This window comes from Dactylosporangium darangshiense (genome assembly GCF_039537565.1).
Taxonomy (GTDB): domain Bacteria; phylum Actinomycetota; class Actinomycetes; order Mycobacteriales; family Micromonosporaceae; genus Dactylosporangium; species Dactylosporangium darangshiense.
The window spans coordinates 1-55946 of record NZ_BAABAT010000046.1 but is presented as its reverse complement, the minus strand read 5'-3'; the positions used below and the strand labels follow the sequence as shown (position 1 = coordinate 55946).

Annotated in this window: 58 protein-coding genes and 6 pseudogenes; 43 read left to right on the top strand and 21 right to left on the bottom strand. The window is 69.7% G+C overall.

Annotated elements, in window-relative coordinates; all coding sequences use genetic code 11:
• The first annotated feature begins 180 nt into the window (after positions 1–180).
• The 4 genes from ABD901_RS47145 to ABD901_RS47130 all read left to right on the top strand — a co-directional run bounded on the left by ABD901_RS47145 (position 181) and on the right by ABD901_RS47130 (position 4121).
• Entirely contained in the window at positions 181–594 is a 414-nt protein-coding gene (locus ABD901_RS47145) for a hypothetical protein (protein WP_345138461.1), read from the top strand.
• Between the two features lie 183 nt (positions 595–777).
• Positions 778–1287 carry an excalibur calcium-binding domain-containing protein gene (locus ABD901_RS47140; RefSeq protein WP_345138460.1) on the top strand — a complete coding sequence of 170 codons (510 nt, stop codon included), beginning with the start codon at positions 778–780 and terminating at the stop codon, positions 1285–1287.
• A gap of 615 nt (positions 1288–1902) precedes the next feature.
• The gene (locus tag ABD901_RS47135) at positions 1903–3003 is read left to right on the top strand and encodes a M48 family metallopeptidase (RefSeq protein ID WP_345138457.1); all 1101 of its coding nucleotides are present in this window, start codon (positions 1903–1905) and stop codon (positions 3001–3003) included.
• Positions 3004–3548: 545 nt separating this feature from the next.
• Positions 3549–4121: a hypothetical protein gene (locus tag ABD901_RS47130; protein ID WP_345138455.1), complete on the top strand. Its 573-nt coding sequence runs from the start codon at positions 3549–3551 to the stop codon at positions 4119–4121.
• A 408-nt stretch (positions 4122–4529) separates the two neighbouring features.
• Here the strand turns inward: ABD901_RS47130 and ABD901_RS47125 are convergent, their stop codons facing one another.
• Entirely contained in the window at positions 4530–4853 is a 324-nt protein-coding gene (locus ABD901_RS47125) for an STAS domain-containing protein (protein WP_345138453.1), read from the bottom strand.
• Positions 4854–5727: 874 nt separating this feature from the next.
• Here ABD901_RS47125 and ABD901_RS47120 point away from each other — a divergent pair.
• From ABD901_RS47120 to ABD901_RS47110, 3 genes and pseudogenes are all read left to right on the top strand, one after another.
• Positions 5728–6960 (top strand): GAF domain-containing sensor histidine kinase, encoded by a 1233-nt coding sequence (locus tag ABD901_RS47120; protein ID WP_345138451.1) that lies wholly within the window; start codon positions 5728–5730, stop codon positions 6958–6960.
• Between the two features lie 108 nt (positions 6961–7068).
• Positions 7069–7233, top strand: a pseudogene (locus ABD901_RS47115) (hypothetical protein); the annotation flags it as partial.
• 12 nt (positions 7234–7245) lie between these two features.
• Positions 7246–8010: pseudogene (locus tag ABD901_RS47110) on the top strand (IS630 family transposase); the annotation flags it as partial.
• 186 nt (positions 8011–8196) lie between these two features.
• On the opposite strand, the pseudogene ABD901_RS47105 reads toward ABD901_RS47110, so the two are convergent.
• The 4 genes and pseudogenes from ABD901_RS47105 to ABD901_RS47090 form a co-directional block, all read right to left on the bottom strand.
• A pseudogene (locus ABD901_RS47105) lies at positions 8197–8881 on the bottom strand (IS6 family transposase); the annotation flags it as partial.
• Between the two features lie 96 nt (positions 8882–8977).
• Complete coding sequence (locus ABD901_RS47100; RefSeq protein ID WP_345138448.1) at positions 8978–10195, bottom strand: YVTN family beta-propeller repeat protein; 1218 nt, start codon at positions 10193–10195, stop codon at positions 8978–8980.
• Positions 10192–10938 (bottom strand): polysaccharide deacetylase family protein, encoded by a 747-nt coding sequence (locus ABD901_RS47095; RefSeq protein ID WP_345138445.1) that lies wholly within the window; start codon positions 10936–10938, stop codon positions 10192–10194. Before ABD901_RS47095 ends, ABD901_RS47100 begins: the two co-directional genes overlap by 4 nt.
• A gap of 455 nt (positions 10939–11393) precedes the next feature.
• Positions 11394–12266, bottom strand: coding sequence for a LysR family transcriptional regulator (locus tag ABD901_RS47090; RefSeq protein ID WP_345138443.1), 873 nt, complete (start codon positions 12264–12266; stop codon positions 11394–11396).
• A 131-nt stretch (positions 12267–12397) separates the two neighbouring features.
• On the opposite strand from ABD901_RS47090, the gene ABD901_RS47085 reads away from it, so the two are divergent.
• Positions 12398–13255, top strand: coding sequence for an aldo/keto reductase (locus ABD901_RS47085; RefSeq protein ID WP_345138441.1), 858 nt, complete (start codon positions 12398–12400; stop codon positions 13253–13255).
• 18 nt (positions 13256–13273) lie between these two features.
• Positions 13274–14206 carry an aldo/keto reductase gene (locus tag ABD901_RS47080; protein ID WP_345138439.1) on the top strand — a complete coding sequence of 311 codons (933 nt, stop codon included), beginning with the start codon at positions 13274–13276 and terminating at the stop codon, positions 14204–14206.
• A gap of 148 nt (positions 14207–14354) precedes the next feature.
• Here the strand turns inward: ABD901_RS47080 and ABD901_RS47075 are convergent.
• Positions 14355–14868: pseudogene (locus ABD901_RS47075) on the bottom strand (IS6 family transposase); the annotation flags it as partial.
• Between the two features lie 137 nt (positions 14869–15005).
• On the opposite strand from ABD901_RS47075, the gene ABD901_RS47070 reads away from it, so the two are divergent.
• From ABD901_RS47070 to ABD901_RS47055, 5 genes and pseudogenes are all read left to right on the top strand, one after another.
• A complete protein-coding gene (locus tag ABD901_RS47070) occupies positions 15006–15665 on the top strand; it encodes a hypothetical protein (RefSeq protein ID WP_345138436.1) in 660 nt (219 codons plus the stop codon).
• A 62-nt stretch (positions 15666–15727) separates the two neighbouring features.
• Positions 15728–15820, top strand: a pseudogene (locus ABD901_RS59290) (IS982 family transposase); the annotation flags it as partial.
• Between the two features lie 141 nt (positions 15821–15961).
• The gene (locus ABD901_RS47065) at positions 15962–16303 is read left to right on the top strand and encodes an ArsR/SmtB family transcription factor (RefSeq protein WP_345138434.1); all 342 of its coding nucleotides are present in this window, start codon (positions 15962–15964) and stop codon (positions 16301–16303) included.
• A 33-nt stretch (positions 16304–16336) separates the two neighbouring features.
• Positions 16337–16735 (top strand): VOC family protein, encoded by a 399-nt coding sequence (locus ABD901_RS47060; RefSeq protein WP_345138431.1) that lies wholly within the window; start codon positions 16337–16339, stop codon positions 16733–16735.
• An 82-nt stretch (positions 16736–16817) separates the two neighbouring features.
• Positions 16818–16979 (top strand): hypothetical protein, encoded by a 162-nt coding sequence (locus ABD901_RS47055; RefSeq protein WP_345138429.1) that lies wholly within the window; start codon positions 16818–16820, stop codon positions 16977–16979.
• A gap of 216 nt (positions 16980–17195) precedes the next feature.
• Here the strand turns inward: ABD901_RS47055 and ABD901_RS47050 are convergent, their stop codons facing one another.
• From ABD901_RS47050 to ABD901_RS47035, 4 genes are read right to left on the bottom strand one after another with little or no spacing between them, the layout of a single operon-like run.
• Positions 17196–17666 carry a hypothetical protein gene (locus ABD901_RS47050; protein WP_345138426.1) on the bottom strand — a complete coding sequence of 157 codons (471 nt, stop codon included), beginning with the start codon at positions 17664–17666 and terminating at the stop codon, positions 17196–17198.
• A gap of 6 nt (positions 17667–17672) precedes the next feature.
• Positions 17673–18563 (bottom strand): ABC transporter permease, encoded by an 891-nt coding sequence (locus tag ABD901_RS47045; protein ID WP_345138424.1) that lies wholly within the window; start codon positions 18561–18563, stop codon positions 17673–17675.
• A complete protein-coding gene (locus ABD901_RS47040) occupies positions 18560–19534 on the bottom strand; it encodes an ABC transporter ATP-binding protein (RefSeq protein WP_345138422.1) in 975 nt (324 codons plus the stop codon). Before ABD901_RS47040 ends, ABD901_RS47045 begins: the two co-directional genes overlap by 4 nt.
• Positions 19535–19591: 57 nt before the next feature.
• A complete protein-coding gene (locus ABD901_RS47035; RefSeq protein ID WP_345138420.1) occupies positions 19592–20182 on the bottom strand; it encodes a DedA family protein in 591 nt (196 codons plus the stop codon).
• Between the two features lie 93 nt (positions 20183–20275).
• Here ABD901_RS47035 and ABD901_RS47030 point away from each other — a divergent pair, with 93 nt between their 5' ends.
• Positions 20276–20953: a response regulator transcription factor gene (locus tag ABD901_RS47030; RefSeq protein ID WP_345138418.1), complete on the top strand. Its 678-nt coding sequence runs from the start codon at positions 20276–20278 to the stop codon at positions 20951–20953.
• Between the two features lie 10 nt (positions 20954–20963).
• A complete protein-coding gene (locus ABD901_RS47025) occupies positions 20964–22433 on the top strand; it encodes a sensor histidine kinase (protein WP_345138415.1) in 1470 nt (489 codons plus the stop codon).
• On the opposite strand, the gene ABD901_RS47020 is transcribed toward ABD901_RS47025, so the two are convergent.
• Positions 22420–22629: a hypothetical protein gene (locus ABD901_RS47020; protein ID WP_345138412.1), complete on the bottom strand. Its 210-nt coding sequence runs from the start codon at positions 22627–22629 to the stop codon at positions 22420–22422. The two genes, ABD901_RS47025 and ABD901_RS47020, sit on opposite strands and share 14 nt — an antisense overlap.
• A gap of 931 nt (positions 22630–23560) precedes the next feature.
• Between ABD901_RS47020 and ABD901_RS47015 the strand changes: the two genes are divergently transcribed.
• Positions 23561–24925 (top strand): glycoside hydrolase family protein, encoded by a 1365-nt coding sequence (locus tag ABD901_RS47015; protein WP_345138410.1) that lies wholly within the window; start codon positions 23561–23563, stop codon positions 24923–24925.
• 904 nt (positions 24926–25829) lie between these two features.
• Complete coding sequence (locus ABD901_RS47010; RefSeq protein ID WP_345138408.1) at positions 25830–26558, top strand: DDE-type integrase/transposase/recombinase; 729 nt, start codon at positions 25830–25832, stop codon at positions 26556–26558.
• A 68-nt stretch (positions 26559–26626) separates the two neighbouring features.
• Here the strand turns inward: ABD901_RS47010 and ABD901_RS47005 are convergent, their stop codons facing one another.
• Positions 26627–27862 carry an ATP-grasp domain-containing protein gene (locus tag ABD901_RS47005; protein WP_345138406.1) on the bottom strand — a complete coding sequence of 412 codons (1236 nt, stop codon included), beginning with the start codon at positions 27860–27862 and terminating at the stop codon, positions 26627–26629.
• 662 nt (positions 27863–28524) lie between these two features.
• Here ABD901_RS47005 and ABD901_RS47000 point away from each other — a divergent pair.
• The 3 genes from ABD901_RS47000 (at position 28525) to ABD901_RS46990 (ending at position 30421) form a co-directional block, all read left to right on the top strand.
• Entirely contained in the window at positions 28525–28974 is a 450-nt protein-coding gene (locus tag ABD901_RS47000; RefSeq protein WP_345138404.1) for an MMPL family transporter, read from the top strand.
• Entirely contained in the window at positions 28919–29929 is a 1011-nt protein-coding gene (locus ABD901_RS46995; RefSeq protein WP_345138401.1) for an MMPL family transporter, read from the top strand. The genes ABD901_RS47000 and ABD901_RS46995 overlap by 56 nt, the downstream gene beginning before the upstream one ends.
• Before the next feature lie 138 nt (positions 29930–30067).
• The gene (locus ABD901_RS46990) at positions 30068–30421 is read left to right on the top strand and encodes an aminotransferase class V-fold PLP-dependent enzyme (protein WP_345138398.1); all 354 of its coding nucleotides are present in this window, start codon (positions 30068–30070) and stop codon (positions 30419–30421) included.
• A gap of 113 nt (positions 30422–30534) precedes the next feature.
• On the opposite strand, the gene ABD901_RS46985 is transcribed toward ABD901_RS46990, so the two are convergent.
• Positions 30535–31224: a response regulator gene (locus tag ABD901_RS46985; RefSeq protein ID WP_345138396.1), complete on the bottom strand. Its 690-nt coding sequence runs from the start codon at positions 31222–31224 to the stop codon at positions 30535–30537.
• 96 nt (positions 31225–31320) lie between these two features.
• On the bottom strand, positions 31321–32439 hold the full coding sequence (locus ABD901_RS46980) for a sensor histidine kinase (protein WP_345138393.1): 1119 nt from the start codon (positions 32437–32439) through the stop codon (positions 31321–31323).
• A gap of 371 nt (positions 32440–32810) precedes the next feature.
• On the opposite strand from ABD901_RS46980, the gene ABD901_RS46975 reads away from it, so the two are divergent.
• The 9 genes from ABD901_RS46975 (at position 32811) to ABD901_RS46935 (ending at position 41540) form a co-directional block, all read left to right on the top strand.
• Entirely contained in the window at positions 32811–33239 is a 429-nt protein-coding gene (locus tag ABD901_RS46975; RefSeq protein ID WP_345138391.1) for a DUF6220 domain-containing protein, read from the top strand.
• Positions 33236–35275: a multicopper oxidase family protein gene (locus ABD901_RS46970; RefSeq protein ID WP_345138389.1), complete on the top strand. Its 2040-nt coding sequence runs from the start codon at positions 33236–33238 to the stop codon at positions 35273–35275. The genes ABD901_RS46975 and ABD901_RS46970 overlap by 4 nt, the downstream gene beginning before the upstream one ends.
• Positions 35276–35487: 212 nt before the next feature.
• Positions 35488–37659: an MMPL family transporter gene (locus tag ABD901_RS46965; protein WP_345138388.1), complete on the top strand. Its 2172-nt coding sequence runs from the start codon at positions 35488–35490 to the stop codon at positions 37657–37659.
• Positions 37660–38011: 352 nt separating this feature from the next.
• Positions 38012–38176 (top strand): hypothetical protein, encoded by a 165-nt coding sequence (locus ABD901_RS46960; protein ID WP_345138386.1) that lies wholly within the window; start codon positions 38012–38014, stop codon positions 38174–38176.
• 163 nt (positions 38177–38339) lie between these two features.
• Positions 38340–38576: a hypothetical protein gene (locus tag ABD901_RS46955; protein ID WP_345138383.1), complete on the top strand. Its 237-nt coding sequence runs from the start codon at positions 38340–38342 to the stop codon at positions 38574–38576.
• Between the two features lie 69 nt (positions 38577–38645).
• A complete protein-coding gene (locus tag ABD901_RS46950) occupies positions 38646–39398 on the top strand; it encodes a metalloregulator ArsR/SmtB family transcription factor (protein ID WP_345138380.1) in 753 nt (250 codons plus the stop codon).
• Positions 39395–39790, top strand: coding sequence for a VOC family protein (locus ABD901_RS46945; protein WP_345138377.1), 396 nt, complete (start codon positions 39395–39397; stop codon positions 39788–39790). Before ABD901_RS46950 ends, ABD901_RS46945 begins: the two co-directional genes overlap by 4 nt.
• Positions 39787–41019, top strand: a complete 1233-nt coding sequence (chrA, locus tag ABD901_RS46940) for a chromate efflux transporter (RefSeq protein WP_345138375.1) — start codon at positions 39787–39789, stop codon at positions 41017–41019. The genes ABD901_RS46945 and chrA overlap by 4 nt, the downstream gene beginning before the upstream one ends.
• Complete coding sequence (locus ABD901_RS46935) at positions 41019–41540, top strand: VOC family protein (protein WP_345138372.1); 522 nt, start codon at positions 41019–41021, stop codon at positions 41538–41540. Before chrA ends, ABD901_RS46935 begins: the two co-directional genes overlap by 1 nt.
• Positions 41541–41579: 39 nt before the next feature.
• On the opposite strand, the pseudogene ABD901_RS46930 reads toward ABD901_RS46935, so the two are convergent.
• From ABD901_RS46930 to ABD901_RS46915, 4 genes and pseudogenes are all read right to left on the bottom strand, one after another.
• Positions 41580–41855, bottom strand: a pseudogene (locus ABD901_RS46930) (reverse transcriptase N-terminal domain-containing protein); the annotation flags it as partial.
• Positions 41856–42441: 586 nt separating this feature from the next.
• Positions 42442–43455 carry an IS630 family transposase gene (locus ABD901_RS46925; RefSeq protein WP_345138370.1) on the bottom strand — a complete coding sequence of 338 codons (1014 nt, stop codon included), beginning with the start codon at positions 43453–43455 and terminating at the stop codon, positions 42442–42444.
• Positions 43456–43836: 381 nt separating this feature from the next.
• On the bottom strand, positions 43837–44133 hold the full coding sequence (locus tag ABD901_RS46920) for a hypothetical protein (RefSeq protein ID WP_345138368.1): 297 nt from the start codon (positions 44131–44133) through the stop codon (positions 43837–43839).
• A 63-nt stretch (positions 44134–44196) separates the two neighbouring features.
• Positions 44197–44643, bottom strand: a complete 447-nt coding sequence (locus tag ABD901_RS46915) for an Hsp20/alpha crystallin family protein (RefSeq protein ID WP_345138366.1) — start codon at positions 44641–44643, stop codon at positions 44197–44199.
• A gap of 117 nt (positions 44644–44760) precedes the next feature.
• Here ABD901_RS46915 and ABD901_RS46910 point away from each other — a divergent pair, with 117 nt between their 5' ends.
• The 6 genes from ABD901_RS46910 (at position 44761) to ABD901_RS46885 (ending at position 50319) form a co-directional block, all read left to right on the top strand.
• Positions 44761–45423 (top strand): hypothetical protein, encoded by a 663-nt coding sequence (locus tag ABD901_RS46910; protein WP_345138364.1) that lies wholly within the window; start codon positions 44761–44763, stop codon positions 45421–45423.
• A gap of 184 nt (positions 45424–45607) precedes the next feature.
• Positions 45608–46333, top strand: a complete 726-nt coding sequence (locus tag ABD901_RS46905) for a transposase family protein (RefSeq protein WP_345138362.1) — start codon at positions 45608–45610, stop codon at positions 46331–46333.
• 636 nt (positions 46334–46969) lie between these two features.
• Entirely contained in the window at positions 46970–47692 is a 723-nt protein-coding gene (locus ABD901_RS46900) for an ABC transporter ATP-binding protein (protein WP_345138360.1), read from the top strand.
• Between the two features lie 14 nt (positions 47693–47706).
• Positions 47707–48468 (top strand): hypothetical protein, encoded by a 762-nt coding sequence (locus ABD901_RS46895; protein WP_345138358.1) that lies wholly within the window; start codon positions 47707–47709, stop codon positions 48466–48468.
• On the top strand, positions 48461–49693 hold the full coding sequence (locus ABD901_RS46890) for a sensor histidine kinase (RefSeq protein ID WP_345138356.1): 1233 nt from the start codon (positions 48461–48463) through the stop codon (positions 49691–49693). Before ABD901_RS46895 ends, ABD901_RS46890 begins: the two co-directional genes overlap by 8 nt.
• Positions 49690–50319: a response regulator transcription factor gene (locus ABD901_RS46885; RefSeq protein WP_345138353.1), complete on the top strand. Its 630-nt coding sequence runs from the start codon at positions 49690–49692 to the stop codon at positions 50317–50319. The genes ABD901_RS46890 and ABD901_RS46885 overlap by 4 nt, the downstream gene beginning before the upstream one ends.
• A 191-nt stretch (positions 50320–50510) precedes the next feature.
• On the opposite strand, the gene ABD901_RS46880 is transcribed toward ABD901_RS46885, so the two are convergent.
• Positions 50511–50690 (bottom strand): integrase, encoded by a 180-nt coding sequence (locus tag ABD901_RS46880; RefSeq protein ID WP_345138350.1) that lies wholly within the window; start codon positions 50688–50690, stop codon positions 50511–50513.
• A 28-nt stretch (positions 50691–50718) separates the two neighbouring features.
• Here ABD901_RS46880 and ABD901_RS46875 point away from each other — a divergent pair, with 28 nt between their 5' ends.
• The 3 genes from ABD901_RS46875 (at position 50719) to trxA (ending at position 52036) form a co-directional block, all read left to right on the top strand.
• Positions 50719–51147: an aldo/keto reductase gene (locus ABD901_RS46875; protein WP_345138348.1), complete on the top strand. Its 429-nt coding sequence runs from the start codon at positions 50719–50721 to the stop codon at positions 51145–51147.
• Positions 51078–51425 carry an aldo/keto reductase gene (locus ABD901_RS46870; RefSeq protein WP_345138345.1) on the top strand — a complete coding sequence of 116 codons (348 nt, stop codon included), beginning with the start codon at positions 51078–51080 and terminating at the stop codon, positions 51423–51425. The genes ABD901_RS46875 and ABD901_RS46870 overlap by 70 nt, the downstream gene beginning before the upstream one ends.
• Positions 51426–51700: 275 nt before the next feature.
• A complete protein-coding gene (trxA, locus tag ABD901_RS46865) occupies positions 51701–52036 on the top strand; it encodes a thioredoxin (protein ID WP_345138546.1) in 336 nt (111 codons plus the stop codon).
• A gap of 243 nt (positions 52037–52279) precedes the next feature.
• Here the strand turns inward: trxA and ABD901_RS46860 are convergent, their stop codons facing one another.
• The gene (locus tag ABD901_RS46860; RefSeq protein ID WP_345138342.1) at positions 52280–52600 is read right to left on the bottom strand and encodes an STAS domain-containing protein; all 321 of its coding nucleotides are present in this window, start codon (positions 52598–52600) and stop codon (positions 52280–52282) included.
• An 802-nt stretch (positions 52601–53402) separates the two neighbouring features.
• Between ABD901_RS46860 and ABD901_RS46855 the strand changes: the two genes are divergently transcribed.
• The 3 genes from ABD901_RS46855 to ABD901_RS46845 all read left to right on the top strand — a co-directional run bounded on the left by ABD901_RS46855 (position 53403) and on the right by ABD901_RS46845 (position 55238).
• Positions 53403–53705 (top strand): helix-turn-helix domain-containing protein, encoded by a 303-nt coding sequence (locus ABD901_RS46855; protein ID WP_345138339.1) that lies wholly within the window; start codon positions 53403–53405, stop codon positions 53703–53705.
• Between the two features lie 379 nt (positions 53706–54084).
• Positions 54085–54510: a redoxin domain-containing protein gene (locus ABD901_RS46850; RefSeq protein WP_345138338.1), complete on the top strand. Its 426-nt coding sequence runs from the start codon at positions 54085–54087 to the stop codon at positions 54508–54510.
• Positions 54511–54677: 167 nt separating this feature from the next.
• The gene (locus tag ABD901_RS46845; protein WP_345138334.1) at positions 54678–55238 is read left to right on the top strand and encodes a DsbA family protein; all 561 of its coding nucleotides are present in this window, start codon (positions 54678–54680) and stop codon (positions 55236–55238) included.
• Positions 55239–55520: 282 nt separating this feature from the next.
• Here ABD901_RS46845 and ABD901_RS46840 read toward each other — a convergent pair whose 3' ends face one another.
• Positions 55521–55763, bottom strand: a complete 243-nt coding sequence (locus ABD901_RS46840; protein ID WP_425556820.1) for a DDE-type integrase/transposase/recombinase — start codon at positions 55761–55763, stop codon at positions 55521–55523.
• Here ABD901_RS46840 and ABD901_RS46835 point away from each other — a divergent pair.
• The coding region (locus ABD901_RS46835) for a hypothetical protein (protein WP_345138332.1) at positions 55704–55946 on the top strand (243 nt) is incomplete at its 3' end. The two genes, ABD901_RS46840 and ABD901_RS46835, sit on opposite strands and share 60 nt — an antisense overlap.

Below are 55946 nucleotides of genomic sequence, written 5' to 3'. Positions count from 1 at the left end.
GTGAGGAGGAGGTTGTTACGGCGTTCCGGGCCGTGTACGCCAACGCCGCTACGCGGCACCTTTCCATCGCCTACCTGTGGCCTACCGGAACGGTCCGGTGGTTGGTGGTCCTGCGGGTGGCCGTGTGCGTCGGGCGCCGCGCTCACCGTCGCCATGGCCCAGGCCGGACCGGGCCGCGACGTGCTGCCCCTGGCCGAGGTTCCGACCAGGCGGCGCCCTGAGCACCCCGGCCGAACCGTGAAGCCGGCAGGTACCGGCAGGCGGCGTCGGCCGCGGTGTCCCGTCACCACCGAACAACGCGACACCGCCGGCCCGCCGCAGCCTACTGCCAGAATCTCAATCGGTGCGGCGGGCAGCGGCACCTCGGCTGCCTCGGCGACGCATGCCCGTGCGGCCGTCCTGCAGCAGTTCCAGGCCACGCTGGCCGAGGAAGCCACCGCCGGGCGAGTCGACGCGGCACTGGCCCAGCACCTGCGCGACCTGGCCCGCCAGGCACAGGACTGTCTCACCTTCGCCAACCCGAACAAGGCCTGTGGACCGCTCAACAACCTCGCCGAGAAGATCACCGCAAGCAGCGTGCGGTCCGAGACGTAGCAGTGACCACGCCGGTAGCCAGCGAATCTGAACGAGTTCCCGGCGGATCGTCGGCGCACCGTTGCCGCATCCGCGAGGATGGGCCTGTCTGCGTCTGTCAATGCTCGTGTGCCCTGGCCAACACCGTCATCGACCTCCACCGCCGCCGGCCGGGCCAGCATCAGAGCTGCAGGGAGCACCATCGTGGATGACTTGACCCCGACCCAGGAAAACCCCGCCCAGGAGATTGTGGCGAAGCCTGCATCGGAGCTGCGGCGGCCGAGCGGGCTGCTCTTGGCGGCCATCGCTCTTACGGCCGTGCTCTGTTCCGGCGGCCTCGGTACTGTGATCTTCGGGTCGGCGCGGCCGACGCTGTCCCACGGCGGCGCCGCGGTGCCCGCCATCGCGCCGCCACCGTCGTCGGCCAGCACTGGTACCTGGCCTGGCCAACCTGATCCGGCCGTCCCCGGTGCCACGAATTCCGCAAGCACTGCAGCTGGACCGGGCACACCCGACGCGTCAGAGCCGGCCAGTACCCCGACCACCGCCACAGCTCCGACGTCGCCATCACTGCCGGCGGTCTACTACCGGAACTGCGGCGAAGCCCGAGCCGCCGGTGCCGCACCGATCGTCCTGGGCGAACCCGGCTACCGCAGCGAACTCGACACCAACCACGACGGGGTCGCCTGCGACAAGCACGACAAGAGCAGGTAACCCCGCGCTGTGCAGCACCGCCAGCCCATGCGCCGGCACCGGATACGCGTCAGCGTCCGCGACCACCTCACGTTGCGCAGTGCCGAGACCGATCAGCGGGGACGCATCTGGCCATCCTTCGGCAACAACCCTGGCCGCCCGCGGGGCAGTAATCGCCCGCCTATTGGGGGAAGCATCTACGGCCGCGGACGAACGCCGATTGGCTTTGTCGGCGAGTATCGGGCCCGTTTGTTCGTGAGGTCGGGTCCCACCAGGCGAGGGGCCGGATCGTGTACTCGTCAGCTCGGGACCCACCTCGATGCCGGCGAGGTCCGGTAGGCAAGAGCCAACTGTTTGCCGTCACCCGCGAGGTCTGCCTGCGCCCAGACGCCGACCGGATCGCCGTTGCGTCCTCGGGTACGGCGATGAACCTCGCAACTAACCCGAGGACGAGCGCAGGACTGCGGCGATCGCGTGGGCCGTGCGGGCGCCCTCGCCGTCCTCGTCGCCGTCGATCCAGGTGTCGTACCAGTCGTTGCCGGGACGCAGCATAAGCTCCAGGCCGGCCAGCGCCTGAGCCCTCGATTGGATAGGCCCGCATCGAACTGCGGCACGGTACAGGGCACACTGACTGGTGTGAGGCGCATTCTGGCGTACGCCGTGGCCGCGATCGTGCATGTGCTGTCCATCGGATGCCTGGCGCTCGGCGCATGGCTGTGCACACGAGACTTCCCTGCTGTCTGGCTGCTGCCCGGCGTCGTGTTGCTCGCGCTCGGCGGGTTGACGATGCCGCGTCCGCCGGCCATGCCGAAGCATGCTGTGCGGCTCTCCCGCGTCGAGGCGCCCGAACTGTACGCCGTCGTTGAGCGGGTCTGCGCCGGGCTCGGTGTACGCCGGCCGCGGGTCGTGGCCGCCGACGATCGTTTCGACGCCGCCAGCGGCGTTGCCGGGTTGCTGCGTCGGCGGTACCTCGTTGTCGGCGCACCGCTCTGGGCGTCCCTCGACGCGCGAGGGCGCGTGGCGCTGCTCGCGCTGGAGCTGGGCCGCTTTGCCCCGGGCGACCCGAGCCGCTCGCCCGTAACCGGGTGGGTGGATCACAGTCTCGCCGAGCTGGAGAGCCTCCTGGAGCCGCAGCGCGACAAGTCGCTGCGCGCGTTGCAGGACCCGGCGGTCCTCGCCGCGATGTCCACTCGGGTCGGCGGCCCGGTTGGTGGGGACCAGTCGCTGGTCTGGATCGTCGAGCTGCTGCTGTTTCCGGTCACGTGGGTGCTGCGCGGCGCGCTGGCGCTGCTGCGCCGCGCCTATCTCGCGCTGCTGCGCCCGGACGCGATCCGGGCCGTACACGCCGCCGACGCCACTGCGGCGCGGGTCGCTGGCTCGGCGGCGGTTGCCGAGGTACTCCTCACCCGGTGGCTGACGCCGTCGATCGTCACCGTGCTTCGCCGCGACGCCAGGGCCGGCGACCACGCGGGCGCGGCCGCCTGGGCGCAGCGCCGGGCGCCGGTGCTGCCGCTCGTGGCGGCCTGGCCGGCGCTCGCCGCCGAGATCCGCGCCGCCCACCCCGTGGCGCCGGCCGGCGGCGACGGTGGCGCGGGCGAGTACCCGCCCTCGCTCGGCCAGCGGGTGGCGGCGTTGCCCCCGGAGGAGCCGGGCGAGCTCGACCTGGACTCGTCTGGCACTGACGCCGAGCTGGAGCCGGTCTACCGCCGGATGGTTGGCGACCTTAGGGCCGGCTGAGCGGGGTGACCACGCGCAGTGCCCGGGCTACGGTGTCGGCCATCGATGGACGCTTTGAGACGTGGACCGCTGACGAGCAACTCGCAGGGTAATTCTGACCTTCGCAAGATCCGTGCCCCGGCACCGAATGCGGGTCAACGTCCGCGGCCAGGTCACGTTCCACCCTGCCGACGCGTACAGCCGCAGCGCCCAACCGTCGAGAACGCACCATCGCCCTCACGCGGCGTTGCGTGACCGGCTCGGTGGACCCGTGTAGCGGGCTGTTGTTGGAAAAGCCCGTCGGCGCGGCCCTAGCGATCGACGGCTACTGAGCCCTCTGCAAAACCGGACCGGGACGGAGCGGGGCGTTGACACAAAGCCCGGAAGCATCGATGCGGTGTGACGGTACGAGACGTTCAAACGCTCCTTGTCTTCGTGAACCGACACAAACCTGGGGAGGATGGACGTTGAGTAGCGTCTCCAACACTCGACCGGAACGCGGTGTCCCGCCGCGAGTCGAAGGCGACCGGCGTATGTCGGCGCCCGGAAATCAGTAGGTGCCAACCATGCGCCACATCCGAACCCTGATCGTCGCGATCGTCGTCGCGCCACTGGCTTGGGTCCTGCTGGCCGTCGGACTGGATCGGTCCGCCAGAGCGTTTCCCGGCGCCGGTCACAGCAGCGCCCTGCACGCTGGCGATTTCGTGACGCCAGTGCTACTGCTGGCCGTGGCCGGGCTACTGCTGGGCGTCCTCGGCACGCTCCGGTTGTCCCCGCTGGGAGCGGTGGTGATCGGCGTCGTGTACACATTGAGCTACACGATGTTGCTCATCGCGCCGTCGCAGACGGCGAAACTGTTCGCCCACGATTTTTGGGTAGCGGACCGGCACGTCGACCTAGCGGTGCCGCTACGAACCGGTACGGCGATGGTGCTGGGTGTGCTGCTGCTGGTCGGTGCGTTCAGCGTGCAGCGCTGGCGGCGCTGGCCGCGCCCCGAAGCCGCGGCGGCCGAGACCACGACGGATTCGGACCGGCCGCTGGGCACCGACTGGCTCGGCCTGACCCCTGCGAACGGGGACACCGAACCCGAGCAGACCGTCCGGTACCCCACCTCGGCGAGCGCCCCGAGCCGCTGGTAACACTCAAGGAAGGCTGACATGGCCGGGGACCGCCGTCCGAACCCGGCGGTCCCCGGCCATGTCACCGCAACGCTCGTCCCCACGCCGATCCGGATCAGACCTCGGTCGATCCGGTCGCCGGCCGGTGAGGTGCGGGCGCCTCCACCACGCCGGTGGTTGACGGCGGGGATGCGGTCGCGCAGGTCGAGCTTGGCCATCGGGTGGCTGATGTGGGCCTCGGCTGTATGTTCGCCGACCAGGGTCATTGCGGGACCGGACCAATCCAGGTGCTGGGGCAGATAGACACTCGGGCGAGCATCGTGAGCAGCTGAGCCGGCCGCCTCTGCCCCGAGCGCTGCGGCTCGCGGCACCGGCGACAACGAGCCCGGCGCCAAGTTCCCAATCGGAGATGTCTCGAAGCGGCCTGGCCTACTCCGGTGGCAGGCCGAGGGAGTCGCGCACTCCTGCGGTGCGCAGAGTCCGCCGCAGCACGTCGGACAGGTTCTCCAGCACGAGCCGGGAGCCGGCCCGTTCGGCCTGTTTGCGTGCGGCGACCAGCGCGCCCACCCCGCTGGAGTCGATGAAGGTCACCAGCTGCAGGTTGAGGTACAGGGTGCCGGGCGGCGGCTGCAGGGCCCGCTCGACACATACCAAGAACCGGTCGGTCGCGGCGAAGTCGAGGTCGCCGCGGGCGACGATGACCGTGCTGCCCCCGATGCGGCCGTGCATATGCAGGGTTAGTTCCACCGCCATCGCGCTACAGCACGCCCGCGTCGCGGGTCACGTCGTGACCGCCGGCAACAGTGGCGCACTCAGTGGAGCCGTGGGCGTGATAGCCGCCAGTGTTGTGGTCGTAGCACTCGAGATCGGAGTCGGCCGAGGCTAAAGGTGTGCTGCTCCTGCGCGGAGAAGTCGATGCCGCAGGCGCCCGGTCGGAGGTGCGACATGCGGGAACGGTGAGTGACATCGGGTCCTTACGTGGGAGGGGATCGGCCGGGTGGGGTTGCCCGGCTTGTGCGATCGGTGTGCGTTGTCGCAAAGAGGAGCGATGCTGGACTAATCCCTGTTACAGCGCCTATCGGCAGAACCGCATACCCGGGTACGAATGCGGCCCCTTTCCCTGACGATCACGGGTGCAACCGGCGCGACCAGGTGACGAGCCTTATCTGCGCCGGCGGTGTGCCGCGGACGGTGACGGGACTGCGCAGGCCGCTCCAGGAGATCGCGTGCGCTGCGGTCGCGGTGGCGGGCAGCGTACCGGGGGCGGTGACGGCCGGGTGGGGCCGCGGCAGGTGCCGCTGCTACGCCAGGCCGCTGCGGCGGCTGGGCTTGGTGCGGTGGAGGTGATGCCGGCGCCGGTGGCGGTGGGCCGGCATCTCTTGGCGGGTGGGCTGCGCCTCGAATCGGCGGCGTGGTCCTGATTGAGGAGGTTGCGCGGTGACCGGTGCTGCGTCGGACCGGGCAGGATTTGAGGTCCTCGCGAGGGTGGATGAGGCGACGGTCACGGCCGACATGCCCGCCGTCGAGCGAGTGGCCATGGGCTCGTGCGGGAGGTGGCGCGTCGGGCCTTGCTGGGGCGCAGGCGGATGTGTACCGATATGTACGGAAAAGAGCTAGTCTCATGTGTGTGAGCACACCGAGGCGGCGGGCCGGCGGCTCGCGACGAGACGATTCGACTGCGGGCGAACGGACCGCGGTCACGAACGCTGAACCACGCGAGGAGCAGCACCGGATCGCCGAAGAGCAGGCCGCGCTGCGGCGCGTGGCGACGCTCGTCGCTCGTGGGGTGGGGCCGGATCTCATGTTCGCCGCGGTGGCCGAGGAGGTTGGTGCGCTCTTCCACGCCGACGTCACGATGATCAAGAGGTTCGAGCCGGATGACCAGGCGACCTTGATGGGAGGCCACGGGCTTAGGCGCCTCGAACCGGGAACGCGCAGCGAGCTGCACCACGATCCCTTCCTCACGTCGGTTCGGCAGACCGGCCGCACTGCCCGCCTCGACGTGGACGACTCGACGTCGGCGAACGTGCCCGAGAAAGTCCGGGTGGAGGCAATCCGCAGCGTGGTCGACGCTCCGATCGTGGTCGAGGGCCATCTCTGGGGCGCGATCTGCGTCGCGTCGCGGCACGAACGGTTCCCCCCGGACACCGAGCAACGGCTGGTCGACTTCAGCGAGCTCGTGGCGACGGCGATCGCGAACGCCGAGGCGCAGACCAAACTGGCGCAGTCGCGCGCGAGCATCGTCGCCGCCACCGACAACACGCGCCGGCGCATCGAGCGTGACCTCCACGACGGGGCTCAGCAACGACTCGTCTCACTGGCGCTGCAGCTGCGCGCGGCACAGACGGCGGTGCCGCCCGAGCTTGGCGAGCTCGCAGCCGAGCTGGACCGCGTCACCGCCGGGCTGACCGGTGCGCTGGACGAGCTGCGCGAGATCGCGCGCGGCATCCACCCTCCGACGCTGGCCGGGGGCGATCTCGGCTCGGCCATGCGCACGCTGGCCCGCCGCTCGCCAGTCCCCGTCGACCTCGAGGTGCGCACGGAAGGGCGGCTGCCAGAGGGGGTCGAGGTCAGTGCCTACTACGTCGTCGCCGAGGCGCTGACCAACGCCACCAAGCATGCACACGCCTCCGCCGCCACGGTCGCCGTCGACACCGTCGACGACGTCCTGCGCATCTCGGTTCGCGACGACGGCGTCGGCGGCGCCGACTTCACCCGCGGCACCGGTCTCGTCGGCCTCAAAGACCGCGTGGAGGCGCTCGGCGGCCGGATGTCCCTCGACAGCCCCAGCGGTGCGGGGACCACCCTGCGAGCAGAGATCCCGCTCACCGGCGCCGGCTTGTCCCGCCAGCTGATCTGAAGCCGCGCGTCAAAGGCGGCATGAGCGAGAGTGACGAGCGCGTTACCCTCGCCGGCATGACGCGGTACCTGGTCGTGCCGGTCGGGGGTCCCTTTCCCCGACCACTGGTCGCGTAGTTGGGTCAGGGACTATCCGGAGTTCCAATGGGCGCCTGAGCCGCCAGGTCCGCCCTACGTCGCGGCCGAACGGGTCGCCGCGCTGCACTTTTCGATCAGCGCAGATGACGAGCTAGTGATCCTCGTCGCGCACAGTGCAGGATGCATGACCGTCGCCGTCTGGGCCGGACAGCCCGGCCGGCCGCCGTCAATCCGCCTGGACCAGATCGAACAGGTCGTGGTCACCACCCTGGAGCAGACACCCCGGTGACGCCACCCACTGGTCGCGCAAGTCAATGGCCGAGCGGTCCGGGCTGTCGAAGTCCACGGTCGGGCGGATCTGGCGGGACTTCGGCCTCAAACCGCATCGGGCGGACACGTTCAAGCTGTCGACCGACCCGCAGTTCATCGAGAAGGTCGTCGACGTCGTCGGCCTGTACCACAATCCGCCCGAACGGGCCGTGGTGCTGTGTGTGGACGAAAAGTCCCAGATTCAGGCCCTGGAGCGGTCCCAGCCCGTGCTGCCGATGATGCCGGGCATGCCCGAGCGGCGTACCCACGACCACGCCGCAACGGCGTCACCAGTCTGTTCGCCGCGTTCAACGTCGCCGACGGCACCGTGATCGGCCAGCTGCACCGCCAGCACCGCGCCACCGAGTTCAAGAAGTTCCTGGTCACGATCGACAAGACGGTGCCGGCCGAGCTGGACGTGCACCTGATCTGCGACAACCACGGCACCCACAACACCCCAGACATCCGCGCCTGGCTGGCCCGCCATCCCCGCTTCCACATGCACTTCACCCCAACCGGCTCATCCTGGATCAACCAGGTCGAACGCTGGTTCGGCTACCTCAGCGAGCAGAAGATCCGCCGCGGCGTCCACAAGAGCGTTCAGGCCCTGGAGGCCGACATCCGGGCGTGGATCACCGACTGGAACAGCAATCCACGCCCATTCATCGACCCTGCTGGCTTTCTCGCAATGGTCTGATTCCGGGCTGGGTTGTGGTGGTGGCGCGGTAGGTGGGTGTGATCGCATGTGGGTATGTCGATGGAGCCATTGCCGTGGCCGGAGACTCCGGCGTTGACGGTGCAGGTCGCGCGCGCGTCGTTCCCGAGGGGGAATGTGGCGATGCGGATCCGGGACGCGCTGGGTGAGTTCGGCGAACGCAGTAGCGACCCGCATTGCCGGCGGGGCGTCGACGGCGAGTTCGTAGTGCCCGCGCCGCAGGTTCTGCATGAAGGCGTGCCCTGCGATGATCACCTGCGCTGTCTTGTCGGTCCCCAGCCCGCGCATTGGTCTCAACCGGTTTGAGCTGGCCATGATCTGCCTCGATCGGATTGTTGACGTACCGCTCGACGTGGTGCCACGCGGACGGGATCAGCTCGTCGAGGACGGCAGGGTAGATCGCGGCGGCGTCGGTGACCACCTCGCTGGGCTTGACCTTCAGTGTGGACAGCGCCCGGCGGAAGAACCTCCGAGCGGCGTCGGCATCGAGGCGGGCAGAGACGAGCACGTCGATGACCTGTCCGTACTGGTCGACCGCCCGGTACACGTACCGCCAGACTCCGTTGACTTTGACGTAGGTCTCGTCGACGTGCCACCTGTCACCTGGTGCATGGCGGGCGAATCGGGCGGCATCGGCCAGCAGCGGGGTGAACCGCTGCACCCACCGGTAGACGGTCACGTGGTCGACCTCGACAACACGCTCGACCAGCAACTCCTCCACGTCGCGGTACGAGAGACCGTAGCGCAGATACCACCGGACCGCGACGACGATCACCTCGGCCGGGAACCGGAACCCGGCGAACGCCGACCTCGGCGGCATCATCGGGCGCTGGTGGGTAGCGGCCTTCATCACTCAAGCCTGCGTCGATCTTGTCCACGGTCAACGCAACAGCGCCGATGTGTTCGAGACCGTGCGCTACCGCAGGATGCCGGTGTGGCCGAGTGAGTAGCGGCCAGGCTGCGGCCATACACACAGGCCGTGCGGCTGCGTGCCGACCTTGATCCGGGCCAGGAGGTGGCCGTCGGTGGTCGACAGCGCGTACACCTCGCTGTTGTAGCGGCCCGACAGCCACAGCACCGTGCCGTCGGCCGAGACGCCGCCCATGTCGGGGCTGCCACCGCCCGGGATCTGCCACTTTGCCACGAGCTGGCCGGTGGCGAACTCCAGCAGCGACACCGAGCCCTCGCCGCGGTTGGCGATGTAGAGGTACTTCGAGTCGCGGCTGATGTACAGGCCGTGCGCGCCGGCGCCGGTCGGCAGGAACGTGCGCACCTTGAACTGATCGCCGTCGAGCACCCACACGCCCGAGGTGTGCATGTCGGCGACGTACCAGGTGCCGCCGTCCGGGGCGATCTTGACGTCCTGCGGCATCGGGTGGTCGCCGGGCAGGTGGATCTGGCCGATGACCTGCTGCTTCTCGACGTCGACCTTGATCAGGTCGCCGGAGAACTCGCAGGTGGCGATGAAGTACCGGCCGTCGGGCGAGAAGTCGGCGTGGTTCACACCGGAGCAGCCGACGGTGAGCGAGTTGACGATCGCCATCGTGTGCGGGTCGCGGAAGACGATCTTGTGGCGAGCCTCGGACATTACCATGGCGTAGCGGCCGTCGGGGGTGAAGTAGAGGTTGTACGGGTCGTCGACCGCGATCGGCTTGCCGAACGCGCCCGTGGCCGGGTCGATCGGTGTGAGCGAGTTGCCGGTGTTGTCGTTCACCCACAGGGTGCGCAGGTCCCACGATGGCACGACGTGCTGCGGGCCGCCGCCGACGCGCACGGTCTGGATGACCTTGTACGTCGATGGGTCGATCACGGTGACGGTGTCGCTGCCGAGGTTCGGCACGTACACGCGCGAGGGGTCGTTCTTCACCACCGCGGCAAAGGCGTTGGGCCGGTCTGCCGCGTAGATGTCGTGCGGGTCGAGCAGCTGCGGCATCCCGGGCAGGCCGGAGCCGGGGCGGGTGCTCGCCTGGCCGGACACCGCGGGTGAGCCGCCCATGCCTGGCATGTCCGACATGTTGGCGGGCGCGTTGTCGTCACCGGGGCCGGCGGGATGCGTGCCGCCGGCCGTGCCGCTCGAACAGCCGGCCAGCAGCAGCACCCCCGCGAGCAGCGCGCCGAGCAGCCGGGCGGTCACGCCAGCAGCTCCGAGGCGGTGACCGGGCGCAGGCCCCGGTCGCGCAGGCCGGCAAGGAGCTTCGGCATTGCGGCGACGGTGCCGGCGTGGCCGAAGTGGAGGCTGATGATCGAGCCGTTTCGGACGCCCTGCAGCGTAGTGCGTACGATCGCGTCGGCCCCAGGGTCGGAGTAGTCCAGCGAGTCGACGTCGTAGGACAGGCACGTCGGGTAGCCGGCCCGGGCCGCCTGGGCCTGGATCCGCGCGGTGCTGTGCTGGGTTTGCGACGGGCGGAACCAGCGGCCGATCGAGCCACCGACGGCGCGCAGGGCGGTCCCACAGCCGTCGATCTCGGCGAATGCCTGCGCCTCGGACATGGTCTTGATGTCGGCGTGATGCAGGGTGTGGTTGCCCAGCTCGTGACCGTCGTCGAGGACCCGCTTGGCCAGTTCCGGCTGCTGCTGCAGCCAGATGCCGACGGCCAAGACGGTGACCTTCGTGTGCGCGGCGGCGAGCGCGTCGAGCAGGCCGCCGACGACGCCGGGCTCGCCCTGGCCGTGGAAGGTGAGCGCGACGGCGGGAACGTCGCGCGGGCCGTTGGCCACCTCCGCGGGCAGTGCTCGAGACGCCACGCTGGGCGACGGAGTCGGGGAAGCGGCCGGCGCCGCGGGCGGCGACGGCGTGGCCTCGGCCTTGGGAGCCGGGGTGTCACAGCCGCCGAGAGCCGCCGCGCCTGCGGCCAGGAGGAGAGTCCGACGGTACATGGCGGCAGCCTTTCCAGCGGTACCTGAGGGAATCCTGAAGAGCGCCACCAGCACCACGGCGGCCTGCGAGGTTCCAAAGCCTGTGTCACTGTGGTTGACGTAGGCAGATGCAGCGCTCGGACCATGCCGTCGGGCAGCATCAGGATGCGGCTCAGACCGATGCGTGGGCTACGAACGGACAACCCAGCACAGGTCATCATCGCCGGACATGCCTTCATGCAGAACCTTCGACACGGCCACCACGAACTCGCCGTAGACGCCCCGCCCGCTCTGCGGGTCGCCGCTGCGTCACCGAACTCGCCCGGGCGATCTGACCGCGGACCCCGACACGGGTTCAACGCGTCCGCCGATCCCACAACGCAACTGTGCCTGACTTGCCCTCCGCGACGATCGGCGCGGGAGTGTCCGCCATCGCGCAATCGCCGAGCCGACGTCCTCTGCCTGGGTTCAGGCGTTCAAGCGGGTGAGGCGTCAGTGACGAGTTCCAACAGGTGGGCGGATGGTCCCCCGATCCGGTCCCACGACGGGGAGACGACCGAGACCTTCCAGGTGGGGCCGATGTCGTCTGGTAGTGCGATTGTCCGCAGCTGCGCGGCCTGTGGTTTCGAGGCGACGTGTCTCGGGACGATGGCGATCCCTAGTCCGCGAGTGACGAGGTCGAGCAGCGTGTGCACGTCGTTGACAGTGCAGCGGATCCGGCGATGGATGCCGTGCGCCGAGAGCAGGTCGTCGTTGAGTGCCCGTACGCCCCAGGTCGGTGCGAAGTCGATGAAGTCCTGGCCTTCCATCTCGCTCCAGGGGACTTGCGACCGCGCGGCGATGGGATGGTCATTGGGCGCCAGCAGGACGAGTGACTCCTGGCCCAGTGTGCGGTGCGGAAGGGAGCCGAGGCGGCGTGCGCCGGCGACGAACGCGACGTCGACGTCCCCGGACCTCACCATGGAGATGAGCTCCTGGGAGCCGGTCTGCGTGAACCGCGTCTCGACGCGCGGATGGCGGCGGTGGAATCGTTCGAGCAGTGCGACCACGTCGACAAAGCCGAGACACTGCTCGGCGCCGATGCTCAGAGAGCCCGTGACCTCGCGACTGGCCTTCACGACGGCGTCCCGTGCTCCCGCTGCGTGCGCGAGCATGTCGCGGGCGTAGGGCAGTAGGGCGACGCCGGCTGCCGTGAGTTCGACCCGACGCGTCGTGCGGTCGAACAGCGCTGTGCCGAACTCCTCCTCGAGGCTGCGGATCGCTGAGGACAGGCCCGACTGCGAGATGCCAGCGACCGCCGCGGCGCGCGTGAAATGACGTTCCTCCGCGACCGCGAGGAGGTACTCCATTTGACGAAGGTCCATTTATGTCCTCTGGCTCTGGATCTGAGAGATTGCAGCTGTTGGACTTCTAGATTAGCGCCTTCATAGAGTTGGGCGCGCCACGCCGTCGCGGCGTGCGCATCCCTGGAGGAAGACCCATGCAGCAGCGCACCATCGGCGGCCGGAACGTCTCGGCGATCGGTCTCGGCGGCATGCCGATGTCCATCGAAGGGCGTCCGGACGAGGCGCGGTCGATCGCCACGATCCATGCCGCGCTCGACGCCGGCGTCACCCTGATCGACACCGCGGACGCGTATCACCGCGACGCGAACGAGGTGGGCCACAACGAGGAGCTCATCGCCCGCGCGCTGCGGTCGTACGGCGCCGGCGCCGCGGACGTCCTCGTCGCCACCAAGGGGGGCCATCTGCGCCCAGGCGACGGCGCATGGACCCGCAACGGCGACCCCGAATACCTCAAGCGTGCGGCCAAGGAGTCCGCGCGTCGGCTCGGCGTCGACGCGATCGGCCTCTACCAGTTCCACCGCCCGGACCCGTCGGTGCCCTATGCGGAGTCCGTCGGGGCGATCCGCGACCTGTTGGATGAGGGCGTCATCCTGATGGCGGGCATCTCGAACGCGGACGTCGCCCAGATCAACGAGGCCCGCGAGGTGCTCGACGGCCGGCTGGTGTCGGTGCAGAACCAGTTCTCGCCCGCGTTCCGCTCCAGTCAGGGCGAGCTCGAGCACTGCGCCGAGCTCGGCATCGCGTTCCTGCCCTGGAGCCCGCTCGGCGGCATCGCGAACGCGAAGGACCTGGCCGGGCGCCACGGAACCTTCGAGGAGGTCGCCGCCGAGGTCGGCGCCAGCGTCTACCAGGTCACGCTGGCCTGGGAGCTCGCGCTCGCCCCCGTCGTGATCCCGATCCCCGGCGCCTCGCGCCCCGAGAGCATCCGCGACTCCGCGGGTGCACCCGACCTCGTGCTCACGGCCGCGCAGGTCGCGCGCCTGTCCGCCTGACCCCGCCACGGAGAGACCATGAAGACCTTCACCCTGCCCGGCACCGATCTGGTGGTGCCCAACATCGTCCTCGGCCTGATGCGCATCCAGGACAAGTCCGACGAGGATGTGCGCACGCTCGTGAACACCGCCCGCAACGCGGGCATCACGTTCCTCGACCACGCCGACGTCTACGGAACGGGGATGCACGGCTGCGAGCGCCGGTTCGCCGAGGCGCTGCGGCTCACGTCGTCCGAGCGCGAGCAGTTCGTCATCCAGTCGAAGGCCGGCATCGTCAAGGATGGCCCCTACTTCGACTTCTCGTACGAGCACATCGTCGAGTCCGTGAACGGATCGCTCGCGGCGCTGGGCACCGACTACCTCGACATCCTGCTGCTGCACCGTCCCGACGCGCTCGTCGAGCCTGAGGAGGTAGCGCGGGCGTTCGACGAGCTGTCGGCCGCCGGCAAGGTCCGCGCCTTCGGCGTCTCGAACCAGACGCCCCGTCAGCTCGACCTGCTGCGCCGGTACGTCACCCAGCCGATCGTTGCGAACCAGCTGCAGCTGTCGATCACGCACGCGCCGATGATCGCCCAGGGGGTCGCAGCCAACATGCAGGGTCTGGACCAGTCGATCGTGCGGGACGACGGGATCCTCGACTACTGCCGGCTGCACGACATCACAATCCAGGCCTGGTCGCCGTTCCAGGCCGGGTTCTTCGACGGCCCCTTCCTGGGTTCGGCCCGCTACCCGGAGCTGAACGCCGTGATCGACCGCCTCTCCGAGAAGTACGGCGTGCCAGGCGAGGCCATCGCCGTCGCCTGGATTACCCGACACCCCGCACGGATGCAGGTCGTCCTCGGCACGACCACGCCCGAGCGCGTCGTCGCGGCGGCGCAGGGGTCGGACCTCCCAATCACCCGCGCCGAGTGGTACGAGCTGTTCCGCGCAGCCGGCTACACCGTGCCGTGACCTGCTACAGAGACTGAATCGTCAAGTTTCGATCAAGGCTGGCACGGCGCGTTGACGTGACCGTGGTCGATGGGTGGCGCATCTGGTCCGGGCGGGCGGTGCTGTTGCGTTCGTCGATTGAAGGCAGGTTGAGCCAGGTGCGCCGAGCTCAGATTGCGGTGGCGAGCTCGCGGAACGCCGCGGCGGTGCGCAGTGCGGGTGGGGCGTCGAGTCCGAGTTCGTAGTGGGCGCGGCGAAGGCTCTGCATGGAGGCGGGTCCGGCGATGGTCGTCCGTGCGGTCCGGTCGGTGCGCAGGCCGCGCATCGGTCTGAGCCGGTGCTTGAGCTGGCTCTGATCTGCCTCGATCGGGTTGTTGGCAGAGCGTTCAACGTGGTGCCACGCCGCGGGACCAGCGCATCGAGCACAGCTGGGTAGACAGGTGCGGCATCGTTGACGACCTCGCCCGGGGTCACCTTCAACGTCGCCAACGCGCGGCGGAAGAACCGGCGAGCGGCGACAGCATCGCGGCGGGCTGAGACCAGCACGTCGATGACCTGGCCGTACTGGTCGACAGCGGGGTAGACGTACCGCCAGCCACCACCGACCTTGACGTAGCTCTCGTCGACGAACCACCGGTCACCGGGCGAGTGCCGGCAGACCGGGCCACATCGGCCAGCAGCGGCCGACCAGCGAACGCAACAGAGCCCACCATGACACTACCTGCGGGCGGTTGCTCGGTCAGCCGAGGCGATCGCCCGAACCCGCTGACGGAGATGCCTCGGCGTAGCCCCCGACGCTTCGGCGGCGGATGATGCGCCCATGAGCGAATTGTCGACGGTCGTTGACGGGCGTGCGGCGTCCTTGCGGTTGGCCGCTGTTGGCGCACTTGGGTTCACCGTCCTATATCTGCTGCACCGGATCGGTCAGGGTCTGGGACCGGACGACGCGGCGCCGGCGACGGTGGCCGCCTATCAGGCGTCGCATCGTGGGGTGCTGCTGGCCAGTGAGGTGGCGTTGGCGTTGGCGCTGCTGGTGTTCGTCGCGGTGCCGGCTGGGCTGGTCCCGCTGGTGTGGAAGGCCGGCCAGGAGGGCCTGGCCGTCGCGATCGGTGTGACCTCGACGGTGTTCGTCGCGATGGGTTTCGTCTCGAGCGCGTCCGAGACCGCATTGGCCAACGTCGGTGACGAGCGGGCGGCCGTGCTCGCCCTGAATCAGTTGCAGGGGCGGGTGCCGGTGGTTTTCGCGTTCACCGCGTTGGCCGCCTGCATCGGGTGGGCGATCCTTCGTACCGGGCTGGCCTGGCGCTGGTTGGGCATCGTCAGCCTGGTCGCCGCCGCGGTGTTCCTGCTCGGGTCGATCTTCAGTGTGCTCGGCCCGACCCCGGAAGGCCGGTCGTCCATCTATGGCATCGGTCTGTCGATCCTGTGGACGCTGTTGCTCGGGATCGGTCTGTTGCGGACCAGCCGGGCGAAGGCCTAGACGAGCAAGTCCTAACTGGCCCTGAGTCCGTGGGTACGGCGAAGGATGTCGATCATCCGTTTGTGACGACAGACATCAACACCCTTCTGACCGCACTCGACGTGAAGATCGACGACTGGCTTGGGGACCGCGGCGGACCGGGCGGCCCCCGAACCGCGGACGCACAGAGCCGACGTCCCACCAGGCCGGCAGACGATTAGTCGGCTTGCTAACTATTAGCTGTCATGCTAAGAATTCTTGTGACCACGAGGCACCCCGAACCACCAACGTCGCCTTCGCTTGAGGACGTGGACCGTGTGTTCCTGGCGCTGGCGCATGAGGCGCGACGCCAGGTGCTGCTCCTGCTCGCCCAGCGCGGCGACGAGCTGCCGTCCGGCTACCTCGCCGCACGCTTCCAGCACAGCTGGCCGACAACGAGCCGCCACCTCAAGGTGCTCGAAGAGGCTGGTCTCGTCGACGTGCGCCGGCAGGGCCGCAGCAGCAACTACCGGCTCAACCGGGCGCGCCTCGAGCAAGTGGTCGGCGGCTGGATGGGGCACCTCGAACCGGTCGATCCTGAACAGCGCTGGAGTTCGTCGGGCCCGAAGTCGACGGCGGCGCTGGCCGAACGGACGCCACCGGGCTCGTGCGAAATGTAGCCGTGCAACTGACAGCCAATGACGGGAATGAAGATGAGCGCGACAACCCCGAAGATCTTCCGTATCACCGTTGAGGTCGCGAACCTCGAAGAGGCCACGAAGTTCTATGCCGAGCTGCTCGGCGTACCCGGGCGGCGGCACCCCGGCGCTCGCCACTATTTCGACTGCGGCGGCGTCATCCTCGCGGTACTCGACGTTACGGAGGGCGGCATGAAACCCGCCCCGGGCGGGAAGTCGATCTACTTCGCCGTTGACGACATCGACGGCTTGCACGCTCGCGCCGCGGCGCTGGAGGCGCTGGCACCGTTCCAGGTGCACGGGCAGCCGGCGAGCGAAGTGATCGAGCGGCCCTGGGGAGAGCGGTCGTTCTACGTCACCGATCCGTGGGGCAACGAGCTGTGTTTCGTCAAGGACGGCACGCTGTACACGTAGGCCCGGTTACGCGTCGGCGGTTCCGAGGCCACGCTGCCTACGCCACCGGCGGCGACGTCAACAACGCCCGGACAGGTCCTTCATGAACGTTGATACCCCGTACCCCGTTGGCTACCTGCCGACCCCGGTGACCGGCTCGCTCGCGGTGGGCGACGCCCGGCCGTTCGCGTTCCGTGTGCTCGGCCCGGACGGCAACCCGGCCACCGAAGACACGACCAGCCATGACAAAGGACCTGCACCCTGATCGTGGTACGCCATGACCTGTCGGGCTATCAGCACCTGCACCTGACGCTGCGGGCCGACGGCCCGGGGTCGGTGCCGCTGGCGGTGGACGCACCGGGGCAGTAGCGGGTCTTCGTCGACTTCAAGCCGGCGCCCCGCGAGGAGGGTCATGTGGTCGGCCTCCAGCCGGAAGGGTCGCGGACCGCACGGTCGCGGATTGTGGGGGTCCCGCGGACGGTCAGCTGTCGGAGTCGAAGGCCCCGTCGAACTCGAAGACCGGGTTGGTCACGTCGTTGCCGTTGGTGTCGGCGATGGTGGCCAGGCCGACGAGCTTGGAGGGGCCGCCGGCGACGTAGGTGGCGTCGGCGTGGGCCTGGACCTCGAACTTGCCCTCTTGGCGCTGGCCGTGGTCGTCGGTGAAGGTGATCATGCAGATCCAGTCGGGTCCGGGGCCGACGTCGGGGACCTTGGGGCCGCCGCGGTCGCACATGGCGCTCGCGCCGATCGACGCGACGGTCACGCCGGACTCGCCGAGGATGGCGGCACGCTGGACGTAGAGGTTCGCGAACGTCGGAGCGATCGCGCGTTCGAGGCGCGGCTTGGTGATGTCCGCGCCGCCGCGGCCGGCGGTGGCGGCGAACACGGCGGCGACGGCCAGGACCGCGGCGGCCGGGGCGACGACGCGGGTGCGGATGTGCGTGCGGGTCATGGGGGTTCAGCCTCCGGTGATGTCGCGGCGGCGCAGCGACAGGTAGCCGATGACGAGACACACGGCGGTCCAGATCGCCGCGACCGCGGCGGCCTGCGCGATCGGGCCGGTGAAGCGGTGCTCGGTGAACAGGCCGTGCCAGGCCTCGAAGCCGGTGGTCAGCAGCAGCCGCCGGGCGAGGTCGAGGCCGCCCAGCGTGGACAACAACTGCATGGCGAAGCCGAATACGACCGGGGTGGCGACGCCGACAGTGGGGTTGCGCGACAGCACGGACAGCAGCAGGGCGAGGGCGGTGAAGCCGAGCAGTGGCGGGATCGCGGTCGCCCACGCGGTGGCGACCAGCGGCAGCGCCGTGCCGGCGGGGATGAGCTGCCCGGACAGGCCCGGCAGCGGCTGGGTGCCGACGATGAGCAGGCTCCCGGCGATCGTGCTCGCCGCGAGCACGACCAGCACGACGAGGTTGAAGGCGACAGCGGTGAGGGTCTTGGCGGCGAAGACCTGGCCGCGGCTCATCGACCGGGTCAGGATGGTCTTCCAGGTGCCGTGCCCGTCCTCGTTGGCGAAGATGTCCCCGGCGACCAGGGCGGCCAGCAGGGGGAACAGCCACTGGTGGGCGAAGGCGAGGATGAGCAGGGCGTCGGCGAAGCCGCTGGCGTGGATGTACCGGCCGTAGATGGTGTCCGACGGCGGCTGCTGCCCCGCGAACACCGCCACCACGACCGGCGGGGCGAGCAGGCAGCCCAGCAGCAGGTAGCGGGCGCGGGCCTGGGCGGCGAGCTTGGCGATCTCCCAGCGCAGCACGGTGGCGGTGCCGGGCCGCCGGGTACCGGTGCGCGGCCTGCGGCCGATGGTGGTGGTCGGGCCGGCGGTCAGGTCGCCGGTGGTGGCGCGGGTCATCGGCGGGCTCCGGTCGTGGCGGCGGGTTCGAGGTCGGCGGTCGGCGCGTCCGGGGCGGACTCGGTGAGCATGAAGAACAGCGCCTCGAGCGGGGTCTCGGACAGGGCCAGGCCGCGCAGCCCGATCCCCGCGGTGACGAGGGCGGCGATGAGCGCGTCGACCTGGGCCTGGCTGCCGCGTACCGCGAGGCCGCCGTCCGCGGCGCCGGTGACGTCCAGCCCCATCCGGTGGGCCACGGCCGTGCTGCGCTCGTCGTCGGTGGTCGCCAGCCGGTGGGCCTGGGCGGGGGCCTGTTCGCGCAGGGTGGCGATGGAGCCGTGGTACACCACCTGCCCGGTGCGCATGATGGTGACGTCGTCACAGATCTGCTCAACCTCGGCCATGTCATGGCTGGACAGCAGCACCGTCAGGCCGCTGCCGGCGAGGCGCTTGACCAGCGCGCGCATGTCGCGGATGCCGGCGGGGTCCAGGCCGTTGGCCGGCTCGTCGAGGACGAGCAGCCGCGGGGCGCGCAGCAGCGCGGCGGCCACGCCGAGGCGCTGGCGCATGCCGAAGGAGTAGCCGCGGACCTTGTCGCGGTCCCGGCCGAGCAGGTCGACCGCGTCGAGGACGTCGTCGACCCGCGCGGCGGCGCCCGGCCCGTCGAGGCCGTCAAGCCCGGCGAGAAGCTGCAGGTTGCGCCGCCCGGACAGGCCCGGGTAGAACTTCGGGCTCTCGATGAACCCGGCCACCCCGTCCAGGGCGCGCACGCCGTCGCGGGGCCAGGAGCGGCCGAACAGCTCCAGGGTGCCGCCATCCGGGCGGATCAGCCCGAACAGCATCCGCAGCAGGGTGGTCTTCCCGGCGCCGTTGGGGCCCAGCACGCCGTAGACCTCGCCCTGGGCGACCTGCAGGCTGATGTGGTCGACCGCGGTCAGCGGGCCGAAGGTCTTGGTGAGGTCGACGGCGTTGACCGCCAGCACATCGCTCATGCCCGGGCACGCTAGCCAGCGCACATGAAACGCACATGAAGCCGTGACTCGGCCGGGCTACCGGCGGCGCCGGGCGTGGTGCAGCAGCAGCCAGACCGCGCCGGCGAGGACCGCGCCGGCCACGGCGTACCACTGGTAGCGACCCAGCGTCGCCTCGATCGCCGGGATATGGTCGCCGACCAGGTACCCGCCGGAGGTCCACGCCCCGACCCACAGCGCCGCGCCGAGCGCGTTGAACACCAGAAACCGCCGCCACGGCATGCCGGTGGCGCCGGCCACGACCCCGTTGAGCTGGCGCAACCCTTCGACGAACCGGGCCGCGGACACCACGATCGGGCCTCGGCGGAGCATGAACCGCTCCATCCGCTCGAGCCGGTCCTCGGTCAGGCGCACGTACCGCCCGAAGCGCAGCACGAACCGCCGCCCGCCGGAGCGGCCGATCCAGTAGCCGATGCTGTCGCCGACAACCGCCGCGACGGCCGCGACCGCGGCGACCACGAAGACGTTGAGCCGGCCATGCCCGGCCAGGCCGGCGGCGAGGATGATCGCGGTCTCGCCCGGCGCGGGCACCCCGAACCCCTCCACGAGCACCAGGGCGGCCAGGCCCAGGTAGCCGAAGTGCCCGACCAGGCCGGTGAACCCACCCACGCCACTCGCCTCCTCACCCTCCCCACGACGACGGTAGCCCGCGGAAGATGAAAGGCGGATGAACGCCGCCGCGGCCGTGGTGGACTTACCGGCGTGCGCATACTGGTGGTCGAGGACGAGCGACGGCTGGCCCGGCTACTCGCCCGCGGGCTGGAGGAGGCCGGCCACGACACCGACGTGCGGTTCACCGGCCCGGACGGGCTGCTCGCCGCCGCCACCGGCCGATACGACGCGGTCGTGCTCGACGTGATGCTACCCGGCCTGGACGGCATCGCGGTCTGTCAGCGGCTGCGCAGCGCCGGCCACCGAGTGCCTGTGATCATGCTCACCGCCCGCGGCGAGGTCCCCGACCGGGTCGGCGGGCTGGACGCCGGCGCCGACGACTACCTGAACAAACCATTCTCCTTCGACGAGCTCCTCGCCCGGCTGCGCGCCTTGCACCGGCGCACCGCCGGCGCCACGGCCTCGATCCTGCGGACCGGCGACCTGACCCTGGACCCGGCCCGCCGCAGGGTCGCCCGCGGCGACACCGAGGTCGACCTGTCCGCACGCGAGTTCGACATCCTCGCCCTGCTCATGGCCCGCGCCGGGCAATGCGTCACCCGCTATCAGATCCTGGACGAGGTCTGGGACGGCGAAACCGACCTGCGCTCCAACGTCATCGACGTGTACATCGCCACCCTGCGCGCCAAGGTCGACAAGCCGTTCGGCCGGCACGCGATCGAGACGCTGCGCGGCGTCGGGTACCGGCTGCGCCCCGACGGCGGCTGACGTGGCCCCGATGCGCACGCTGCGGTCCCTGCGCTGGCGGCGGCTGCCGCTACGGGTGCGGCTCATCGCCGGCTTCGCCGCCGCGATGCTCGTCGTGCTCACGGGCGCCGGGGCGTTCGTCTACCTGCGGGTGCAGTACGCCCTCGACCGGCGCCTCGACGCCGACCTCACCGCCCAGTCCACGGCGGTCACCACCGCCCTGCACGACGGCACCCTCGGGCCGCGCAACCCGGCCGTCGTCTCCGGCGGCCTGTACCAGATCCTCGACCCCACCGGTGCGGTGCTCAACGCCAGCCCCGGCCTCACCGCCCGGCCGCTGCTCACCCCGACGGAGGTCGCCGCCGCACGGCGCGGGCCGGTCCGGACCGACCGTGGCACGCTGCTGCCGATCAGCGTCGAACCGCTGCGCGTCCTGGCCACCCCGCTCGACCCGAACGAACCCGGGGCCGTGGGCCGGCCGGCGATCGTGGTCGTCGCCGTCCGCCGCGACCAGCGCGACGAGGCCCTGCGCGAGCTCGTCGCCCAGCTCGCCCTGGCCAACCTCGCCGCCCTCGCCGTCGCCTCCCTCGTCGGCTACCGCCTCGCCCGCGCCGCCCTCGACCCGGTCGAGCGCTACCGCGGCCAGGCCGCCCGCATCGCGGCCGGCGCCAACGGCGTCCGTCTCGACGTCCCCACCGGCGACGACGAACTGACCCGGCTCGGCCGCACCCTCAACGACATGCTCGCCGCCCTGGACACCTCGCTGGAGCGGGAACGGCGCTTCGTCAGCGACGCCAGCCATGAGCTGCGCACCCCGCTGACGCTGCTGGCCGCGGAGCTGGAGCTCGCGTTGCGACGGCCCCGCCCCGCCGCGGAACTCGAGGAGGCGCTGCGCGCCGCCGCCACGGACACCGCCAGGCTCATCGCGCTCGCCGACACCCTGCTGGCCGTCGGCGTTCAGGCCGCGCCCGGCCCGGCCACGCCCGCGGTGGACCTGGCCGTCGCGCTCCCGCCGATCGTGCAGCGGTACCGCAATGCCGCCGACCTCACCGACACCGCGCTGCGCACCGACCTCGAACCTGCACCGCCGGTCCGCATCGACCCGGCCCGCCTCGAACGCATCGTCACCAACCTGCTCGACAATGCCGTGCGGCACGGCGCGGCGCCGATCACCGTCGCCACCGGCACCACCGGCGGGTACGCCCGGCTCACCGTCCACGACGCCGGCCCCGGCATGCCGGCCCAGTTCCTGCCGCACGCCGCGGAACGATTCGCCCGTGCCGACACCGCCCGTACCACCCCGGGCACCGGCCTCGGCCTGTCGCTGGTCGACGCCATCGTCGCCGCACACGACGGGCATCTGTGGTGGTGCTCCGGCGCCGCACACCACCACCCGCAGCCCGCTCCGTTGCCGTGCACCCATCCCGGCACCGGCACTACAGTCACCGTCCTGCTCCCAGCAGCGCCGGAATCGACCAGCTCGGCGGCTATCGGCGGATGACCGTGCGCGCGCCCGCCACGACGGCGTCGCCGACCTCGGCGGCGCCCATCGTCTGCGCGAGCCGCTCCAGCGGCGCGGTCGCCGCCAGGTGCGCGAACTCCAGCGGCGTCACCAACCCGGAGCCCGCACCGACCGCGACGGCCGCGACTACGAGCACGAGCACCATCACCCCGGAGCCGCCGGCCTCGCCGGTCACGGCGGCGGCTCGCCGCTACTCATGCGGAGCCAGCCGGATCAGCCGGTACCTTGCCGGGGTTCCGGAGCTGGAGAACCGCTCCCGTCTGCTTCGTGCAGCGGCCGGCCACACACCGAGACGCTGCTTTGGAAGCCGATCGGGTGCAGGTGTCGGCTGACATCAAGCTAGTCGATCTCGCTGAAGACGCTGGTCGACTGGGCGCCGACACCGCAATCTATGGTCCGAGTGGCCCGGCACGGACCTCGCCAAGATTTCTCCAAAGGTCCTGTAGACGTTCCGAGCCGTCCGTTCGACGTATGAGTTGAAGCCGCCGAGCGATCAGGTGAAGAGATGGGACATGACGCTCGTTCGGTTGCTAGTGCCGCGTCAGGCCACGTTCGCCCTGTCGACGATGCCGTTCAGGGCGGCGAAGAGGTGCCGTACCCGATGCGGGCGGGGTACGTGGCCGACCGTCTCGGCCGCGACCGAGGTCGACCCGGCCCGGCTGCGGCCGGAACTCAGGATGATTCGCTCAGATCCCGAGTGACCGAAGGCGCGACGCCGCCGCGCCGGGCGCCTGCGCGAGGCACGCGCGTCGGGTTCGGCCATAGATAATTCGTATTAGCACCTTGACCACGCCGCAGTGTGCCCGCCACCATTCGTAACACGCCGGTAATGTACAGGGGCGGGAGGGACAGATGGTGTACGGCTACGACCGGCTGGCTCAGCACGGCTCTCGCTCCGTCGGCTTCAGCCGGAATGTCCACCGACACACGCGAGCGTCCGCGAGGGGCTCGTCCAATGTGGAACTTCCAGGTCCACCGCCGCATCGTTGATCGCTCTCCATCTTTCATCGCCCCGACGGCCAGTCGTGCCTGTCGTACGACCGCCGCCAGCGTCGCCGATGCGACCACCGCGCGACCTCGACCGCTGTCCCCAGGGAGAAAATTCTGTGACATCTCAGCGCCTCGCCCGCCGCACCGCCTACGCCGCGGCTACAGGACTCGTCACCGCCGCCCTCGCCGCGACGCCGGCCGCGACCGCGTCGTCGGCAGCCGCAGGTCCGTTCAGCTTTCCGACCTTCAGCTATGTCGGCACGGCGTTCGACAAGAGTCAGCTGAAGTACAACCCGACGAACGAGTTCATCTTTCCCAGCATCATCCGCGCGGCTGACTACTTCACCAATCCGCTCGGCGCCTACTACATGTATTACGCGCCGCACGAGCGGCCGGGTGGTATCTCCCTCGCCTATGCCGATTCCATCAACGGCCCCTGGACCGAGTACCCGATCAACCCGCTGATCTCCAACACCTGGCTGCCGAACTACAACACGGTCAGCCACATCTCCTCACCGCACGCCATCTGGGTTGAAGGCGAGCAGAAGCTGTTCCTCTACTTCCACGGCGAGAACTCGATCACCCGGTACGCCACGTCCAGCGACGGCATCCATTTCGAGTACGGTGGCACGGCGGTCCGGCAGGACGCGAGCACCGGCGGCGAGACCTCGTACGCCCGCGTCTTCGAGCAGTCGGTCCCGCGGCTCGGCAGCCGGTACCTGATGCTGTTCATGGACAATCCGACCGCCGCACCTCCCGGCCCGACCGGTCCGGTCTCGCGGCGCATCCGCTGGGCCGTCTCCCCCGACGCCCGGAACTGGACGATCCAGCCGCAGCCGATCGTCGTCCCGCAGGGCGACGAAGGCCCGAACGCTTCCGGCCCGTTCTACCTGCGCTGGCAGGGCCGCAATCTGGTCATCTTCCACGCTGCCGACGGGAACATGCACGCGGTGGACGTCGGCGACAACTTCGACCAGGAGATCCACCTCGGCGTCGTGCACGACTCGATGGCGACCGCGCCGGATCTGGGCCGCTCCGCGGCACCCACCTTCTACTTCGACGGCACCACGGTCCACATGTACTACGAGGCCGGTGGGCGGCTCACCGCCACCATCGGGCACGCGGTGGCCACGCTGGGTGAACCGCTGCCCGAGCGGCAATTGGACTGCACCGTCGACCAGCCGCGGCTGTGGCCACCGAACCACCGCATGGTCGATGTCAACGTGCGCGTCGACCTGCCGGACGGCGTCCTCGGGCCGCACGCGTTCCAGCTCGTCGATGTCGCGGGTGGGGACGCGGCGGACGTCACGGGATTCGTCCCGGGACAACCGTCGCTGACCGGAGAGCTGCGTGCCGAACGCGCCGGCAACGGCTTCGACCGGGTCTACACGCTGACGTATCGCGGCCACGACGAGATCGGCCGCCCGACGGGCTGCACCGTCACGGTCACCGTCCCGCACGACCAGGGGCAGGACCAGTAAGCACCGGTCGGCGAGCTTCGCCGCGTTCTCGAGGCGGGTGAAGGAGGCAGATCGTGTCCTTCCTCACCCGCCTTCATAGTTCGCATCAGCGTCCTGACGGCGCCCGAGCGGCGCACGCGGACTCATCGACCACGAACCGGTCCGCGACGAGCGTCCACACCCCACGGCCGCTCACCGAGGGAAGTGACGCACGCTGACCCGTCACGCCCGGCCCGTTCTCCTGCCGTCGCCGCCCACGACGGAGGGAACGCTATGTCCCGTAGCCTGAAGGCCTCTTCTCCCGACGCACGCTGCTGCACGGCGCGGCCGCCGCCGGTGTCGCGACCGCGACTCCTGATGGATCCCAGCCAGAGTGCTGGTGGGAGCCAATATGCGTAGCAGCCCCGATCTTGACGGGGTTCGCCTTTCGGTTCTCGTGTACCCGGTGGTCGCTGCGGCATGATGGTTCGTCGTGCTGCTGTGACTGGCCTACCTAGGCTTGACCAACGTGTTCGCGGTGCTGCGCCTGCTGCCCACGAATAACCGGGACAGGGACATCGAGGTCCTCGTGCTGCGGCATCAGATCATGGTGTTGCAGCGCCAGTTGGGCAACGGGAAAGTAAGGTTCGACAACGGCGACCGGGCACCCCGAGACTCGGTTGGGCGAGCACCCACCCAAGCATTCGGTTCAGGACAAAGGCCCTGAATCCCGGATAACTCCAGGTCAGTGCCCAGGACTTGAACCTACAACCCGCAGATTAAGAGCCCTGCCGGCGGTGCTTGTCTGTCCCACGCCGTCCTTTTTGGGCGATTTGGCGCCCTGTCATGCTGGGCCCGTGACCCCCAAAATCCCGGAGTGCCTTGCTCCGTGACGGGGTGTCCCCGTGGCGGCTGAGCACCCGTCGAGCGCCCATGTGCGGCGTCGGTGCTCCCGTCACGCGGTGACCGGCTGGGTGGCCTCCGGGGTCGTCGTCGGTTCCGCGGGAGACGGCGGGCAGGGCGTGGCCGCGACCGGGACGTCGAGTGGCCGGGGCGGCTCGACATCGCAGGCGGGCCCCGTGCCCGACGAGCCGCCGGACCCGCGCCCCGGCGGCCCGCGACGAGCGCCAGCAGTGCGAGGGCGGCGAGGAGGCGCATAGCTGAAGATCGTGAGCGGGGCGGGGGCCATCGCTGCCCGAACGCGTCGCGGCCGCGAGATGTTCACCTGACGAATATCAGATCTCGGACACCCTGTTCGAGGTGCTCGAGACACAGGGCGTCCTGCAGAGCCCTGAGCTGCAGGTCACCCTGGTGCCACCGGGCTCGACAGTCCTCATCGATCCTGCCACCCGCGTCCCCCCGAGGGCGGGCAGTCGCGTTCGGACCGCAGCCCGACGCCGCGCAGGTGTACCCGGCCGTGCTCGACGAGCTGATCCCATCGGCGTGGCATCACGTCGAACGCTACGCAAACAACCCAGTCGAGGCTGATCACAGCCAACTCAAGCGCCGGCTCAGACCGATGCGTGGACTGCGCACCGACCGGACCGCCCAGACCATCATCGCCGGACACGCCTTCATGCAGAACGTTCGCCACGGCCACTACGAACTTGGACTCGGCGCTCCACACGGGCTGCGGATCGCTACGGCGTTCACCGAACTCGCGGCCACCATCTGAAGCGGGCCCTGGGCTCAACTGCGCCTTCCGAACGATTACGCAACGGCACCTTCCGCCTCCCCGGGAATTCACGCGTCCCGCTTCACGGTGATCCGGACCGCCTCGGTCAGTTCCCGGGCCAGGCGCTCGGCCTTCTCCGGGTCGGCGGCGCCGACGACGATCAGGCCGACCCGGTCGCTGGACTTGGTCAGCACCGGCACCTCGTCGCCCGGCCGCAGGCTCAGCTCGGCGTGGATCACCGCTGGGTGCGCCCCCACCTCGTCCCAGCCCTCGATCGCGAACACCCGGCCGGGCGGCGGGGTCAGGTAGCGAACGGCCGCGCTCCGGGTCGCCGCCAGCGAGCGCGGCGTCGGCGAACGGCCGAGCAGGTCGTCGAAGATCAGGCCGAACAGCTCCAGGCCTGGGATCGCGTACTCGATCAAGGCGTGGATCCAGTCGCCGCCGATCCGCCCGTGCACCTCGCCGAGCACTACGCCTGCCGGGGTGAGCCACAGCTCCACGTGGAAGGCACCGGTGCGCAGCCCGATGGTGGTCAAGGCGGCGCCGACCTGCCGCTCGATTTCCCGCTGGTCGGCCTCGGGCAGCGGGGCGGGCAGCACGTGACCGACTTCGACAAAGTACGGCAGCGGGGTCTTCTCCTTGGCGGTGATGGCCAGCACGACCGGCTCGCCCGCCAGCAAGATTCCTTCAACGCTGTACTCGGGGCCCTCGACGAACTGCTCGACCAGGAAGGGCCCGGCGTCGGGCAGCAGGCACACGGCCGCCGGAAGGTCGGCGGCCGCGCGGACGAGGCTTACCCCGACGCTGCCCATGGCGTCTCGCGGTTTGACGATCCACGGGCCGGCGTTCGTCTTGAGGAACGTCAGCGCGTCGGACGCGCTCGCGCACAGCCGCACGGCGGGCTGGGCGAACCCGGCTTTGGCCAGGGCGGCCCGGCAGTAGTCCTTGGTGCGCGCGGTCTCGACGGACTCCGGCTGATTCCCGCGTACTCCCAGGGCCCGCGCGGTCAGCGCGGTCTCCACTTGTGCCACTTCGTGCAGGCCGAAGACGGCGTCGATCCGGTCGCCCTCGGCCACCCGGCGTACGGCCCAGTCCGCGGTTTCCCCGGTGCGGGACAGGTCGGCCTCGAAGGCGGCGTCCGCCAGCTCGAGGACCGATGGTGTCGCCGCCAGCACGGCGGGCCGGTTGGTGACGTACGTGCGCAGGCCGCGCGCCCGGGCCTGAGTCAGTGCGCGGACCGCCAGGTCCACGTTGGCCGGCAGCGGCCGGGCGCCACCCACGAACAGTAGGGTCTCGTCACTCATCGCTGCTCTCCCCCGACGTGTACTTCGCCATTCTTAGATGAGCTTCATCACAAATGCAGTGGCCATAGATCCCGGTGTTCGACCGCGAATCAGAGAACCAAGTAGCCGGGAAAACGTGGTACTGGCCACCTCGATCACCGCAGTCACCCAGTTCTCCGGCAAGGCATCTCTTGACACCCTGCCCGATCTGCCGGTCATGCGCGTCGGCCGTGGGGTGTGCCCCTAGCTACCGCACATTGCGCACCGGGCTACTGCCAGCGGATGACGGTACGCCTGCGGGGTGAGCCACGATCGCGACAGCCAGCCGACGCGCGTCGCGCGCACCCGCCGGCATGATCGGCGGGACGAGCGCAGAACGACGAAAGGAGCGTGGACACCGACCCGCTCCATCGGTCGGCGCAGTGCTCAAGCGTGTGGCCTCACCGACCTTCATCGCGGCGATGCCGGAACAAGCCGCCTAGTCGGCGGTTTCGCCCATCTGCGCAACGCACTGTCGGACCGGCGTCTGCGCTGATGCGTGTACTGGCCCGGAATGCACTCCGATGACATGCCCGTGGAGAAGGTGATGACGACCGAGACTGCACGTACGGGACGGGGCTCTGGCGCGACTAGCCCGCTGCTATCGGCGCCGCCGCCTGGTCCTGCTGACCTGGATCGTCGGCGTGATCGCTGTGGCGCTGGTGGGCTTCGGCTACGCCGCCGCCCCCGACAACGACTTCTCCGGCGGAAACTCTGATTCCGCCAAGGCGCAGGCGCTGATCGAGAAGCATTTCCCCGAGCGGCAGGGGGACACGCTGACTCTCGCGATCAAAGCAGATAAGGGAATCGACGACCCCGCAGTCCGGCGGAAGATCGAGAAGGTCATCGCCGATCTGGACGCCTCACCCATTACTGGACCGATAACCTCGCCGTACCAGGACAGCAACCTGGTGGCCAAGGATCGCCACATCGCCCGTACCACCATCCCGCTGACCGAAGAGGATGCGAAGAAGACCGAGGTCAAGTCCCTGGTGGACGTTGTCAAGCAGGCCTCCGGAGACGGCGTGTCGTTGGGGCTTGGCGGGAACCCAGGCAGAGAAGGCCGAGACACCCGCGCAGGGGCCGGGCGATAGCGTGGGCGTCCTCGCGGCAGCGGTGATCTTGTTCATCGCCTTCGGGTCGCTGGTGGCGATGGGCCTGCCTATCGTGACCGCCCTGATGGCGATCCTCGGCGGCCTTGCCCTGACCAACCTGTCGGGGTATCTCGTTCCCGCGCCGGATTTCACCGTGGTCTTCGCCGCACTGATCGGGCTCGGTGTCGGCATCGACTACGCACTGTTCATCGTGACCCGCTACAAGGACAACCTCCAGAACAGCGACGATCCCGAGAGCGCCACCGTCAACGCCATCACCACCGCGGGTCACGCGGTGCTGTTCGCCGGCACGACCGTGGTGATCGCAATGCTGGGCCTGGTCACCGTGGGACAGAGGCTGATGACCGGGGTCGCCGTCGGCGCGTCGGCGACCGTGCTGGTGACCATGATCGCCGCGGTGACCCTGCTACCGGCGTTCCTGGGCTTTATCGGCCACGGGATCAACTCGCTGCGGCTGCCTCGCCGCACGTCCCGTTGGCGAGCCTCTACTGGTGGCCCGGCCCCAACGCGCCGTGCCGCCGCCGAGCGCTGGGCCTGCACAGTACAGCGCAGGCCATTGGTCACTGTGGTACTGGCCTGCGCGGTTCTGCTGGTGCTGGCCGCCCCCACGCTGTCCATGCGCCTCAGCCCTGCCCGACGCCGCGTGCAGCCCCACGACAGGAGCAGCTGCAACTCGTACACGATCCTCTCCGAGGGTTTTGGCCCTGGCTACGGCGCTCCCCTGATCTTCGCCACTAAGGCTGGCTCCAAGGATGCGCTGGGCGCCGTCGTCGAAGCGGTCAGCGCGACCGAGGGCATCGCCTTCGTCACGACACCCCAGGTCGGCAAGGACGGGCCGCCACCAACGCCGTGGGTGCACGTCTATTCGTGGACGTCACCCAATCCCGAGGCGTACTGCACCTGGACTTGGCCGTTGTACGCCCGGACTACCTGAGGGTGCACGGCTACAAGTGGCTGCTGTGCCCGCGTGAAGCCGCCTGGCTTGTCACCCCACACCACGACGAACTGCACCCGCTGATGCCGAGTTGGAAAATCCACTTGAGACGGCGGCTACTTCGGCGGCGGGCTGAGGTTGGCCGCAGGCACGGCCCGCTGTGACACCTCACCGGCCTGGCTGTCGTGGATCGGCGCCCGCGCCGCCATCGAGCTCATGGCGCAGCTTCCGGCGGCAGCTGTCGAACGGCACTGCCTCACCCTGGCCGAGACCTTCCGAGAAGGGGCCCGATCCGCTGGTGCTGGACCTGCCGGTGTCGGCCGGCCCAGCCACATCGTGGCCGTCCAAGCACCAGACCCGGAGGCGGTACGGGACCGCCTACGGGCGGGACGCGTGCACGCGCAGGTGCTCGGTGACCGCCTGCGAGTCGGCTTCCACTACTTCAACAACGACGACGATGTGACGGCCGTTCTACGCGCGCTGGCGATCTAACCTGCGCCATTGCTTCAGACGATCCCGGTCGCGATGTGTTTCCCGCGGACCCCAACACCGGTTCCTCACATCGTGGAGGCCTTTGGACCGGGATCGGATCGGCACATCGGTGGTTATGGACGCGGTGGCGCTGGGCCAGGAGGGTCGACCAGGCGGTGCCGGTATGCCAGCGCGACCAGTTGTGCGCGGTCGCGGGCGCCGAGTTTGGCCATGGCGTGGCTGATGTGGGTTTTCGCGGTGGCCTGGCTGATGGACAGGGCCTCGGCGATTTCCTCGTTGCTCATCCCATGTGCGGCCAGCCCGGCGACCTCCCGCTCCCGTTCGGTCAGCTGGGCCAGGGCTTTGGCGTTGACCTGGCGGTTGGGGGAGCGGTCGACGAGCCGGGCAACCAGCCGGCGGGTCAGACCGGGCGACAGCAGCGCTTCGCCGCCTGCCACGACTCGGATGCCGTGCAGCAGTTGGGCGGGATCCGTGTTCTTGATCAGGAATCCGCTGGCGCCGGCGTCCAGTGCTTCGATGACGTATTCGTCGTGGTCGAACGTGCTGAGGATCAGCACGTGGACATGTGCAAGGTCGGGGGCCCCGGCGATGCGGCGGGTGGCGTCCAGCCCGTCGACATTCGGCATGCGGATGTCCATGAGGACGACGTCGGGTTGGGTTTGTCGTGCCAGGTCTACAGCTGTCGCGCCGTCGGCGGCCTCACCGACCACGATCATCCCCGGCTCGTTGTCGATGAGGACCCGGAACCCGGCGCGGACCAGCGACTCGTCGTCGGCGATGAGGACCCGCAGCGGCTCGGTCACGCCTCACCGCCGGACGGTGCCGGTGGTTGCCGGTCCCTGACAATCCCCGTCGGGCGGCCGCCAGGGCGGCAAGTCATCAGCGAGTGCACGTGGTCATCATGACTCGTCCCGGGTGGGTAACGCGCACCGCACCCGGAAGCCTCCCTGGGGGTGCGGGCCGGCGCTGAACTGTCCGGACAGGGCCAGGGCCCGCTCTCGCATGCCGCTGATGCCGTGTCCGTTGCGACCGTTGGTGGTGGTATCGCCAGGGCTGGCGGCACGCCCATCGTCACGGACCTGGATCACCACCTGCGAGGGTTCGTAGTGCAGGTCGAGCTGGACGGTGCTGGCGCGTCCGTGGCGTAGCACGTTGGTCAGCGCTTCCTGGATGATCCGATAGGCGGCAAGATCAATTGCTGCGGGCAGTGACCGGGCACTGCCGTGGACATTGAGCTTGGGCTCAACCCCCGCCACCCGAACCGGGTCGAGCAGGGCGTCGAGCTGGTCGAGGCCGCCTCGTGGGGTTCGGGGTTCGTCTGGCTCGTTGTCGGAGCGTAGGACTCCCAGCATGGTTTTGACGTCGGTCAGTCCCTGGTCGCTGATGCGTTTGATCGTGGTCAGCGCTTCAGCCGCTTGCGCGGGTCGGGTGGCCAGCAGGTGCATGCCGACCCCGGCCTGCACGCTGATGCTGGCCATGGTGTGGCCGAGAATGTCGTGGAGCTCGCGGGCGATGCGCAACCGTTCCTCGACCACGTGGCGGCGGGCTTGCTCCTCGTGGGTTTGGGCCTCGCGGGCAAGTTGAGCGCGGGTGGCCACCAGCAACGCCCGGTAGTAGCCGACCGCGGTGCCGGCAGCGCCAGCGGTGGCGATCATCCACACGACGGTGCCGGAGAGTCCAGCCGGCACGCGGGCGCCGAAGGCCAGGTGGATCGCGACCAGCGCGCCCAGCGCGCTCAGCACGGAGCCGGCCAGCCCCCACCGCCACCCACGCAGAGCTGCGAGGGTATAGCAGGCGATCACCGACGTCAGCGGGATCAGCACGCCGGGAAAATGGGCGGCAGACCAGACCAGGGCGACCGAGTTGAGGACCACCAGCACCGATTCCGGGTAGCGGCGCCGCAGCGCCACCGTGACCGCCACGACCCCGATCAACACGACCGCGCCGGCCTCGAGCGGGCGGGGGTTGATGACCCACGGCGGTCCGACGCCGATCCAGCTGGCGGCCAGCAGCAGCACCGCTACCCCGACGCCGACCCCGGCATCGGGGAGGGTCGGTGCGGCCCTGCGCACGGTACTGAGCTGTGGTGTCTGCATCCCGCAACATCCTGCCGCATCCGCCGGCCATGCACATCCGCCGCGAGGCGTGCCTCAGCTACCGCACACGGCGCACCGATCTACCACCAGCGGATGACGGTACGCCCGCGGGATGAGCCGCGGAACGCTACCGCCAGCCGACGCGCGTTGCGCGCACCCGCCGCCACGATCAGCGGGACGAGCGCAAAAACGAGGAAAAGACCGTTGGCAGCGCGGCGGGACAGGACCGCACGACGCCAACTGTCCGCGGCGCGAGTGCCTCGTGATTCGCCCAACCTCAAGGAGTTTCTTCGATGCGTAAGGCTTTTGCCGGGCTGGCGGCCCTGTTCCTGCTGGCCGTCGTTGTCCAGTTCTTCCTCGCCGCCAGCGGCGCGTTCAACACGGCGCCCAACGACGAGTCCTTCCGACCACATCGGACGTTGGGGTACGTAATCTTCCTGCTCGCGGTCGTGCTGGTCATCGTCGCGGCGCTGGCCCGGATGTCCGGTCGGCTCATCGGCATGGCTGGGCTGGTCGCCGGCTTGGTCGTTGTGCAGGTTCTGATCGCGGCACTGGCCAGAGCATTCGATACGGGCGACATCACGACGACGGCCGGGCAGCTCATCTTCGGCCTGCACGCGGTCAACGGCCTGGCCATTGTCGCGGTGAGCGCGAGGATCCTCCGCCAGGCGCGAGCGCTGGCGTCCCGGCCGGTAGCGGGACCGGCTCCGACGGCGTCATGACAACGGGGCAGTGGATCATCCTGGACCACGCGGTCACGCTGCTGAGCGTCGCGGCATGGTTCGCGGCCGGCGTCACGGCGGCCCTCGCGCGCGCCCAGGCGGCGCTCGGCCTCCTGGAGGCGGCGGTGCTGGTGAGCCTTGCCCGGATCGCCACAGTGGCGATACTGGCCGGTCGGGGCTGGTGGTTTGTGCAGGAGAAGGTCCTGCTAGGGCTGCCGATGCTCGCCGCCGGCGGGTTGGCCGCGGTGCTCATCGCTGGCCCGACGCTGCGGGAAGCGAGGCGGACACCGAACAACGGGCTGCCGGCACGGAGCGTCGTCGCGCTGTTGAGCGCCGCGTACGCGGCGGCGGCCGGTTTCGTGGTGACCTTGCTGATCGGATTCCCCCCCACGTGGGGCACCGCGCTGATCACGGTCTCGCTCGTGTGCGCCGGCGTGCTGCTCACCGCACGCGTGCTCGCCGTGAAGGCCGGGGCGGCCGCTGCCGGCGACGCTCCCGTCAACCGTCAGGCCGGCGAGATCGTCGCCAGCGTCGCGATCGGGCAGGTAATGGAGAGTCGGGTCTCGCGTCGCCGGTTCATCCGGGTTGCCGGCGTCGCGGTCGTCGTCGGTGCAGGCGCCTCCGGTGTCGGCGTGTCGCTCATGCCTGTGGAACCCGTCACCACCGGAGACGGTCGCGTACGCTCGGCTGGCTCAGGTCCGACGCGGTCGGTGGCCGACCTGCGCGGTGCCGGCACACCGGCTTCCGGCGGTACCCGGCAGCAGCATGTCCTCACCGCTCGGACCGCCAGGGTGCGACTGCCGTCCGGGCGGGAAGTCGACGCATGGGCCTACAACGGGCAGGTACCCGGTCCGCCGATCACGGTCACTCAGGGTGACCTGGCCGAAGTGGCGCTGCGCAACACCGATATCCAGGACGGCGTGACCGTGCACTGGCACGGCTACGACGTGGCCTGCGGTGAGGATGGCGTACCTGGCCTGACGCAGAACGTCGTCGCCCCGGGGGAGGAGTTCGTCTACCGGTTCCGCGCCGACCAGGTGGGAACCTACTGGTACCACACCCACCAGGTGTCAGACCGCGGCGTACGCAAGGGGCTGTACGGCACCCTGGTCGTGACGACACGCATCATGCAGCAGGCGGACGCGGCGCCCGGGCAGGTGGATCTGACTCTGCCCGTGCACACCTTCGACGGCACCGTGGTCATCGGGGACTCCGACCAGCGCACCGAACACGCCGTATCCGCCGGTGCTCCGGTGCGCCTGCGGTTGATCAACACCGATTCGCAGCCGCACCATTTCGCGTTGGCTGGCACACCGTTTCGGGTGGCGGCCGTTGACGGACGGGATCTCCATGGGCCCGGCGAGGTCAGTGACGTCAGGCTGCGCCTGGCCGCGGGTGGGCGGTACGACCTGGTCTTCGTGATGCCCGACAGGTCCGTGGCGCTCGTGTGCGACAACGACCGCGACGGCGGACTGCGGCTGCGTGCCCAGGACGACCCCACCGGTGCCGGGCCCGGCGTCGAAGACACCTCGGGCTGGCCCGAACTCGACCTTCTCCACTACGGAACCGCGGCCGCCGTGCCGTTCGACACCGGCGCACCCGACCGGCATTTCATGATGGTCCTTGACCGTGGTGTCGCCATGGTCGACGGTGCGCCGGCGTACGCACAGACCGTCAACGGTCGAGGCCACCCGTCGATCCCGGACCAACTCGTCACCGAGGGCGACGTCGTGCGATTCACCGTGGTCAACCGGAGCCTGGAGACGCACCCCTGGCACCTCCACGGACATCCCGTGCTGATCCTTTCCAGGAACGGAACACCCTCATCCGGAAGTCCATTGTGGATGGACACTTTCGACGTCCGCCCAGGAGAGGTATGGGAGGTCGCATTCAAAGCGGCAAACCCCGGAATCTGGATGAACCACTGCCACAACCTGCCGCACGCGGATCAGGGAATGATGCTGCGGCTTCGCTACGACGGTGTGACGACGCCATTCGAGCACTCGCCTGCCGCTCACGCCCACCACCACGGCTGATCCACCGTTCGTTGGTCGACACCGCGCCCGCTCCATCGGCCGGCGCAGTGCTCGATCGTGTGGCCCCCGCCCACCTTCATCGCGGCGATGCCGGAACAAACCGCCCAGTCGGCGATCTCGCCCATCTGCGCAACGCACTGTCGGACCGGCGCCTCCGCTGACGCGCGTGCCGGCCCGGAATGCACCCCGATGACATGCCCGAGGAGAAGATAATGACGACCGAGACCGCACGTACGGACGGGGCTCTGGCGCGACTAGCCCGGTTCTGCTACCGGCGCCGCCGCCTGGTCCTGCTGACCTGGATCGTCGGCGTGATCGCCATGGCACTGGTGGGCTTCGGCTACGCCGCCGCCCCCGACAACGACTTCTCCGGCGGAAACTCCGATTCCGCCAAAGCGCAAGCGCTGATCGAGAAGCACTTCCCCGAGCAGCAGGGGGACACGCTGACTCTCGCGATCAAGGCAGACAAGGGGATCGACGACCCCGCCGCCCGGCAAAAAATCGAGAAGGTCATCGCCGATCTCGAAGCCTCACCGATCACCGGACCGGTGACCTCACCCTACCAAGACAACAACCTGGTGACGCAGGATCGTCGTATCGCCCGTACCACCATCCCGCTGACCGACAAGGACGTGGACAAGAGCCAGGCCAAGCTCCTGGTCGACACGGTCAAGGACGCCTCCGTTGACGGCGTGACGCTGGGCCTGGCCGGGGAAAAGGCGGAAAAGGCCGAGACACCCCCGGGGGGTTCGACCGAGAGCGTGGGCGTACTGGCAGCGGCGGTGATTCTGTTCATCGCCTTCGGGTCACTGGTGGCGATGGGCCTGCCGATCGTGACCGGACTGCTGGCGGTCCTGGGCGGCATCGCCCTGATGAAGCTCGCAGGGCACCTCGTCCCCTCGCCGGATTTCACGGTGCTCGTTACCGCGATGATCGGACTCGGTGTCGGCATCGACTACGCACTGTTCATCCTGACCCGCTACAGGGACAGCCTGCACGACGGTGACGAGCCCGAGACCGCCACGGTCAAGGCCATCACCAGCGCAGGTCGCGCGGTGCTGTTCGCCGGCACGACCGTCGTGATCGCCCTGCTGGGCCTGATCGCCATGGGGCAGAGGCTGATGACCGGTGTGGCCGTCGGCGCGTCGGTGGGCGTACTGGTCACGATGATCGCCGCGGTGACGCTGCTGCCGGCGTTTCTGGGCTTCACCGGCCGCAGGATCGACTCGCTGCGCCTGCCCCGCCGCACGTCCCGCCGGCACGGGGCTGACGGTGCCACGCCCCGCCGGACCCTCGCCGAGCGCTGGGCAGGCGTGGTGCAGCGCAAGCCGCTGGTCGCCGCGGCGCTGGCCGGCGCAGGCCTGCTGGTACTGGCCGCCCCCGCGCTGTCGATGCGGCTGAGCTTGCCCGACGCCAGTGTCCAGCCCCACGACCGCAGTAGCTACACCTCGTACACGATCCTCTCCGAGGGCTTCGGTCCCGGCTACGGCGCGCCGCTGATCTTTGCTACCGAGGTCGACGCGAAGAACGCCGATCTGACAAACGCCCTGGACGCTGTCAGGAACACCGACGGCATCGCCTACGTCACGCAGCCTCGGGTCAGCAAGGACGGACAGGCCGCCACCTTCATGGCCTTCCCCACGACCGGGTATCAGGATGCGGCGACCGCGGATCTGGTGCACAAGTTGCGCGACGACGTGCTGCCCCACGCATCCGGCGGCGACCGGATCTACCTCGGCGGCCCGAACGCCGGCGCGATCGACTTCTCCGAGGACACCAGCTCGCACCTGCCTCTGATGATCACGGTCGTGATCGTGCTGTCGCTGATGCTGTTGATCGTGCTGGTCCGGTCGGTCACGATCGCGCTGCAGGCCGCTGTGATGAACCTGCTGTCGATCGGCGCTGCCTACGGCGTGCTGGTCGCGATCGTGCAGTGGGGATGGCTCGGCACGGCCTTCGGTTTCCCCACCACCATGCCGATCACGACCTGGGTACCGATGATGATGTTCCCGATCCTGTTCGGCCTGTCGATGGACTACGAGGTCTTCCTGATCTCCCGAATCCGTGAGGAGTACGAGCGCACCGGCGACACCCGCAGCGCCGTCGCTCGCGGCCTGGCGCGGACCGCCAAGGTCATTACGGCCGCAGCCGCCATCATGGTCGCCATCTTCACGACCGCCACGCTCGGCCCCGACGTTTCGGTCAAGCAGATCGGTCTGGGCATGGCCATCGCCGTCCTCGTCGACGCCACCATCATCCGGATGGTCCTCGTCCCCGCGGTGATGGAACTGTGCGGCAAGGCCAACTGGTGGATGCCCGGACGCCGGGCACCGAAGGCAACCTCGGGCACACCGACCAGGATCGGAGAGGACGCCAGGGTATGACCCTCGTCGAGCCGGACTCCGCGCTTTCGGGCGGGTGCCCCGCACTCCGTTGCCAAGCTCCGGGAGCGCCCTGGTCCGCCCGGCGGGCAGGTCGGGCATACAACCTCGAGACCAGCGTTCTCTGGGGCTGGAGGGCGGCCGACCGGGCAAGCAACCGAAGGAGCGAGCATGAGAACCCCGGTCAAGTTGACCGTATTAGACGCTGGGCCTGCTGGCGGTCTTCGGCGCGGCCGCCGGTTTCGGCAGCATCGCCGGACCGAGCCAGGCTGCTCCACCTGCGCATCGCGAAGCCCACACGGCCGAGAACACCGGCACGCACGGCGCCGCCCAGGCCGACAACGCCGCAGCCCACGTGCCCGACGGGCTGCAGGTTGCTCAGGATGGCTACCTGCTGACCCCGGTGACCGGCTCGCTCGCGGTGGGCGACGCCCGGCCGTTCGCGTTCCGTGTGCTCGGCCCGGACGGCAACCCGGTCACCGAGTACACGACCAGCCATGACAAAGGACCTGCACCCTGATCGTGGTACGCCATGACCTGTCGGGCTATCAGCACCTGCACCTGACGCTGCGGGCCGACGGCCCGTGGTCGGTGCCGCTGGCGGTGGACGCACCGGGGCAGTAGCGGGTCTTCGTCGACTTCAAGCCGGCGGCGGCGAGGAGGGCCTGACCCTCGGCGTCGACGTGCCTGCGCCGGGCGACTACCAGCCGCAGGCGTTGCCGGCGCCGTCGCGGACCGCCGAGGTCGACGGCTACACCGTCACCCTCGCCGGTGACCTGGTCCCGGGCAGCTCGTCGAGGCTGACCCTGTCGGTGAGCCGGCACGGGACGCCGGTCACCGATCTGGAGCCGTACCTGGGCGCCTACGGACACCTGGTGACGCTGCGCGACGGCGACCTGGCCTACTGCACGTGCACGTAGCCGCCCATTGCCGCCCGAATCCACATGCCGAGGGATTTGCATCAAGTGGGTTTGATGTATCGTCCAGAAGTGGGGCGAGATCGGGACGTGGGCCTGCCGGCGTTGCTGGCCGCGGCCGGGCATCCGGTGCGCTGGCGGCTGCTCGGCGAGCTCGCGCGCAGCGACCGGCAGGTGCACGAGCTGACCGCGCTGCTCGGCGAGCAGCAGAGCCTCGTGTCGTACCACCTGGGCCTGCTGCGCAAGGCCGACCTGGTGCGCACCCGGCGCAGCGCCGCCGACGGCCGCGACATCTACTACCGCCTCGACCTGACCCGGTGCGGGCACCTGCTGGCCGCGACCGGTGCCGCGCTGCACCCCGCCCTGCGCTATACGCCACCGGTTGCACCTGAGTTGACGCCGGCGCGGGTGCTGTTCCTCTGCACCGGCAACAGTTCCCGCTCGCAGATGGCCGAAGCCCTGCTGCGCCGGCGGTCCGCTGGCGCCGTCGCGGCGTTCAGCGCCGGCAGCCGGCCCAAACCGATCCACCCGGACGCGGTGGCCGTCATGGCCGAACGCGGCATTGACCTGTCCGCCGGCCGCCCGAAGCACCTCGACGAGTTCACCGGCGAGCGGTTCGACCGGGTGATCACGCTGTGCGACCGGGTCCAGGAGGTCTGCCCCGAGTTCCCCGGCCATCCGGTCGCCGTGCACTGGAGCATGCCTGACCCGGCCGCCGCTCCCGACGGCCGCCCCGCGTTCGAGCATGCCGCCGACGAGCTCGCCGAACGGATCGACTTCCTGCTGTACACCCTCGCCGCCGAACCGACCCTGGAGGCGTCATGACCGGCATCACCGACGACACCGTGAACGTGCGCTACCTCGTCGACGACGTCCAAGCCGCGATCGATTTCTACACCACGCACCTCGGCTTCACCGTCAACACCGCGTTCCTGCCCGCGTTCGCCGATGTGCTGCGCGGCAACCTGCGGCTGCTGCTGTCGGGCCCGGCCAGCTCGGCCGGCCGGGCGATGCCGGACGGCCGCGTGCCGCACTCTGGCGGCTGGAACCGCATCCACCTGATCGTGGCCGACATCGACGCCGAGGTGGCCCGGCTGCAGGCGGCCGGTGTCGGGTTCCACAGCGGCGTCGTCGAGGGGCCCGGCGGGCGGCAGATCGTGCTGGACGACCCGGCCGGGAACCCGGTCGAACTCTTCCAGCCGGCCGGCACCGCGTGAGCGGCGATTCCGGCGCGACCGGCGAAATCCGCGCGACCGACGAATCCGGCATGGTCGGCGACCGGGGCGTCGACGGGCCGGCGGTGGGTCTGGGCACCGTGCTCAAGGAGTGGGGGCGGATCGGCTGCCTCGGCTTCGGCGGCCCACCCGCGCACATCGCGCTGCTGCGCAAGCTGTGCGTGGAGGACCGCAAGTGGCTCGACGCGCAGGAGTTCGAGGACGCCATCGCGGCCTGCAACCTGCTGCCAGGGCCGGCCTCCACCCAGCTGGCGATCTTCTGCGCCTGGCGGGTCCGCGGCCGGGTCGGCGCGCTCGTCGGCGGGGCCGCGTTCATCGTGCCGGGGCTCATCGTTATCCTCGCCCTCGCCGTGCTGTTCCTGCGCGGCGACCCGCCGACCTGGGTGAAGGCCGCCGGGGCCGGGGCCGGGGCGGCGGTGGCCGCGGTCGCCGTGCAGGCCGGGGTGAGCCTGATCCCGGCCGGCTGGCGGCGCGCGCTGCAGCAGAGCAGCCGGGCGCGGTGGATGCTGTACCTGCTGCTGGGAACGGTGGCGGCGGCGTCGATCGGGCCGTGGCTGGTGCTGCTGCTCATCGCCTGCGGCATCGGCGAGGCGATCGCGCAGCGGGTGCCGGCCTCCGCCCGGCGCGGCCCGGCGCTCGGTCTGCCGCTGCTCGCGGCGGCGGGGCTCGGCGGCGGGGTGCTGCTGTCCGTCGCCTGGGTCGCGATGAAGGTCGGCGCCCTGTCGTACGGCGGCGGCTTCGTCATCATCCCGCTCATGCGCGCCGACGCCGTCGACCACTACCACTGGATGACCGGCGCCCAGTTCCTCAACGCCGTCGCGCTCGGCCAGATCACCCCGGGCCCGGTCGTGCAGACCGTCGCCGTCGTCGGCTACGCCGCGGCCGGCATCGGCGGGGGCCTGCTCGCCTCCGCCGTCGCGTTCAGCCCGTCCTTCGCGTTCATTCTGCTGGGCGCGGACCACTTCGGCCAGCTTCGCGACAACCGGGCCGTCCGGGCGTTCCTCGATGGCGCCGGCCCGGCCGCGATCGGCGCCATCCTCGGCTCGGCCATCCCACTCGCGCTGACGCTCAGCCAGGTGTGGCAGTACTGCGTCCTCGCCGGCGCCGCCGCACTCCTGCTCGCCCTGCGCCGCGGCCCTGTCCTGACCCTGCTCAGCGCGGCCGCCGTCGGCGTCGTCATCGTGCTCGCCGGCGGACCCCTCCCGAGCTGATGCTCGTCGGACGCCTGCACGATCTCATCGTCGACTGCCCGGACCCGGCGGCGTCGGCCCGGTTCTGGAGCGCGATGCTGGGCCAGCCGATCACCCATGACGATCCGGACTTCGTCGTCGTCTCGCGCGACACCACCACGTCCGGCCTGGCCTTCCAGCGCGCGCCCGATCACCGGCCGCCAACCTGGCCTGACCCGACCGTCCTGCAGCAGCTGCACCACCGGCCAGACCCCGCAGCTGCGGGCCGGGCGGTGCTGGCCGTGTTGTCCCGGCTTCTGCGGCGCCGATGGCCGACATGCTGCATCACCCCTGCGACGCTGCTGCGCTGGCCCCCACCCCCCGCGGCAGCCACGACCCGGCCGGAAGCCATACGACTTCGACTCGAACCGGGCCTCCCACTCAGGCTCCAGCGCGTTGACCGCGAGGGCTTGCAGCGCCCTGTCGGCGATCACCGGAATCCCCAGTCCGCGGCGGCGCCCGTTGCTCTTGGGCACATACACCCGCTTGACCGGACGGGGTGACCACGGCTTGGCGTGGTGCTGCATCCAGTCGGCCAGTTCGGCCTTCTCGGATGCGGTCACCACAAGTTGCCGGTCCACCCCGGCCGTCTTGCGGCCAGCGTTGAGTTCCGTCACCCGACGCACCGCCACCAGGGCGTTGCTGCGGGAACGCAACATCAACTTCTGCAAGTTCCGGACCTTCTTCAGGTCCCCATCCCGCGACGCCGCGAAGATCCGCTGCCGCAGCCGCCGTACGTGGTCCTCCTGGGTGCGCCAGTCGATGGCGTCCCAGCCAGGGACCTCGCCCTCCGGTCCGTTCACTCCGAGAGCCGCCATCGCCACCGCGAAGGCCATCGCCGTCATCGTGTCTAACTTGCCCTTCGGTTCCGGTGCTCTGGCCAGCACATACTCCGCAGGTTCACCCGACCCGCGTCAGCGCCCTTTCAGGCCGGGGCACACGCCCCTATCCGGCCGGTTATCCGGCGACCGCTGGCGGAGGAGCCAGCCTCGTCGTCCCCGGTTTCCCGTCGCCTTTCGACAGCCGGCGTTCGCTTCTCGGGTCGTCCTGCGCCCGCTGGGGCATTGGCCATCCTCACGGATGCCCTACCAGACAGCAGATTCCGCCGCTGGACCCCATCGGGGTTGTCACGTTCCACATGAGACAGATACGACCGGGTTGGGTGCCCTCTGGACCCCGGGGACGGTGGTGCGCTCCCGCCCGGCCAAATCCCTCCGGACGGCACCCGCCGCCTTGCAACGGCTGGCCCCTATCTCCCGCTGGTGCAACCCATCGAGCGGGAGTGCTCATGACGAGGCGTCATCGAGGGTTCACGTCATTCACCCGTCCGGTCTTCCCCAGCCGGTAACTCCCGGATGGAACGGGAGCCCTTGGGCCTGTGACCTCAGGCTTCGCACCCCGCAGTTACCCGCGACGCACGCCAAGGCGGGGACGGTCCTCGCGCACTGGACCGGGCACTATACCTTCGACAACCGTCGAACCTCCTTCGGTGAGTGTCGCTGCACTCATGCGGCTTGCGTGTCGCACGACCTGGTTGATCCAGGATGAGCCGGTCGGGGTGAAGTGCACGTGGAAGCGGGGATGGCGGGCCAGCCAGGCGCGGATGTCTGGGGTGTTGTGGGTGCCGTAGTTGTCGCAGATCAGGTGCACGTCCAGCTCGGCCGGCACCGTCTTGTCGATCGTGACCAGGAACTTCTTGAACTCGGTGGCGCGGTGCTGGCGGTGCAGCTCGCTGATCACCGAGCCGTCAGCGATGTTGAACGCGGCGAACAGGCTGGTGATGCCGTTGCGGTGGTAGTCGTGGGTGCGCCGTTCGGGCATGCCGGGCATCATCGGCAGGACCGGCTGGGACCGGTCCAGGGCCTGAATCTGGGACTTCTCGTCCACGCACAGCACCACGGCCCGTTCCGGCGGGTGGTGGTACAGCCCGACGACGTCGACGACCTTTTCGATGAACTGCGGGTCGGTGGACAGCTTGAACGTGTCGGCCCGGTGCGGCTTCAGGCCGAACTCGCGCCAGATTCTGCCGACTGTGGACTTCGACAGCCCGGACCGGTCCGCCATGGACCTGCGGGACCAGTGGGTGGCGTTACGCGGGGTCTGCTCGAGGGTGGCCACGACTACCTCCTCGATGCGGTCCAGCGCGATCGATGCCGGCCGGCCCGGCCGCTGTTCATCGATCAGCCCGTCGAGGCGCTCCTTCAGGAACCGCCGGCGCCACTTGCCCACTGTGGACAGATGCACACCCAGAGCTGTTGCTACGTCGGTGTTCGAGGCGCCTTCAGCACATACCAGGATGATCTTCGCGCGCATCGCCACGACCTGCGCGGACTTCGCGCGCCGCGACCACCGCAGCAGGGTTGCGCGTTCCTCGTCAGACAACACCAGCGGGGTGATGGGACGCCCGGTCCTCGGCATCCCATCACCCTACACCTATTTATTAGGCGAATTTCCGGCGCAGCACACTAGCAGGCGAGACCGGGGCGGGAGACCTGGCGATCGACGGGCCGTGGCTAACGAGCGTATGACCGATCGATGCGGATGGCGACGATCGGCCGATGCCGAGGAAGGGCAGCTTCGACCTTCCTGGGCATCGGCTTCTCCGCTGAGCTATCGCGGCCAGGTTTTCGCGGCTGAGGCCGCGTGCTCAATCTCCATCTCTCGGAACCGCGTTCGACCCTCCTTTCTCCTTCGCGGTGGGGAGGTGGAATCAGGGCTCGGGGACGGTGCTGGCCGTTGGTGGAACTGACGACGTCGGGCGCGGGACTCCGCTGGGTCAGTCCCTCGCCCCGGGGCGTGTCAGGGCGGCGATCGTTGGTTGTTGCCTGCGGCGCCGGGCGGGCGCCTGCCGTCGCCTGCCGCCGGTGTCGGCGAGGTGTCAGGTTGCGGGTGGGAGGGTGTCGGCTGGGCGGCGGACGGGGCGGGTGGCGCCGGGGGCGGAGGTGGTTCGTCGAAGCTGGCGCTGATGAGGGCGTCGAACTCGGCGCGGACCAGTTCGGGGTCGCCGCAGATGAGTTCGGTGAACGCTTCGTCGAAGCCGCGGTCCCACTCGGGGGACAACGCGGTGCCCGCCTGCGCTACGGGATCACTGGTCATACCGGTCACCACCCGCCACGTCCGGTCTTACTGGGGAGGGAGCTGACCTGGCGAACCGCCAGGTCAGCCGGTGATCACCTTCTGCTCAGTGTGCTCACGCCCGGCCACGCTGATCTTGCGGGGCTTGGCCTTCTCCGCGATCGGGATCCGCACGACCAGCACGCCGTTGTCGTACGCGGCGTCGATGTGGTCGGTGTCCAGCGCGTCGCCGAGGAACAGCTGCCGGGAGAACACCCCGAGCGGGCGCTCGCTCAGCTGTACCGTGGCCTGCTCACCCAAGTCGATGGGGCGGCGCTCGGCACGCACGGTCAGCACGTTGCGTTCCACGTCGATGTCGATCGCGTCGGCGTCAACCCCGGGCAGGTCGAACGCGATCACGAACTCGTCGCCGTTGCGGTACGCGTCGGCGGGCATCGCCGTCGGCCTCGACCAGGTCCCGGTCGTCGGGACGCCGAACAGCTGCTGGGCGATCCGGTTGACCTCGGTGAAGGGTTCGCTGCGCATCAACATGGTTCCCACCTCCTGCGGTCTCGACTTGACAGTCAATGCGCGATACTGTCTTTCTAACACGTCATCGTACCGATGACAACCAGTTCGTCATCCAAAGGATGACGTGGAAGGGGACGCATGCCCGACACACCTGCCACCGGCGCGGGACCACCGCCCGAAGGCCGCGAGCTCGTCGAAATCGTTGCCGCGGTCGCCGCCACCGCGCAGGCGGTTCAGCAACCCGCCGTCGACAGCCCGAGGGTGAGCAGCGCTGACCTGCTCGACGCCCTGGTCCTGCTGCGCTGGGCCCAGACCGAACTGGCCAACCTCGAACCGGTCCTGATCGCCGCCGCCCGCGCCGCCGGGATCTCCTGGCAGGCCCTCGCGCCCGCACTCGGAGTGGCCAGCCGTCAAGCCGCCGAACGCCGCTACCTACGCAGCGCCGCCACCCCCACCGACCAACCGGGCGACACCCGCGACGACCGCGTCCAAGCCGAACGCGACCGCCGCGCCGGCAACCGCGCCGTCGCCCAATGGGCCAACGACAACACCGCCGACCTACGCCGGCTCGCCGGCCAGATCACCGCCCTGACCGACCTCGGCGACGCCGCCACCGCCGACCTCACCCAACTACACCAAGCCCTCGGCGACCCGGACGCGACCGCCCTGCCCGATCTCCTCGCCGCGACCCACCAACACCTGCCCGACCACCCCGATCTGGCCGCACAGATCGACACCATCACCGACCGCACCAACCAGATCCGCCGCCAACACCCACGCCGCAGAGGGGACACCACATAAGCCCAGACCGGACCAATAACGTGAGCCGACCCCAGATCAATTACGGGCTCTGGCACTCATCGGGACTGTAAAACGAACGGCACCTCTCTCTGTCAAGTGGTCGGCGACAGAGAGGTCTCCAACTTCGTTTGACACACCCCACTCATCTGATGATCGACTGATCTTGATGGTTCGATCGTCCCTTGTGGAGCTTGTTGGCGCGTTGTTCCCGCATCTGCATGGCGTCTTGGTTGACCGGGTTGTGCTGGCGGAGTCAAGCGTTCATGTCGAGGCGCATTGCGTCGCGCCGGCGGCGACATGTCCGAGCTGTCGGAGTGCGTCCGCTCGGGTGCATAGCCGGTATCGGCGCCGGTTGGCAGACCTCGCGATCGCTGGACGGCGGGTGCTGATCCGGCTGATGGTGCGCAGGTTCTTCTGCACCGATGTGAGCTGCGAGAGGAAGATCTTCGCCGAGCAACCCGATCTGGCTTCCCGGTACGCACGTCGGACCCAGCTGGCCGGCGACGTCCTCGAGTCCGTCGCGTTGGCGCTGGGCGGACGGCCGGGCGCGCGGATGACCGGCGCGCTCGAGGTCCCAGTCAACCGGATGACGTTGCTGCGCATCATCCGCCGTATCCCAGACGGCCCCGTCCAGGTACCGGACGTGCTCGGCGTCGACGACTTCGCGATCCGTGAACCCGACCCCGACCATCGCCGGCGCACCCTCGTGCGGATGACGGCCGCCGCCGAGCAGCTGTCCGCGGCGATCTTCGAACCGGTCATCCGCGCCACCGCCGCGCACGCCGCCGGCCATACCAACCGTCAACTGCGCGATATCGCGGCCTTCCTCGCCGCCCACAGGAACACCCTCGAGCACTACCTCGACGCCAGCCCTCCCGCCCATACCGCGGGCCCGGACGGCGCAACCTGAGCGGGGCAGGCGCGGACCAGGCGGCCTCGGGGACCGACGGGAAGTAGGGGCCTGGGCTTCGCTGTAGAGCGCCGCATGGTGCGGGGCAGAGGTTGCGACTGGTGCGAGCCACGCGTCAGCGATGTCGATGCGATGTTGGGTGCCGAGGACGACGGTGATCCAGGTCTGATCGTCGTCGCCCTCGGCCGGCGCAGGATGAATGCTCCCGACCGTCCCAGTCGGGGTACCGCAAGCACCCAGTGGGACGCTTCCGGTCGGCACCGGCGACAGCGCGCGCAGATACCCGAGCCAGTCCAGGTGATCGCCAAATGCAACAGCACCGCACGGAGGCCACCCGACTCCGCGAGGTGGAGCCCCGTCGATCCGTGGCGGTTCTTGGCCGGCGTCTTGTCGATCGCGCCAGGAGTGGAGAGAGGTTGTCCCGCCCGGTCACGGTCGAGCGACTGGCTGATCGCTACCGGCGGATCTCCACCATCTCCGCGACGACCGGCGTCGCGGCGTCGCTCCGCGCCCGGCAACGAGTCGCAGCGTCATCCGAAGGATGTAGTCACCGGATGCAACTACCGCGAAAGGCTACGGTGCGGTCCGATCCTGCGCCGGATGGCTGGGCGAGCCCGCGCCCATAACGTCGTGGGCATGACGGAGCACGTGATCCGCACCAGCGGACTGACCAAGCGTTTCGGAAACCGCACCGCGATTGACCAGGTTGACCTCGACGTCCCCGCCGGGTGCGCGTTCGGTTTGCTCGGGGTGAACGGAGCCGGGAAGACCACTCTGATCCGGATGCTGTTGGGTTTGACGCCGGCCAGTAGCGGCCGGATGTGGCTGCTGGGCCTGCCGGTGCCGGCGCAACGGACGCGGGCGCTGCGCCGGGTGGGCGCAATCGTGGAGGAACCGCGGTTCCACCCCCATCTGTCCGGCCGGGACAACCTACGCGCCGCCGCCGCGTTCCGCGGCCCGGGGGCCGCTGGCCGCGTTGACGCGGTCCTGGACCGGGTGGGCCTGTCCGACCGGGCCGGCGAGCGGGTCGGCGGCTACTCGCTCGGGATGCGCCAGCGGCTGGGCATCGCCCGCTGCCTGCTGTCCGACCCGCAGCTGCTGATCCTGGACGAGCCGACCAACGGTCTGGACCCGGCCGGCATCCACGAGACCCGCGCGCTGATGCGCTCGTTCGTCGCCGAGGGCCGCACGGTCGTGGTCAGCTCGCACCTGCTGGTCGAGGTGGAGAAGACCTGCGACGCCGCGGCGATCATCGACCGCGGGCGGATCGTCGCACAGGGTCGCATCCGCGAGCTCACTTCGGGCGGCAGCCTGGAGGAGCGCTTCCTGGAATTGACCGCCCACCTGCACCACGCCTGAGAGGAGCGCCATCAATGGACACCATCCGCATGATCAACGCTGAACTGCTCAAGCTGCGTCGCCGCTCGCTGATCGCCTGGACCGGCGGGCTGACGCTCGGCGGCAGCGTCTCGTTCCTGGTCGTCAACGCGTGGCGCCACCACAGCGACCCGGCTCACTTCGGCCCGGCCGGCGGGGCGGTCAACCTGTCCCACGCGATGCAGATCCTGGCCTACCTGAGCACCGTCGCGGCGGTGCTGGTCGGTACCACCGCAGGAGGCCAGGACCAGGCCAGCGGCGTCCTGCGTGACCTGGTCAGCACGGGAACCTCCCGGCTGCGGCTGTTCGCGGTACGGGTGCCGGCGGCGCTGATGTTCTACCTCGTCTGGTTCATCCCGGCGTTTGCGGTGCCGGCAGTCGCGAGCCGGGTGCTCGCGGGCGGACTGCCCGCTCCGCAGGCGGGCGTGTTGATCCAGTACGGTCTTGGCGTGGGCCTGTCCACCACCCTCGACGTGGTTCTCGCCGTCGGACTGGCAGCGTTGCTCGGCTCGCGTAGCGTCGCGATCGGCGTCCTGCTCGGTTGGGAGTTGGCGTTCTCCCGGCTGCTGGAGCACATGAGCAGCCTCGGCGCCGCGCGGCAACTGCTGGCGTCCTCGGCGGTCGACCGTATCCTGCCTGCCATGGGCGCACCCCGGGTCGTGTCGATGAGCGCGGTGGCCGCCGCGCTCGTCCTCACCGGCTGGGCCGTGGTGGTGTCCGCCGCCGGCGCGTGGAAGACCGTTACCCGCGATGCGTGAGCCGCCCTGGCGCGCCCGGCGCACCGTCGACCTGCTGGTTGCCGGTGCGTTCGGCGCGCTCGCGGTGGCGCAGACCTGGGTCGAGGCGCGGGCCGGTACGTCGGCACCCCGCGTTGCCCTGGTCGCGGCGGCCAACCTGGTCGCCGCCGGGCTGCTCCTGCGCCGCCGCCGCATCCCCGTCACCGTGGTGCTCGGTACGGCTGGCTGCGCCGCCGTCGTCACCTGGGCCGCCGCCCATCCAGCCGGCGGCCCGCTGGCCCCAGCCGTCGCCCTCTACACGCTGGCGGCGCAGGCCGGCTGGCGTTGGGCGCTGAGCGCGGACGGTGCCGCGCTGGCGCTGCTGGCGGCCGCGGACGCCGTCCGTGGCGGCCCGGTCGCCGGCGAGGTGGCCCAGGCCATGGTCGTGTTGGCCGTCGCCACACTGGTTGGCCTGTACGCCGGAGGCCGAGCTCAGGTAGCTGCCGCCCACGCCGCTCGGGCCGAACAAATGGAGCGGGAGCAGGCGCTGCGCGCCCGCGAGGCGGTGCAGGCAGAACGGATGTGGATCGCCCGGGAACTGCATGACTCCATCGGCCACCACGTCAGTCTGCTGGTGGTGCAGGCGGGTGCGGTCAGCGCGACGGTACCCGACGACCACCCCGCCCGACCGGTGCTGGACAGCATGATCGCGGGCGGTAAGGAAGCGATGACCGAGATGCGGCGGATGGTGAACCTGCTGCGCCCGGTCGCCGCCGGCGTGACGAGCGACGTGGTGGGCACGACCGGTACGGGCCGCGAGGTCGACCCTGTGGTCGGCGGGACCGGATTACCCGGCGACCCGCTCGGGCCAACACCGGGAGTGGCCGAGATACCAGCGCTGTGCGAGCACCTGCGCCGGACCGGACTCCCGGTCGAGGTGCGGATGTCCGACGGTGTCGACGTGCCACGGACCGCGTCGGTCGCCGCGTACCGCATCGTCCAGGAGGCACTGACGAACGTCGTCAAGCACGCCGGCCCGGTACCGACCGTCGTACGGGTCGAGCACAACGGCGACATCCTCGATGTGCGCATCACCAATGCCGCCGGGCGTCCGGCCGAGCCGTCGCACCCGGCGATGACCGGCGGCTACGGCCACCTCGGCATGCAGGCCCGGGTCGACCTGTTCGCCGGCCGCCTGTTCGCCGGCCCGGTCCCCGGGGGCGGATACGCCGTCCACGCCACACTCAGATTGGACAGCCGCACGTGATCCGGGTACTGATCGCCGACGACCAGGCGCTGATGCGCCAGGGATTCCGCATGATCCTGTCCGCGCAGCCGGACATCGAGGTCGTCGGCGAGGCCGACACCGGCGCCGCCGCGGTCCGGCAGGCCACCGCGCTGCGACCCGACGTCGTGCTGATGGACATCCAGATGCCCGAACTCGACGGCATCGCCGCCACCCGGCAGTTGGCCGGCACCAAAGTGCTGATCCTGACCACGTTCGGCAACGACGACTACGTTGCCGCCGCTCTCTCGGCGGGCGCCAGCGGCTTCCTGCTCAAGGACACCACACCGCAGCAGCTGGTCCACGCGGTTCACGTGGTGGCCAAGGGCGACGCACTCCTCGACCCCGCCGTCACCCGCCAACTGATCCAGCGGGCCCTGCCCAGCCTCACCCGCCCAGCAACCAGCGCACGCTTCGACGCGCTGTCCGCGCGCGAGACCGAGGTACTGCAACTGCTCGCCCAGGGAATGTCCAACGCGGAGATCGCCGACACACTGACGGTCAGCGAAACCACCGTGAAGACACACGTCAGTCGGCTACTCGGCAAACTCGGGCTACGCGACCGCGTTCAAGCCGTCGTCCTTGCGCATCAGAACGGCCTCGGCTGACCGGTGGCACGTCGCCGCGCCGACCGAGATCCGTTGGTGGTCCACAAGCCGGCACAGCCGAACTCGATCATTCGTATTTCCTTCGCCCTCGACACGGCATGGATCCGTGAGGAGACCCTGATGCACTCCAGTGAACCGGCAGCGGCGCGGGTCGCTGACCCTGCGCTTGCCGAGAATGTCATCCGGGCAGTTCAGGCGGCATGTTGGTATTCGTGGAGGATGCCGCCGAGGTGATCGCGTCTTCGTATGTTGAGGCGGGCGATCTGTTCCGGATCGGCGATCGGTGCGGGCAAGGGGTGCAGCGGGCGGGCGTTCATGATGCCCTGGTGGGGCCTGTGTTCGTTGTAGAAGCGCCGCGACGAGGAGCTCACCGCGCTGCGGCTGGGCCTCGACCTGGAGATGACCCTCATCGACACCGCTGAGATGTACGGCGACGGCGCCGCCGAACGGCTCGTCGGAGACGCGGTCTTCGGCCGCCGTGACGAGGTGTTCCTGGTGACGAAGGTCCTGCCGGAGAACGCCGACCGGACGGGCGCGATCAAGGCCTGCGACCGCAGCCTGCACCGGCTGCGGACCGATCACATCGACCTGTACCTGCTGCACTGGCCCGGCCCGGTGCCCGTCGACGAGACCGTCGAGGCGTTCACGCTGCTGCAGCAGCAGGGCAAGATCCGGTTCTGGGGGGTCAGCAATCTCGACACCACCGACCTGCTGGCGGTCACCGCGGTGCCCAACGGCCACGCCGCGCAGACGGACAGGTGCTGTACAACATGGCCCGCCGCGGCATCGAGTGGGATCTGCTGCCGGCGTGCCAGCGGTCCGGGCTGACCATCATGGCCTACGCGCCGTTCGACCACCGGGGAACCGTCCTGCGCCACCCGTCGGTCATCGCCGTCGCCGAGCGGCACGGCGTCACCCCGGGGCAGGTAGCACTGGCGTGGGTGATCCGCCAGGACGGGATCACCACGATCCCGAAGGCCGCCCACCCGGAGCACACCGCGGAGGCCCGTGCTGCGCTGGACGTGCGACTCACTGCCGAGGACTTCGCCGACCTGGACCGCGCTTTCCCGCCGCCGGACGGCCCCGCTCCGCTTGAGGTGCTCTGACCTCGATCACCTCACCGGGTTCTCGTGACCGAGCACCCGGCCGGTCTCCGTGTGCCCAAGAGCTGTGACCGTAGGGCCGGGCGTACGCGTGGCCGGGCGGAACGGGTCGCCGCGCCGGGGATCCGGCGTTAGCGCACACCGTGCATAACCGCCACGGCTGCGGGCAGATCCCGCGCATGAGCGGTGAGATAGTCGTCTGCTCACACTGCGGGCGCAGGAACCGCGTCCCCGGGGCGACCCCCGGCGTCCCGCGGTGCGGCAACTGCCATCAGCCCCTGCCGTGGATCGCCAACGCGACCGACACTACGTTCGCCGCAGTGGCTGAGCAGTCGGCCCTTCCCGTGGTGGTCGACCTGTGGGCGACCTGGTGCGGACCTTGCCGCATGGTCAGTCCCGCCCTGGAGCAGGTCGCCCGGGAGCTCGCCGGCAACGTGAAGCTCGTCAAGGTCGACGTGGACGCTGCTCCGACGCTGTCCCGCCGGTTCGACGTGAAGGCGGTGCCGACCCTGCTGATCATGCACGACGGCAAGGTCCTCGCGCGCAAGTCGGGCGCCGCGCCCGCGTCGGCGCTGCGGCAATGGGCCGACACCACCCTTGCGGGCATCCGCTGATCACCCCGGCGTCGCCGGCGAAACCCATCAGCATCGGGTAGCGCGGTACTGTCCGGCGACCGTGTGTGTACTCCGGCCGTGCTTGCGTCCAGCGACCCGCCTGCCTATCCGGCTGGTTCAGGGTGGCGCTGCAGAGCCGGTGCAGCCGCGCAGAGTTGTCAACGGAGCGTTTGGTGGCCACCTTCGCACGAAACCTTGGACGGACATATGCGTGGTGGGTGTGGTGCTTGCGGTGGTGCGTGGCTACGGCGTCTCGTTCGCGTTGAGGTAGTCGGTGAGGCCCGTGGCGTGCAGGGCCCGGCGCACGGCCGGGCTGAGGCCCGAGACGGCGACCCGGCATCCGGTCTTGTCGCAGGCGTGCCGGGCGCCGACCAGTGCGCTGAGGCCGGAAGAGTCCATGAACGTGATCAGGCTGAGGTCGATCACCAGCTGGGCGGGGCGCGCGGCAAGGACCTCGGTGACCGCCTGCCGGAACTGCGCGACAGTGGCCTGCTGCAGCTCGCCGCGTAGCACGATGACGATCTGATCGTCGGGCTGCGTCTGCACCTCAGCCGAGAAACCCATCGCCCGTCTGACCTCCCCGTGTCTCGGAGCGGGATGTTACTGATGGCCCGACGATCCGCAAACCGGTGCAACACGGCGATCGACGACCGGCCCGCGCGGTCGGAGACCACGGAGGCGTGCCTGGCGGATCGGCCGCGGTGGCCGGGTCGACGTTGCGGCGCTTCGGCGGGGCGATCCGGGAGGCCGGCCGGGTCCCGGCCCAGGTCGGGGTTCCGATGATTCACCCAAAAAATCTGTGCTGGAGACACTAGACATGCTCCCGATGGTCGGTTAACGTTTCTCGAGTCGAGAACAGAGAACATGAGCAACGCTGACGAGCCGCCCCAGCAGTTGGGCGTCGAGCTGAGCCGGTAACACCACGGTTCGCTCGGGATGGCAGGACAAGTTGGAAGGCCCGAACGTTCGATGTTCGGGGTTGCAGGTGGGTGAGCCAGAGTTTGCGTTGGTGGCATCGCCCGCGGAGAGCGGTTCAACCGCTGGTGGGGTCGTGACGTTGGACCCTGCGGTGCCAGCGGAGTTCGGAACCAGCACCACCAGGCAAGACGAAGAGAAGCAGAGGAAAGGGAGGGCCCCGACACCGTTGGATCGCCCGCACCGGCCGCAGTTTGGGCTCGGCGGACACCGTTGGTTCCATCGAACGAGAGGTGGTCTCCGGTCACGCTTATGCGATCCTCGCACCCGGCGCTGTCTGTGGCGCTCGGGGCGGATATGACAAGCCGACGTACGTGTCGGTAAATGGTGTTTGACCCATAACCCTTGGGCCCCGGTGCTACCGCGCCGGGGCCCTCGATGCGGAGGCTTTATGGCCCAACCCGATGACCTGTTCGGCGACGAGGACTACCCCGCTTACACGATGGGCCGTGCCGCGGAGATCGTCGGCACCTCGCAGGACTTCCTGCGCCGTCTCGACGAGCTGAAATTCATCACCCCGCAACGCTCCGCCGGGGGACACCGCCGCTACTCCCGCTACCAGCTGCGCCTCGCCGTCCGCGCCCGGGAGATGGTCGACCAGGGCACCGCGGTCGAGGCCGCGTGCCGGATCATCATCCTCGAAGACCAGCTCGAGGAAGCACGGCGTATCAACGCCGAACGCCACCCCACCTGACCCGAACAGCCGGATTGGCAACCTCGGCGTGCCTCAGCTCCAACCGACCGCCGGGTGCGTTGGGCCGGGCGGCTTCCGCCGCCACCGGCAAGCAGCGGCGAAAGCCAGTCATTACCGCAAACGACTCAACTCACTCGAAAATCACGAACCGCTGTAGCAGTATTGGCGGCCGCCGCGCGTCATGGTCGTTCCTTGCCGATGTGGGGTCGGCCCGACCTGCCCGCCGGGTCCGGGCGAGCGCTTCGCCGTCGTCCACGGTGCAGGTCGGCCGCTCTGTGCGGACGCTCGTTGCTGTACGTCCTGTACCGTCCGTGTGGCGGCGGCCCGCCACCTTGAGAGGGCGGTGCGGCCTCTCCGAGGGTGCACGGACGATTGTGTCATGTCGAGGGGGCGAGGGCTGCTGTCGGCGGGTCAACGGGCGCCGAACTTCGTGCTGCCGAGCACGCCCGACCAGCACGTGGCGTTGTCGGACCTGCGGGGTGGTCCGGCGGTGCTCGCGTTCTACCCGGCGGACTGGAGCCCTGTCTGCGGCGACCAGATGGCGCTGTACCAGGCGGTACTGCCCGAGTTCGCCCGCTACAACGCCATCCCCGTGGGCATCTCGGTCGACGGCGTATGGTGCCACCGCGCCTTCGCCGAAAACCGGGCCATACGCTTCCCGCTCCTGTCCGACTTCCATCCGAAGGGTGACGTGGCCCGGCGGTACGGGGCGTACTTCGACGATGACGGCGTCGCCGAACGCGCGCTGTACGTGGTCGACCCGGACGGCGTGGTGTTCTGGAGCGACCTTCGCCGCGCGGGCTAAACCCGGGCGCGGACGGCATCCTCAACGCGCTGGCGGCCCTGTCCGCCGAGCGCAAGGGCGCGCAGATGCGGCCGGATGCCCAACGGGATTGCGGACATCGCCGAGCAGGTCGCCGGACGCCGCGAGGCGAACCAGGCGCGCCGTGATGAGCTGGAGGACGAGGCGCCATGACAACGCCGCTGCACACCGCGACTGCCCGGCTCGTCGTGCCGGTCACCGAACGCGATCACTCGCTCGGACCCGTCGACGCGCCGGTCACGCTCGTCGAGTACGGCGACTATCAGTGCCCGTACTGCGCGAGGGCGCACCCGATCGTCGGTGAGCTGCTGCGCCGGCGGCAGGGCACGGTCCGATTCGCGTATCGGCACTTCCCATTGACGAACCTGCACCCGTTCGCGGAGATGGCGGCCGAAGCCGCCGAGGCGGCCGGCGCCAAGCGCCGCTTCTGGCAGATGCACGACTGGCTCTTCGAACACCAGGAGGAGCTCGACGCGATGACCATCCTCGCGGGCGCGGAGGCGGTGGGGCTCGACGACGAGGCGATCGCAGGGGCGATCCGCGGCCGCCAGTACCTCGACAAGGTCCGTTCGGATTTCGTCGGCGGGGTCCACAGTGGAGTCAACGGCACGCCCACGTTCATCATCAACGGCGGCCGGCACGACGGCGGCTACTCGCTGGAGGAGCTGGAATTCGCCGTCGACGAGGCCGCCGCGGACGCCGAACGCTGAAGCCGGCGGCGCTGGCCACGGAGCGGTACCCCACCGAAGTGGCACGGTGTGACCGTTGCGACGACGCGGGGCTTATCCGGTGATCGTCGGGCTGGTCGCGTCACCCGGACCGGCCGCGGACCTGGCCCGCCAGGTCGTCGACCCAGCTTCCGGACATGCTCGCCAGCGGTTCGCCGGGCGCTGCGTGGACCGTTCGCGTCCGAATCGATCGGCTTGTCGACCACCCGGCGCCGTTGCGTTGCGTGATCGGCGGGACGCGTTGAACCCGGTCGGGTCCCGCGGTCAGATCGCTTGGGCGAGTTCGGTGAACGCAGCGGCAACCCGCGTTGCCGGCGTGGCGTCGACGGCGAGTTCGTAGTGGCTGCGTCGAAGGTTCTGCATGAAGGCATGTCCGGCGACGATCACCTGTGCGGTCTTGTCCGTTCGTAGCCCACGCATCGGTCTCAGCCGCTGTTTGAGGCGACTGTGGTCGGCCTCGATCGGATTGTTGGCGTACTGCTCGACGTGGTGCCACGCCCGCGGGATCAGCTCGTCAAGGACCGCGGGATAGACCGCGGCGGCGTCGGTAACCTGTGCCGTGACAATTCTCCGTTCAGGGCGTGTGAGCTGGCGATTCCCGAATGCGGTCAGGCTGCGCGGCGGTATTCATTGATCAAGCCGTGGAGGATTCGTCGCTTGCGTACCGGTCGATCGAGCGGGACCACGATG

Excerpts from the sequence above, each read along its gene's own strand:
- ABD901_RS46920 (WP_345138368.1), bottom strand. The coding sequence starts at position 44,133 with ATGACCAGTGATCCCGTAGCGCAGGCGGGCACCGCGTTGTCCCCCGAG.
- ABD901_RS46975 (WP_345138391.1), top strand. The coding sequence starts at position 32,811 with ATGCGTAAGGCTTTTGCCGGGCTGGCGGCCCTGTTCCTGCTGGCCGTC.
- ABD901_RS47070 (WP_345138436.1), top strand. The coding sequence starts at position 15,006 with ATGAGCGAATTGTCGACGGTCGTTGACGGGCGTGCGGCGTCCTTGCGG.
- ABD901_RS46895 (WP_345138358.1), top strand. The coding sequence starts at position 47,707 with ATGGACACCATCCGCATGATCAACGCTGAACTGCTCAAGCTGCGTCGC.
- ABD901_RS46970 (WP_345138389.1), top strand. The coding sequence starts at position 33,236 with ATGACAACGGGGCAGTGGATCATCCTGGACCACGCGGTCACGCTGCTG.
- ABD901_RS47095 (WP_345138445.1), bottom strand. The coding sequence starts at position 10,938 with ATGTACCGTCGGACTCTCCTCCTGGCCGCAGGCGCGGCGGCTCTCGGC.
- ABD901_RS46845 (WP_345138334.1), top strand. The coding sequence starts at position 54,678 with ATGACAACGCCGCTGCACACCGCGACTGCCCGGCTCGTCGTGCCGGTC.
- ABD901_RS46860 (WP_345138342.1), bottom strand. The coding sequence starts at position 52,600 with ATGGGTTTCTCGGCTGAGGTGCAGACGCAGCCCGACGATCAGATCGTC.
- ABD901_RS46945 (WP_345138377.1), top strand. The coding sequence starts at position 39,395 with ATGACCGGCATCACCGACGACACCGTGAACGTGCGCTACCTCGTCGAC.
- ABD901_RS47055 (WP_345138429.1), top strand. The coding sequence starts at position 16,818 with ATGAACGTTGATACCCCGTACCCCGTTGGCTACCTGCCGACCCCGGTG.
- ABD901_RS46935 (WP_345138372.1), top strand. The coding sequence starts at position 41,019 with ATGCTCGTCGGACGCCTGCACGATCTCATCGTCGACTGCCCGGACCCG.
- ABD901_RS47050 (WP_345138426.1), bottom strand. The coding sequence starts at position 17,666 with ATGACCCGCACGCACATCCGCACCCGCGTCGTCGCCCCGGCCGCCGCG.
- ABD901_RS46925 (WP_345138370.1), bottom strand. The coding sequence starts at position 43,455 with ATGCCGAGGACCGGGCGTCCCATCACCCCGCTGGTGTTGTCTGACGAG.
- ABD901_RS46915 (WP_345138366.1), bottom strand. The coding sequence starts at position 44,643 with ATGTTGATGCGCAGCGAACCCTTCACCGAGGTCAACCGGATCGCCCAG.
- ABD901_RS47130 (WP_345138455.1), top strand. The coding sequence starts at position 3,549 with ATGCGCCACATCCGAACCCTGATCGTCGCGATCGTCGTCGCGCCACTG.
- ABD901_RS47045 (WP_345138424.1), bottom strand. The coding sequence starts at position 18,563 with ATGACCCGCGCCACCACCGGCGACCTGACCGCCGGCCCGACCACCACC.
- ABD901_RS47090 (WP_345138443.1), bottom strand. The coding sequence starts at position 12,266 with ATGGAGTACCTCCTCGCGGTCGCGGAGGAACGTCATTTCACGCGCGCC.
- ABD901_RS46900 (WP_345138360.1), top strand. The coding sequence starts at position 46,970 with ATGACGGAGCACGTGATCCGCACCAGCGGACTGACCAAGCGTTTCGGA.
- ABD901_RS46910 (WP_345138364.1), top strand. The coding sequence starts at position 44,761 with ATGCCCGACACACCTGCCACCGGCGCGGGACCACCGCCCGAAGGCCGC.
- ABD901_RS46850 (WP_345138338.1), top strand. The coding sequence starts at position 54,085 with ATGTCGAGGGGGCGAGGGCTGCTGTCGGCGGGTCAACGGGCGCCGAAC.
- ABD901_RS46965 (WP_345138388.1), top strand. The coding sequence starts at position 35,488 with ATGACGACCGAGACCGCACGTACGGACGGGGCTCTGGCGCGACTAGCC.
- ABD901_RS46890 (WP_345138356.1), top strand. The coding sequence starts at position 48,461 with ATGCGTGAGCCGCCCTGGCGCGCCCGGCGCACCGTCGACCTGCTGGTT.
- ABD901_RS47005 (WP_345138406.1), bottom strand. The coding sequence starts at position 27,862 with ATGAGTGACGAGACCCTACTGTTCGTGGGTGGCGCCCGGCCGCTGCCG.
- ABD901_RS46855 (WP_345138339.1), top strand. The coding sequence starts at position 53,403 with ATGGCCCAACCCGATGACCTGTTCGGCGACGAGGACTACCCCGCTTAC.
- ABD901_RS47125 (WP_345138453.1), bottom strand. The coding sequence starts at position 4,853 with ATGGCGGTGGAACTAACCCTGCATATGCACGGCCGCATCGGGGGCAGC.
- ABD901_RS47025 (WP_345138415.1), top strand. The coding sequence starts at position 20,964 with ATGCGCACGCTGCGGTCCCTGCGCTGGCGGCGGCTGCCGCTACGGGTG.
- ABD901_RS47085 (WP_345138441.1), top strand. The coding sequence starts at position 12,398 with ATGCAGCAGCGCACCATCGGCGGCCGGAACGTCTCGGCGATCGGTCTC.
- ABD901_RS47040 (WP_345138422.1), bottom strand. The coding sequence starts at position 19,534 with ATGAGCGATGTGCTGGCGGTCAACGCCGTCGACCTCACCAAGACCTTC.
- ABD901_RS46875 (WP_345138348.1), top strand. The coding sequence starts at position 50,719 with ATGACCCTCATCGACACCGCTGAGATGTACGGCGACGGCGCCGCCGAA.
- ABD901_RS47060 (WP_345138431.1), top strand. The coding sequence starts at position 16,337 with ATGAGCGCGACAACCCCGAAGATCTTCCGTATCACCGTTGAGGTCGCG.
- ABD901_RS47080 (WP_345138439.1), top strand. The coding sequence starts at position 13,274 with ATGAAGACCTTCACCCTGCCCGGCACCGATCTGGTGGTGCCCAACATC.